This is a genomic window from Streptomyces sp. NPDC047072, from assembly GCF_040643855.1.
GTDB lineage: Bacteria > Actinomycetota > Actinomycetes > Streptomycetales > Streptomycetaceae > Streptomyces.
This window is the reverse complement of record NZ_JBEYVC010000041.1, coordinates 1-55081: the sequence shown is the minus strand read 5'-3', so window position 1 is coordinate 55081 and position 55081 is coordinate 1. Positions and strand designations below refer to the sequence as shown.

Below are 55081 nucleotides of genomic sequence, written 5' to 3'. Positions count from 1 at the left end.
CGGGGGCCCGAGGCCGACCGGGGATCCAGGGCCGACCGGGGGCCCGAGGCCGACCGGGGATCCAGGGCCGACCGGGGGCCCGAGGCCGACCGGGGGCCCGAGGCCGACCGGGGGCCCGAGGCCGACCGGGGATCCAGGGCCGACCGAGGATCCAGGGCCGACCGGGGATCCGGAGGTGACTCGAGGTCCAGGGCTGTCGTGTCGAGCGCCAGGCTTCGCTTCGGGGTGCTCGGGCCGGTGCGGGCCTGGCGCGGCGAGGAGCTGCTGAACACCGGCTCGCCCCAGCAACGCGCCCTGCTCGCCGCCCTCCTGCTGCGCGAGGGCCGTACCGCGACCGCCGCCGAGCTGATCGACGCCCTGTGGGGCGAGGAGCCCCCGTCCCAGGCGCTGGCCGCCCTGCGCACGTACGCCTCCCGGCTCCGCAAGATCCTCGACCCCGGCGTCCTGGTCAGTGAGTCCGGCGGCTACGCGGTGCGCGGGCTGCACGAGGACGCACTCGACCTCGCGGCCGCCCAGGAGCTGGCGGCGGAGGCGGAGAAGGCGCGCAACGCCGGGGACCTGTGCCACGCCCGGGACCTGCTCGGCCGCGCCCTCGCCCTGTGGGACGGCGAGGTGCTGGCGGGCGTACCGGGCCCGTACGCCGAGGCCCAGCGGGTCCGGTTGGAGGAGTGGCGGCTGCAACTCCTCGAATCCCGCCTCGACATGGACCTGGAACAGGGCTGCCATGCCGAAGCCGTCTCGGAGTTGACCGCCCTCACGGCGGCCCACCCCCTCCGCGAGCGCCTGCGCGAACTGCTGATGCTCGCCCTGTACCGCAGCGGCCGCCAGGCCGAGGCCCTCGCGGTCTACGCCGACACCCGCCGCCTGCTCGCCGACGAACTCGGCGTGGACCCGGGGACGGGCCTGCGCGAACTCCAGCAGCGCATCCTCCAGGCCGACCCGGCCCTCGCCGAGCCCTCCTCCCCCGTCGCCGAGCCCGCCGCCCTCCCCGTCCGCCCCGCCCAACTCCCCGCGTCCGTCTCCGACTTCACCGGACGGGCCGCCTTCGTCTCCGAGCTCGGCGAGGTCCTCGCCTCGGCCGAGGGCCGGGTGATGGCGGTCTCCGCGGTGGCCGGCATCGGCGGCGTCGGCAAGACCACCCTCGCCGTGCACGTCGCGCACCAGGCCCGATCCGCCTTCCCCGACGGCCAGTTGTACGTCGACCTCCAGGGCGCCGGCGCCCGCGCCGCCGAACCCGAGACCGTCCTCGGCGCCTTCCTGCGCGCCCTGGGCACCGCCGACTCCTCGATCCCGGACACCCTGGAGGAACGCGCGGCCCTGTACCGCTCGGTCCTCGACGGCCGCCGGGTCCTGGTCCTGCTCGACAACGCCCGCGACGCCGCCCAGATACGGCCCCTGCTGCCCGGCACGGAGGGCTGCGCGGCCCTGGTGACCTCCCGGGTCCGCATGGTCGACCTCGCCGGGGCCCACCTGGTCGACCTGGACGTGATGTCCCCCGAGGAGGCGCTCCAGCTCTTCACGAAGATCGTCGGCGTGGAGCGGGTCGCCTCCGAGCGCGAGGCCGCGCTGGACGTCGTAGGGGCCTGCGGTTTCCTCCCGCTCGCGATCCGCATCGCCGCCTCGCGCCTAGCGGCCCGGCGCACCTGGACCGTCTCCGTGCTCGCGGCCAAGCTCGCCGACGAACGCCGCCGCCTCGACGAACTCCAGGCCGGCGACCTCGCCGTCAAGGCCACCTTCGAGCTCGGCTACGGCGCCCTGGAACCCGCCCAGGCACGGGCGTTCAGGCTCCTGGGCCTCGCCGACGGCCCGGACATCTCGCTGGCCGCCGCAGCCGCCGTACTCGATCTGCCGGCGGAGGAGACCGAGGACCTCCTGGAGTCCCTGGTCGACACCTCGCTCCTGGAATCCGCCGCCCCCGGCCGCTACCGCTTCCACGACCTCGTACGCCTCTACGCGCGTGCCTGCGCCGAACGCGACGAGTGGCCGCCCGGCGAGCGCGCGGCGGCCCTGTCCCGGCTGCTGGACTTCTACCTGGCGACCGCGGCGGCGGTGTACGCGATCGAGCGGCCCGGCGACCGGCTGGTGGAGCACCTGGCCACGCCGGAGTACCCGGGGCTCGCCTTCCCCGACCGCGGCTCCGCCCGGGACTGGCTCTACTCCGAGGCCAACTGCCTGCTCTCCTGCGCCCGTCAGTCCGCCGCCCGGCCCGACACCCTCGCGCGGGCCATCGACTTCCTGTGGGCGGCCGTCGACCTGTCCGAGTCCGGCGCCAACTCCAAGGAGTACGAGGCCGCGGCGATCACCCTGAGGGAGGCCGCCCGAGGTGTCGACGACCCGCGCGTGCAGGCCCGGGCGCTGCTGACCCTGGCCCACGCGCACCTCGACGGCGGCCGCTTCGAGATGGCCGACGAGGAGGCCGAGCAGGTCATCCGCCTCGGGCACCAGGCCGGTGACCTGCTGCCGGTGTGCTGGGCGCACAACGCCCGCGGTGCCATCGCCCTCTACCAGGGGCGCACCGAGGACGGCGAGGAACAACTCAGCCTGGCCATCGAGCACTTCCGCATCCTGGGCGACCGCGCGGGCGAGGCCAGCGCCCTGTGCAACCTCTCCCGCAAGCACCTGGCCACCGGCCGGGTCCGCAGCGCGGTCAGCCTGGCCCAGGAGGGCATGGAGATCTACGACGCCATGGGCAACTCCATGCGCGGTGCCAACGGGCGGTACGCCCTCGGGATGGCCCTCACCCAGAGCGGACGGCTCGACTCCGCGGCGGACCGGCTCCTGGAGGCGCTGGAGGTCTTCCGCGACAGCCGGCAGCGGCTGTGGGAGGGCATGACCCTCTTCCGGCTGGCCGAGGTCGACATCGCCGGGCGACGCTACGCCCAGGCCGCCGCGAACGCCGAGATGGCCCTGACCGTACTGCGCGGGATCGGCGGCGAGTGGCGGCGCGGCAACGTCCTGACGGTCCTCGGCCACGCCCTCACCGGCGTCGGCCACACCGGCCGCGCGCGGGTCTGCTGGGAGGAGGCCATGCACATCTACGAGGACCTGGGCTCCCCGGAGGCGACGACGGTACGCGCCCTCCTGACCCCGGTCCAGGCCGCCTGACCAGCCCGGAAGGGGTCGGCCCCCGCGTTCATCATTCGTTTATCCCGGCCGTACATTCTGTAACTGGTCAATCCGTCGCGTCGGGGGGCAGACGGGTCGACACGGAGGGCCGCGCATCGGAACACGAGGATGAGCGGCCTACGGCCCGTCCGGTTGTCCTCGGGGGAGTGACCGGGCGGGCCCCGCCGTCCATGCACCGCACTGCCACACCACACAGGGGAGAAGCACCATGAGCAACGAGTCGACCGCCAAGCCCACCGACATCCACGTCACCGACGAGCCGACGGCCGTGGCGGCGAAGGTCAAGGCCACCGACGGCGAGGCCACCACCAACGGCGACATCCACGTCACCGACGAGCCGGTCACCGCCCAGGACATCCACGTCACGGACGAGACGGCCTGACGGCACCGCCACGCACGGGGGACGGCCGCGGCAGAGCGGAGGGGGACCTGCCGCGGCCGACGTGTGTCCGGGGAGCGCCGGGTTTTCCACAGGTACGAGGGTCCCGTCCCGCTCCTCCGGGACACTGACCGGCATGGAACACAGGGGGGACCTGGGACCGCTCGTCGACCAGGGCGTGCTGCTCACCTCACGGGCACTGGCATCCGGCTGGTCCCGCAGCGCCCTGTCCCGACGCCTGACCGCCGAGTCCTGGACCCGGATCAGACACGGGGCCTGGGCCGAGCCCGGCCGGCCGGTGGACGCCGCCGTACGACTGCGCGCGGCCCAACTCCTGCACCCCCGGCTCGTCGTGAGCCACGGTTCGGCCGCCCGGCTCTGGCAGATCGAGACACTCGACGCCGATCCCGCCGCGCCGGTCGAGCTCACCGACCCCGACCTCCGCTCCCACCCGCGCGCCCCCGGCGTACGGGTGCACCGCATCCCCCTCGACGCGGCCGACGTCGCCGTACGGCAGGGCCTGCGCGTCACGGACGTCGCCCGCACCCTCGCCGACCTCCTGCGCGCCGGACCTCGCGACGACGCCCTGGTCAGCGTGGAGTCCGCGCTCGGCCACCGCAGGGTCGACGGCACACGCCGCCCACCACTGACCACCCCGGCCGCCCTCGCCGTAGCCCTGGAACCCCCACTCCTCGGCGCCGACCGGGCACGCCGCCACCTCCGCCTCGCAGACCGCGGCTCCGGCTCCCCCGCGGAGACGATGGCCCGCCTCCACATGCACGACGCCGGCCTCCACCCGGAAACCCAGGCCGAGGTACACACCCGCACCGGCCACCGCCGCTACCTGGACTTCCTGTTCCGCAAGGAGGGCCTGGCCGTGGAGATCGAGGGCTACGCGTACCACGGCACCCGAGACTCCCACCGCCGCGACCTGACCCGCTTCAACGAAATCCTCCAGTGCCCACAGATCCGCACCTTGCTCCGCTTCAGCGCCGAGGACGTCTTCCACGCCCCGGCCCGCATACTGCGTGAGATCCACACGACCTTGGCCACCTTGAGCGCGGCCGGGAGGTGGTGATTGGTGCGGTTGTCCCGCGCGAGGGTCCGATTTGGGTGATTTGCGAGGCGTCAAGCGGGACAACCGCACCAATCACCCACGCCCCCGCAGCGACGCCAGGAACCCCACCAGGGCCTCGTTGACCTCCTTCGGGCGCTCCTGTTGGGTCCAGTGGCCGCAGCCCTTCAAGAGCACCGGCGGCTCCACCAGGTTCGGCATCAGGTGTGGGAGTTTCTCGATCAGGTCCGGGGTGCCCGGGAACGCCGGGACCAAGTCTCGGTCGCCGTAGATGTAGAGGGCGGGCGTCGTCACGCGGGCGTCGTGCCACGGCGCCGTCAGTTCCCAGTTGTGGTCCAGGTTGCGGTACCAGTTCAGGGCGCCGGTGAAGCCCCCCGTGAAGCTCGCGGTGAGTTCGTCGAGGTCCTCTTCCGTGAGCCAGGGCGGGAGTGTGGCCGGGGTCGGCATGTCCGCGAGCCAGCCGCGGTTCAGGTCGGTGACCAGGGCCTGTTCGTACCGGCCCGCGCCCGGGGCGTCGCCCGAGGCGCCGTACAGGAGCCTGCGCAGGGCCGCGCGCGGGTCCTTGCCGAATTCCGCGTCGGCGGCGCCCGGTCGGTTGAAGTAGTTCCAGTAGAAGTGGCCGTCGAACCGTTCCTGCATCACCTTCAGCGGCGGGCGCTCGCCGCGGAACGGCGGTGGCACGCTCAGGCCCGCCACCCCGAGCACCACGTCGGGGCGGAGCAGCGCGGTGTGCCAGGCCACCGGCGCGCCCCAGTCGTGGCCGACGACGTACGCCTGCCGCTCGCCGAGCGCGTGGATCAGGCCGATCACATCGCCCACGAGGTGGAGGATCGAGTACGACGACACGTCCTCGGGGTGGTCGCTCGCGCCGTATCCGCGCTGGTCGGGGGCGACCACCCGGAAGCCGGCCGCGGCGAGCGGGGCGAACTGGTGGCGCCAGGAGTGCCAGGACTCCGGAAAGCCGTGCAGCAGGACGACGAGCGGCCCCTCGCCCTCCTCCGCGATGTGCAGCCGTATGCCGTTCACGTCGAGCGTGCGGTGTTGAACCATGGGGCGAGCTTACGTCTGCATGGGGCATCTACGTTGCTAACGCAATCTGAAGCCGGGCCGGCGGGCGTGGAACAGGTCCGCCTGGCGGTCCAGGGGGAGGTTTCCGAGGGAGACCAGGTGGGGGGCCTGCGCGAAACCCTGCCTCAGGGCTGCCTCCTTGGCGGCCCAGAGCGCGCGGACCGTGCCCTGCACACCCTCCGGCGGATGCCCCGCGATCACCGAGGCCACGGCGATTGCGGCCGCCAACGCACCACCCGGCTCGGTGAGTTCGGTGACCAGGCCGATGGAGTGGGCGCGTTCGGCGGAGAGGCGTTCGGCGGATCCCGTCAGGGCCATGCGGGCCGCCTCGCCGTGCGGCATCGACAGCGCCATGAGGACCGACTCGTACGCGCTGACCATCCCGTACGTGGTGTGCGGGTCGAAGAAGGAGGCGGTGGTGTCGGCTACCAGGAAGTCGCTCTCGCCCAGCAGATAGAAGGCTCCGCCGCAGGCCATCCCGCGCACGGCCGAAATCACCGGTTTCCACAGGTCGTTGGATTTCGGGCCCACGTGCAGGAGCGGGTCGTCCGCCATGTACGGCGACTCGGGCTGCGGGACCTCCGCGTCACGGTCCAGGCCCGTGCAGAAGGCCCGGTCCCCCGCTCCGGTCAGCACGATCGCCCGTACGGTGGTGTCGAACCGCAACTCCCGCCAGGTCTCGATGAGTTCGTCCCGCATCGTGAGGTCGATGGCGTTGAGGCGGTGCGGGCGGTCGAGGGTGACGACGGCTACTCCGGTGTCCTTGTCGGCCGCCACGCCCAGCGTCTTCACGACAGCACCCACTGCGGGAGACCCTCGGCGAACACCGCGTGGACCTTCGCGCCGATGCGGATCCGGTGCGGATCAAGGGAGTTGAGGGGGGCGCCCGGGGCGGTGACCAGGTTGCCGACCAGGCGGATGCGGGGGGCCTCCTCCAGCTCGACGAGTACGACGTTGTACGGGGCCTGGGCCGCGTAGTCCGGCAGGAGCGGGGGGTGGGGGACGACGTAGGACCAGATCCTGCCGTGGCCCGACATGAGCCGCCACTCGCTCGTGAAGGACTGGCAGTGCGGGCAGCAGGGGCGGGGCGGGAAGCGGAGTTCGCCGCAGTCTGCGCAGGACTGGACGCGGAGTTCGCCCTGGGCCGCGTAGCCCCAGAAGGGGGCACCGGTGTCGTCGACGACGGGGTCGAGCATGTCAGCTCCTGTTCGTCAGCAGCAGCGCGGAGGTGGGGACGCCCTCGCCGGCGGTGACGAGGCAGGTGGCGGCGCCCGGGACCTGGGCGGTGCTGGTCCCGCGCAGCTGCTGCACCCCTTCGTGGATCAGGTTGAAGCCGTGCACGTACGCCTCGGACAGGCCGCCGCCCGAGGTGTTGAGCGGCAGCCGGCCGCCGATCTCCAGGGATCCCTGTTCGGTGAACGCGCCGCCCTCACCGCGTCCGCAGAAGCCGTAGCCCTCCAGGGAGAGCGGGACGAGGGAGGTGAACGCGTCGTAGATCTGGGCCACATCGACGTCCTGCGGGGTGAAGTCGGCGTGTTTCCACAGGTGTCGGGCTGCGGTCCAGGCCGGTCCGGTGAGCGGGTCGTCGTTCCAGTAGTTGACCATGCCGTGATGCTGGGCGGGCAGGCCCTGGGCGGCGGAGTGGACGTAGACGGGCCGTTTGGCGCAGTCGCGGGCGCGCTCGGCGGAGACGACCACGCACGCCAACGCCCCGTCCGTCTCCAGGCAGTTGTCGAAGAGGCAGAGCGGTTCGCTGATCCAGCGGGCGTTCATGTACATCTCGCGGGTCAGGGGGCGCTCGTACATCACCGCGGCCGGGTTCTGGTTGGCGCGGTTGCGGCAGGCGAGGGCGACGTTGAAGAGGTGGTCGCGGGTCACGCCGTACTCGTGCATGTAGCGGCGGGTGAGCAGGGCGATCTCGTCGGCGGGGCGGAGCAGTCCGAAGGGTCTCGTCCACTGGGCGGGGGTGGGGAGTTGGACGGTGGTGTTGGTCCAGGGGCGCGGTCCGGAGCCGCGTTTGCGGGAGCGCCAGGCGACACCGACGGTGGCCTGGCCACTCGCTATCGCGGCGACGAGATGGGCGACCGTGGCGCACGAACCGCCGCCGCCGAAGCCGACCTTGCTGAAGAAGGTCAGGTCGCCGAGGCCGACCGCCTTCGCCAGCTCCACCTCGTCGGTCTCCTCCATCGTGTAGGAGGCGAGCGCGTCGACCTCGCCGGGGGCGATCCCGGCGTCGTCGAGGGCGGCCAGGACCGCCCGGCAGGCGAGGGTGCGTTCGTCCTCGGGGAGGTGCTTGGCGAAGGGGGTCCGGCCGATCCCGACGACGGCGGTGGCGTTCTTGATCCCGGCCATGTGCACGCCTCCACGCTGCTGAAGGGCTGCTGACAGGGCGTCAGGGTACAGCTAATCTGACGGGTAGTCAGCTACGGGATCGCTCCGGGGATCTGGAGGCATGCGATGCGCGGTGACGTGGAGTGGGGGAGCATTCCGGGACTGGTCCGGTCCGCGGCCGAGCGGTACGCGGACGTCGAGGCCGTGGTGGAGGGCCGTACCCGGATCTCGTACGCCGAACTGGGCGCCCGCGTCGAACGCGCGGCGGCCGCCTGTCTCGCGAACGGCGTGCGGCCGGGCGACCGGGTGGGCATCTGGGCGCCCAACTCCCTGGACTGGATGGTCTGCGCGCTCGGCGCGGTGTCGGCCGGGGCGGTGCTCGTCCCGATCAACACCCGCTTCAAGGGCGCCGAGACGGTGTACGTGCTGCGCCGCAGCGGGGCCCGACTGCTGTTCGTGACCGGCACGTTCCTCGGTACGTCGTACGTGGCCTCGCTGCGGCGGGCGGTCGCGGACGGGCCCGGGCTGCCGGAGCTGGAGCAGGTGGTCGTCCTCTCCGATGACGCGCCCGCCGACTACCGCACCTGGAAGGACTTCCTGGCGAGCGGGGACGGGGTCGATGCCTCTGAAGTGCGGGCCAGGACCTCGGCAGTTGACGGCTCCTGGCCCTCGGACATCGTCTTCACCTCCGGTACGACGGGGCGGCCCAAGGGGGCCGTGATCACGCATGCGCAGACCTTGCGGGCGTACGAAGTGTGGTGCGAACTCGCGGGGTTGAGGCAGGGCGACCGCTATCTGATCGTCAACCCCTTCTTCCACACCTTCGGTTACAAGGCGGGCGTGATCGCCTGTCTGATGCGCGGGGCGACGATGATCCCGCAGCCGGTCTTCGACGTGGAGACGGCGCTGGCGAACATCGCGGCGGAGCGGGTGTCGGTGCTGCCGGGGCCGCCGACGCTGCACCAGTCGCTGCTCGACCACCCGGCCCGGGACACCCACGACCTCTCCGCGCTGCGGCTGGTGGTGACGGGGGCGGCGGTGGTGCCGTTGCGGCTGGTGGAGCGGCTGCGGGGCGAGTTGGGCGTGGAGACGGTCCTGACGGCGTACGGGCTGTCCGAGGCGAGCGGCATCGTGACGATGTGCCGGCGCGGCGACGAGCCGGCGGTGATCGCCTCGACATCGGGGCGGGCGATACCGGGGACGGAGGTGCGGGTCGAAGCGCCCACCGGGGTCGAAGCACCCACCGGGCAGCCCGGCGAGGTCCTGGTCCGGGGCTTCAACGTGATGGGCGGCTACTACGAGGACGAGGCCGCGACCGCCGAGGTCCTGGACGCGGAGGGCTGGCTGCACACGGGGGACGTGGGCGTGCTGGACGCGGCGGGCAACCTCCGGATCACCGACCGCATCAAGGACATGTTCGTCGTCGGCGGCTTCAACGCGTACCCGGCGGAGATCGAGCAACTCCTGGGCCTGCACCCGGCGGTGGCCGACGTGGCCGTCATCGGCGTCCCGGACCCCCGCCTCGGCGAGGTGGGCAAGGCGTACGTGGTCCGCCACCCGGACTCCGTCACCACCGCCGACGACCTCATCGCCTGGTCCCGCCGCGAGATGGCCAACTACAAGGTGCCGAGGGCGGTGGAGTTCGTACGGGAGCTGCCACGGAACGCCAGCGGGAAGGTGGTGAAGGGGGAGTTGCGGGGGCGGTAGGGCGCGTCTCCCCCATGACGCACATCATGTCGTCACGCGCTCATGCCGTAGCCGAGTTCCTCGGCCGCGGTGTGCCAGAAGGAGTTCTCGTCGGTGACGGCCGCGGCGTCGAGGTTCCCGAAGCGTTCCAGGAGCGCTTCGGTGAGTTCGTCGGCGGCCTCTTCGGCGAGGTCCGCGGCCTCGTCCTCGTCCAGGCCGTCACCGGGGCCCTCGTAGGCCTCGGCCTCGGCGGCGGCCTGCTCGTAGGCGCGGGCGAAGGCGGCGAACGCCTCGACGCCGGAGTTCACCAGGTGCGGGGCGTCGTCCTCCGGCAGGTACCACAGGGAGCCGTCGTCCCGCCGCAGGGCGAGCGCGCTCAGCCCCGGGTCGACCGCGACCAGGGCGTGGCGCACACCGTCGACCGTGCGTTCGACGAAGGGGGCGTCCTGCCACTTCCCGGGATACGGGGAGTTCGCGCATCCGGCCAGGAGCGAGGCGACTTCGGTGTCGTTCATGCCGGGAACATAGCCCACGGCGGGAATCGCCTTCCGTCGGCCCCTCAGGTCGTCCGCGCCGTCCCCGTCCCCTTCTCCGCGTCCAGGGCGTACACGCAGCGGTCCTTGCTGCACGCGTACACCACGCCGTCCTTCACCACCGGCGAGCCGGTGATCTCGCCGCCCGTCGCGAGCTTCCAGCGCAGGCGGCCGTCGTCGGCCTTCAGGGTGTAGAGGAGGTGGTCCGTGGAGCCGAAGTGGATCCGGCCGTCGGCCACCGCGGGGGCGCCCACGATGTCGCCGCCCGCCTGGAAGCGCCACTTCGGCGTCCCGGTGACCGCGTCGAGGGTGTAGAGGCCCTTGCCGCTGCCCACGTGCACATGCCCCCCGGCGACCAGCACCGGCTCGACCGACGCACGGGCTTCTGTGGCGATGCGCCAGCGGTCGCGGCCGTCCGTCGCGTCCAGGGCGTAGACCGTGCCGAGGTAGTCCGCGAGGTACACGCCGCCGCCGGCCACCGCGGGGCCCGGCACGAAGGTCGGCGGCGAGAGGAACACCGCCGGGGCCTCGAAGTGCCAGCGCACATGCCCGCTCACCACGTCGATGGCGAGCACGCGCGTGCCCGCGGAGACGTACACGAACCCGTCGTGCGCGTGCGCGATCCGCACCGGCACCCCGCCGCAGGAGGCGGCGTCGCCGATGGGGTACGACCAGCGCTCGTCGCCGGTACGGGCGTCCAGGGCGCGCAGCCGCGCGTCCTGCCAGACGTAGACCGTGCCGTCGTGGAGGTCGGGGCCCGCCTCGGGGGCCTCGAAGTCGGTCTGGCAGCCGGCCAGCTCCCAGAGTTTCTGGCCGTTGGAGGCCTCCCAGCCCTGGACGCCGCCACCCCGGGTGCCGGTGACGACGGTGCCGCGGCCGGCCTTGAGGGAGTACACCCAGGCGTCGGTGTTCAGCCGCCACTGGTCGGCGCCCTCGCGGGCGTCGAGGGCGAAGAGGGTGGGGCCGTCTGAGGCGTGGATACGGCCGTCCGCGACCGCCATCGACCAGGCCACGTCCCGCGTCTTGAAGCGGCGGCGACCGGTGGCCACGTCCAGGGCGTGCACCTCGAAGGAGGTGACGTAGACGAGGTCCCCGGCGACGGACGGAGTGCCCCACACGTCGTTCGACATGCGGAAACGCCAGGGTCGCCAGCCGGCCGCGGTCTCCGGCGGCGCGGGCGGGGCGGCCGGAACAGCCGGTCCTACGGCGGGCTCGGTGCCGTTGACGCCGGGGCGCGGCCGGGACCAGGAGGCGACCAGGCCGGCCTCCGGCGGCGGCGCCTTCACGGCGGCGGCGCGGACGTCGGCGACGCGCGGCCCGGGCCCGATCGGGACCTGGCCGCCGTCGATGCGGACCGGGCCGGTGTCGGGGGCGCCGACCGGCACGGGGACGACCGGGTCGTGGGAGGGCGGGGGCGGCAGCTGCGGGGTGCGGCCGCCGCCGCTGCGGGCGGCCTGGGTGGCCACGGGTGCCGGGCGGCCCCCGCGCCGGGACTCGATGAGCGCCACGGCCTTCTCGGGCAGCCAGGCCGACGCCGTACCGCTGTCGTCGGAGCCGGAGCCGAAGAGGTGCGGGGCGAGCTGGGACTGGAGGTCGGCCGGGTTGGGCCGGGCGGTGGCCTCCATCTGCATGCAGGACTCGATGAGCGGGCGCAGCTCGTCCGGCAGGCCCTCCAGGTCCGGGCCCTCGCGGAGCAGCATGAAGACGGTTTCGACGGGGTTGGCGCCGTGGAAGGGCGGGTGGCCGGTGGCGGCGAAGACCAGCATGGAGCCGAGCGAGAAGACGTCGCTGGCGCCGGTGACGCTGCGGGAGTCCTTGGCCTGCTCGGGGGACATGTAGGCGGGTGTGCCGACCGCCACGTTCGTCATCGTCAAACGGGTGTTCGAGACGCCGGACGCGATGCCGAAGTCGATCACCCGGGGGCCGTCCTCCACGACGAGGACGTTGGAGGGCTTGAGGTCGCGGTGGACCAGTCCGGCGCCGTGGATGGACTGGAGGGCCTCGGCGACGCCCGCCGCGAGCCAGCGCACCGCCTGGGCCGGGAGCGGCCCGCAGTCGTTCACTATCTCTTCGAGGGAGGGCGCGGGGACGTACGCCGTGGCCAGCCACGGCACGGCCGCGCGCGGGTCGGCGTCGACGACGGCCGCCGTGTAGAAGCCGGAGACCGCCCGGGCCGCCTCCACCTCACGGGTGAAGCGGACCCGGAAGAGCTGGTCCTCGGCGAGCTCGGTGCGCACCGTCTTGATCGCCACGCGCCGGCCGGACGCCGAGCGCGCGAGATAGACCAGCCCCATGCCGCCGGCACCCAGCCGTCCCAGCACCTCGAACGGCCCGATCCTGCGCGGATCGTGCTGCGTCAGCTGATCCACCACGTGTCCTGCCACCTCCCCGTACGGGCCCCGACCCTTACCTGTGTACGCGACCCCGTGCAGCGTCTCACCACCGCACCGCCATGGCGGCACGCACCCTGATTCTTCCTGGCCGAAGCGCTGGTGGCGAACCCAGCCCCAAACCGGGATTTTCTGTTCATTCCAGGACAGAGAACGACCGGTCAGCGCTGGAGTACCGCGAAAGACGCCCCTTGATTGTCGGTGACGACAGCCACTTTTCCGTACGACGTCTCGAATGGCGGAGCCTGGATCCGGCCGCCCAGCCGGCTCACCGCCCCCAGCGCGGCCTCGCAGTCCTCGACGCCGAAATGGACCAGGAAGTGGGGCGGCATCTCGGCGGGGAAGACGTCGGAGACGGGGGCACGGCCGAAGTCGGGGCGGGCGTCGGGCCCGAAGAGGGCCTCGTGGAAGAGCCCGCCGTAGAAGGTGTTCGCGGCCTCGGTGTCCCGGGTGTACAGCTCGGCCCAGGCGAACGTGCCGGGCTCGTGGCGCCTGCCGAAACCGGGGTGGCGGCCGGGCTCCCAGAGCGCGAAGACGGCCCCTTCCGGGTCGGTGACCAGCGCGGACGTGCCGAGATCGGCGACCGGCATGGGCGCGGTGACGACCTGGCCGCCGGCCGCCCAGACCCGGTCGGCGAGGCCCTCGATGTCCGGGGTGGCGAAGTACACCGTCCATACGGTGGGCAGCCGGCCGTCCGCCTTGCGGGCGAGCCCGGCGACCGGCTCGCCGCCGAGCCGGGCCCACGAGGACCCGTCCTGGGCGTCCTCGAAGGTCCACCCGAAGAGCTCACCGTAGAACCGCCTGCCCGCGGCCACGTCCGGGAGCTGCGCGTCCACCCAGCAGGGAACGCCCTCTCCGTACACCGATGCCCTGTTTTCGGCCATGTCGCCAAAGTAACGGCGCCGCGCGCAACGCGCAGACCAGGCGCACCCGCCCCCAGGGCCTGTCGTCAGATTCCCGTCGTCCGCCCGGAGGGCGGGCCCCGCGGCGTCTGGTGCGTGCGATCGCAAGGCGCCGGAGCGCCCGCGATGGGGGTCCCCCCGCGCGAGGTCGTTCGAGCGTGGGGGAGGAGTCACGTGGGCGGTTCGGCAACGCGGCTGGGGGTCCCCCCTCTGGGGGAGTGCGTGCCAGGCGTCGCGGGGCAGGCGGGAATCTGACGACAGGCCCTCGCCCCGTGCACCCCATTTGCAGTCGGCCGAATCGCGCTCCGATCACCCCTCGGTAAGCTGACGGCATGACAGGACAAGTGCGTACCGTCGACGGCCGTGTGGCCGGTCGGCGTGGGCAGGCGACCCGGCAGAAGCTGCTCGACTGCCTCAGCGAGATGCTCAGCTCCTCCCCCTACCGGGACGTCAAAGTCATCGATGTCGCCCGGAAGGCGGGCACTTCACCCGCGACCTTCTACCAGTACTTCCCGGACGTCGAGGGCGCCGTCCTGGAGATCGCCGAGCAAATGGCCACCGAGGGCGGCCAGTTGACGGCACTGCTGGAAGGCCGCTCCTGGGTCGGCAAGGCCGGATGGCAGACCGCGCAGGAACTCGTGGACGGTTTCCTCGAGTTCTGGCGCAAGAACGACGCGATCCTCAGGGTCGTCGACCTCGGTGCCGCCGAGGGAGACAAACGGTTCTACAAGATCCGTATGAAGATCCTGAACTCCGTGAACAACTCCCTGGCGGACGCGGTGACCGAGCTCCAGAACAAGGGCAAGGTCGACAAGGACGTGAACCCGGCCGCGGTGGCGGGTTCGATCGTCGCGATGCTCGCGGCGGTGGCCTCGCACCAGAAGGGCTTCCAGACGTGGGGCGTCAAGCAGGCTGAACTCAAGCCGAATCTGGCGCTGTTGGTGCACCTGGGCGTGACGGGCAAGAAGCCGACGAAGTAACGGCCCTTTCAAGTCCTGTCTGGCGGGCGGTCGTTCACATCGGTGGACGGCCGCCCGTCGTGCGTTCCTTCTTTACGTATCTCTTTTCGTACGATCCTGAAGAGCCGTATCTCACGCTCCACCCGCGCCTGATAGGTGGCGTACGGCGGCCAGAACGTGAGCGCGGTCTTCCATACCGCCGCCCGCTCCTCCCCCGTCAGCAGGGTCGCGGTGACGTCGATGTCCCGTCCCTTCCAGCTGACCGAGGCCTCGGGGTGGGCGAGGAGGTTGGCGGTCCAGGCCGGATGGCCGTCGCGGCCGAAGTTGGAGCCGATGAGGATCCAGGTGCGGCCGGGTTCCTCGGGCATGCACGCGAGCGGGGTTCGGCGGGGCAGTCCGCTCTTCGCGCCGGTGGCCGTGAGGATCAGGCCCGGCAGCATCTGGGCACTGAGCAGGAACCTGCCCCGGCTGACCCGGTGCAGGGCCCGGTCCACGGCCGGGATGACATGGGGCGCGACCCTGGCGAAGCCGCGCGTGGAGGACACCTTCTGGACAATCCGTTCGCCGATCACACCGTGACCTCCGCGTTCTCGAAGAGCCGTGCCGTCTCGGCGGCGTGTGCCCGCAGCCGGTGCACCGGGCCGAAGAGCAGGTCGTCCCCGGCGGCGCGCTTGAAGTACAGATGGGCTTCGTGCTCCCAGGTGAAGCCGATGCCGCCGTGCAGTTGGATGCCTTCCGCGGCTGCGGTGCGGAGGGCTTCGAGGGCTTGGGCGAGGGCGAGGCCGCCGACCCGTTCGTCGTGTGCGGTGGCCCAGGCGGCGTAGTAGGCGGCTGAGCGGGCCGCTTGGAGTTGGACGTAGACGTCGGCCAGGCGGTGTTTGACCGCTTGGAAGGAGCCGATCGCGCGGCCGAACTGTTCCCGTTGCTTGACGTATTCGACGGTTCGCTCCAGGGCGTTGTCGGCTGCGCCTACTGCTTCGCAGGAGAGGACGGTGGCGAGGCCGTCGCCGGTGCGGGTGAGGGCGGTGAGGATGTCTTTGTCATCCGAGCCGAGCAACTCGGCGGGTACGTCCCGTAGTTGGAGCCTGGCCTGGGGGCGGGTGGCGTCCAGGGAGGTGAGGCGGGTGCGGGTGAGGCCGGACGCTTCTCCGTCGACCAGGAAGAGAAGGGTTCGTGAGCGGGCGAAGCCGCCCGTGTGTGCGGCGACGATCAGGACGTTGGCGCTGTGGCCGTCCAGGACCTGATCGATCTGGCCGTACAGGGACCATTTGGCTGCGGGTTCGTGGGGGCTGGTCGCGCAGTTCCCCGCGCCCCTAAGGGGTTTTGCCTGGACTCCGCCAGAACGGCCACCACCCGACCAGTCGCCCGCATTGGTGCAGGTCAGACCCAGAGCCACACCCGGCGGGACCGCGAGGGTGGCGGTCAGTTCGCCGGAGGCCATGCGGGGCAGCAGCCGCGCCCGCTGCTCCTCCGTTCCCAGCGCCAGCACCAGTGGAGCGGCCAGCGCCGCCGTGGCCACCAGGGGAGTCGGGGCCAGGGTGCGGCCCGTCTCCTCGCAGGCGAGGGCCAGTTCGGTCGTCGAGCAGCCGACGCCGCCGTACGTGGTAGGGATCGCCAGGCCCGGCAGGCCCAGGTCCCCCGCGAGGACGGTCCACAGGCCGGAGTCGTAGCCGTCCGCCGTGTCCACCGCCGCCCGTACCTCGGACGCCCCGCACCGCTCCCCCAGTACCTCCCGGAGGGTCCGGCGGATCTCGTCCTGCTCGGGTGTGAAGGTGACGTCCATGACCCTTCCCTCCTGATCTGACGGTCCGTCATATTAGGAGTCCGCGCACGAGTTGCCCAGAGGAAGGCCGCACCGGATGACTCCACGTCGCAAGGTCGCCGTCGTGGGCGTGGCCCTGTCCGAGTGTGGCCGGGTGGACGACGCGACGCCCTACGCGCTGCACGCCCAGGCGGCCCGCGGGGCGCTCGCCGACTCCGGCCTGGACCGCGCGCTCGTCGACGGCCTGGCCTCGGCCGGCACCGGCACGCTCGCCCCCGCCGAGGTCGCCGAGTACCTGGGCCTGCGCCCGAGTTGGGTCGACTCGACCTCCGTCGGCGGTTCCACCTGGGAGGTCATGGCGGCGCACGCGGCCGACGCGATCGCCGCGGGCCACGCCAACGCGGTGCTCCTCGTCTACGGCTCCACGGCCCGCGCCGACATCAGGGCGGGCCGGCGCACCGGCAACCTCTCCTTCGGCGCCCGCGGCCCGCTCCAGTTCGAGGTGCCGTACGGCCATACGCTGATCGCGAAGTACGCGATGGCAGCGCGGCGGCACATGCTCGAACACGGCACGACGATCGAGCAGTTGGCCTCCGTCGCCGTGCAGGCGCGGGCGAACGCGGCGCTGAACCCGGAGGCGATGTTCCGCGACCCGATCACCGTGGACGACGTCCTGTCCGGCCCGATGATCGCGGACCCCTTCACCAAGCTGCACTGCTGCATCCGCTCCGACGGCGGCGCGGCGGTGCTGCTGGCGGCCGAGGAGTACGTACAAGACAGCCGCTCGACCCCCGTCTGGATTCTCGGCACCGGCGAGCACGTCTCCCACGTCACGATGTCGGAGTGGCCGGACTTCACGGTCTCCCCGGCGGCGGTGAGCGGCCGCCTCGCCTTCGAGCGGGCCGGAGTTAGGCCCTCCGACATCGAACTCGCCCAGATCTACGACGCGTTCACCTATATGACCCTGGTGACCCTGGAGGATCTCGGCTTCTGCGCCAAGGGCGAGGGTGGTTCCTTCGTGGAGAAGGGGCGGTTGCTGGTGGAGGGCGGGGATCTGCCGGTCAACACCGACGGGGGCGGACTGTCGGCCCAACACCCGGGCATGCGCGGCCTGTTCCTGCTCGTGGAGGCCGTACGCCAGCTGCGGGGGGAGACGGGGGCACGGCAGGTGCGCCGCCGGGACGGCTCCCTACCGGAGCTGGCGGTGGCGTCGGGGACGGGAGGCTGGTTCTGCTCGTCGGGGACGGTGGTGCTGGGCCGTTAGGCCTACGGCACGACCCTGATCGTCGCCTCGTCGTTCTTCGGGTTGGGGTCGCGGCGGCCCTCGGTCCAGGGGGCGCGGTGCGGGGAGTCCAGGAGGGACAGGGTGCCCCGGCCCGGGTCGCCGAGTTCGGCCGTGAACTCGAAGGTGCGGGTCTGGCCGGGTTCCAGGCCGAGGACCTGGCAGGTGTAGGTGTAGCCGTTGTTCTCGCAGTAGGGCCGGTACAGGTCGTCGTCGTACTCCTCCATCGGCTGTTTCAGCACCTTCAGGCCGAGGGGCGGGTCGAAGATCAGCTCGGTCGTGGTGGGTGTGGCGGCGGGGCCGTCGTTGTGGACCTCGATGCGGAAGGTGCGGTGGGTGCCGGGGGCGCCGCGCAGCTCGACGGCGGAGACCCGGTAGTCCGCGTGGGTGTCGACGACGAGGTTCGTCACTCCGCCGCCCGGGACGAACTGCCCTTCGGCGTCCGCGGGTTGAGCGGTCAGGTCGGGGCCGTCGCCGAGGTCGCCGCCCTCGCTGTAGCTGTCGTGTTCGCCCGGTCCCATGTCGAGGGCCCAGACATCGCGGCCGTAGGAGGGGTAGATCACCGTCTTGGGGACGCGCAGTCGCAGGTCGGGGCGGACTGCGACGGTCTCCCCCGGTTCGATCGTCACGTCCGGCAGCTCGCACACGGCCAGATGGCCCTTCTGGAGCTCCGGATAACGGCAGTTGCCGTAGCGCTCCTCGAAGTCCGTCCCGTCGGCGATCATCGCGAACCCGAGGCCCTTGACGGGGACTTCGCCGGTGTTGCGCACGAGGAAGGGGGCGGTCAGCTCGGAGCCGGGCCGCAGCAGGCCCTTGCGGTACGCGGGCGTCACCGCCTCGACGACCGGCTCGCCCACCACGAACCGGGTCCGTGCGGTGAGTTTCCTGCCGTCGTGGGTGGTGTACGTGTAGCGGATGACGGCCGTGTCACCGGCCCTGGCGCCCTTGACCACGGAGGGCTCGGCGCGGGCGGTGTCCGCCCAGTTGCTGTAGTCGCGGCCGACCTCGCAGACCAGGTGCGCCGAATCGCCTTCGCAGGCACCGGACTTCTTCAGCCGGACCGTGTCCCGCCCGTCGGGCGCCACGTCCGCGGTCAGCCGACGGATGCCGGGTTTGCCCTTGTCCCCGGCCCGCACGGCGTACGGCGTCTTGTCCGGCGTGCCGGTCCGGTCGCCGTAGGGGCGCAGGTAGTAGAGCTCGGGGACGGTGAGGAAGGGTTTCGACGGCTCGTCCGAGGCGGGGTCCTGGATGTCGCAGGCGGTAAGGCCGGCCAGGAGCAGCGCACCCGCCAGCCCAACTGCCGTACCGCACAGGCGCTTCACTGCCATGCCTCCCCGAACCGGACCGAAGTACCCTGCACTGTATGGCCCTGACGCGCGAAGAACGGGAACAGTTCCTGGCCGAGCCGCACATCGCCGCGCTGGCGGTCGACGCGGGTGAGAGCCTGTGTCATGTCCCCGGCCGGATCAGCGTGCGGCGTCTGGTGCGTGCGATCGCAAGGCGCCGGAGCGCCCGCGATGGGGGTCCCCCCGCGCGAGGTCGTTCGAGCGTGGGGGAGGAGTCACGTGGGCGTTTCGGCAACGCGGCGAGCGTGCGTGCCAGGCGCCGCACGCCCGGCCGGGGATATGACACAGGCTCTGAGGGGCGGGCGCCGCTCACCGTGCCGATCTGGTACCAGTACGCGCCGGGCGGCGACCTGTGGATCCATACCGGCGCCGGCTCCCGCAAGCACGAACTGATCCGGGCCGCGGGCCGCTTCTCCCTGATGGTCGAGCGCGTCGAGCCCAGCATCCGGTACGTCTCCGTCGAGGGACCGGTGATCGACACCAGGCCGGCCACCGTCGCGGACCTGCGGGAGATCGCCGCCCGCTATCTGCCGCCCGAGAAGGTCGAGGGTTACGTCGAGTTCGCGCTCAAGAACCACGGCGAGGCGGTGATCATCGTGCTGCGGCCCGAGAGGTGGCTGACGTCCGACCTCGGTACCGTCTGAGGCATGCCGACGGATCTTCACGAACTGCTCAGGTCACTGCGGGTGTGGGCCCCCGAGGTCACCTCGCTGCCCGCCTTCGACCCCGCCGCCGCGCCCGCGTCCCCACTGGAGCTGTTCACCACCTGGTTCGCCGAGGCGGTGGCCGCCGGGCAGACCGAGCCGCACACCATGTCCCTCGCGACGGCGGACGCGCAGGGCCGGCCCGACGTACGGACCGTGATGCTGCACGGCGCCGACGCGGACGGCTGGTCCTTCGCAAGCCACGCCCACAGCCGCAAGGGCGGCCACCTCGCGGGCCGGCCGTACGCCGCGCTCGGCTTCTACTGGCCGGCGCTGGGCCGCCAGGTGCGGCTACGCGGCCCGGTGACCGCGGCACCCTCCGGCGAGGGACAGGCGGACCTCCACGCCCGCTCGACCGGCGCACTCGCCGCCGCACTCACCGGCCGCCAGAGCGAAGTACTGGGCTCCCTGGAGGAGTTGGCACGGGCGTCGGAGGCTGCCTGGGAACGGGCCCAGCGGGAGCCGGCCGCACCGGTACCGTCCTGGACGCTGTACCGACTGCGGCCGGACGAGGCGGAGTTCTTCCAGGGAGACGAGCGACGACGCCACGTACGACTGAACTACCGCCGCACGGAGGCGGGTTGGGATCAGGAGCTGCTCTGGCCCTGAGACCTCCCGCGGATTACTCCGGATCCGTGGCAAGGCGGGCGTGCAGGTGGGCGGCGCGGAAGGTGTCGTGGCGGGCCGCCTCGAACATCGCGCCGCGCAGGGTGCCCTCGTAGCGGAAGCCGCACTTCTCGGCGATGGCGCAGGAGGCCTCGTGGCCGAGGGCGTGGCCCAGTTCGAGGCGGTGCAGGGCGAGTTCGGTGTGGGCCCAGTGGGACGCGAGGCGCAGGGCGCGGGTGGCGACGCCCCGGCCGCGGGCCTCGGGGAGGACCCAGTAGCCGACGCGGGCGCGACGGAAGACGTGGTCGATGCCGTCGACGCCGATGTGCCCCAGCGTCGTACCGTCCGACTCGTCGGTGATCCGGTACGACGCACCCGTGCCCTTCGCCGCCTCCTCGGCCTTGCGCAGCAAGGAGGCACGGGCGCCGTCGAGGTCCTCGATCGGGGTGAGCGGGGTGTTCCAGCGGACGAACTCGGGGTCCAAGAGCCCGCGCAGATAGTCCGCCGCCTCGGTGTCGGAGTCCGCGTCCCAGGCGCACAGGCGCAGGCCTTCGCCGTGCAGCGGGGTGAGGGAGCGTGCCACGTGCCGATCGTCGGTCATCCGCCCATTCAATCCGCCGAGGGCGCCCCGCGCGGCCTGAATTTCGGCACCCCCTCCGGGAACACCGCCTCCAGCGCCATCCCGGCCCGCAGCTCGCCCTGCGCGCACTCCACGATCTCCGTCATCATCCGCGGCCCCTCGGCGAGGTCGACCACGGCGGCGACGTACGGGGTGCGGGTGTCGAAGGGCGGCAGGTCGTTGCGGTGGACGACGGACCAGGTGTAGAGCGTGGCTCGGCCGGACGCGGGCTCCCAGGTGACGTCCTCGCTCCAGCAGCGCGGGCAGAACTCGCGCGGGTAGTGGTGGTGGCGCCCGCAGGACCCGCACCGGCGCAGCAGCAGCCGGCCCTCGGCGGCCGCGTCCCAGAACGTGCGGGTGAAGGCGTCCGCCTCCGGGAGGTCGGCCCTCATGAGAACCAGCCCAGCGCGTCGTCCAGCGACCAGGTCTGCCAGGACATCCCGAACAGCGCGACCAGCGAGATCAGCGCCATCATGGAGTTCTGCCCCTGCTCGGCCCAGTCGTGGATCATGAGCGTGAAGTAGAGGACGTTCAGCAGCAGCCCGCCGGCCAGCGCGACCGGGGTCAGCAGGCCCAGGATCAGGCCGAGGCCGAGTGCCAGCTCCGCGTACGCGACGACGTACGCCATGGTCCTCGGGCGCGGCGCGACGACCACGCCGAAGCCGCTGCGGACCGGGGTCCAGCGGTGCTTGGCGGCGATGTCCGCGGCCCAGGTGATGCCGCCGCCCTCGAACCAGGTGCTCTTGTCCTTGTGCCGCCAGCTCTCCAGCCACCACAGACCGAGACCTATGCGCAGGACGGCTAGCCACTCGGCGGCGGTGAGCCAGATCGTGTCCATGAAATCTGACGGTACGTCAGATAGGGCGCCCCGGAAAGACCCCGCTCACGGTAAGAGCGGATGAGAGTCCCCTGTGCCGCCCCTGTGAAGCTGTGGGTCCCCCGTGAATGCCCCAGGATTGTTGGCAATCCTGTCCACACCCCGGCTACCTTCACAGACGCAAGCAGAAACCCCCGAGGGAGCGAACCGTGAAGCACAGGGCAGTCAAGCGCAGGACCGTCGTCATGGGGATCGGCGCGACGGCGGGGGTCGCGGCGATCGGAGGCATCGCCCTGAACGCCAACGCGTCGACGGACACCTCCACGAAGAGCACCGGCCTCGTCTTCGACCCGGACGCCTACACCAAGCTGACCACGACGGTCACGGACACCGCCGGTGACGAGCACAGCGTCACGTACCACTTCTGGAAGGCGATCACCTACTGCGCCAAGCCGGTGGACGCGACCTACCAGTCGCTGATCGTCAGCGCCCCGGTCGAGATCGACGGCAAGGCGGTCGACGCGAGCAACGCCCCGATCCTGCTCGCCAACTCCATCGGCGGCTACATGCCGTCCTCCGTGGCGGACGCGACCGGCGTGGGTGCGGGCGGTATGAGTGGGGGCGGGGGTGCGCCGAGCGGCAGCGCGTCGGCCTCCGCCTCGGCGAGCGCCTCCGCCTCGGCGCCCGGTGCGAACGGGAACACCAACGCGACCGGTGGGGCCACCGCGAGCAACCAGCTGCTCGCCCTCGCCGCCGGTTACGTCGTGATCGAGCCCGGTGCCCGCGGTCGTACCCTCAAGAACTCCTCGGGCGAGTACTACGGCACCGCCCCGGCCGCCATCGTCGACCTCAAGGCGGCGGTGCGGTACATCCGGTCCAACAAGGGCCGTATCCCCGGCAACGTCGAGCGGATCGTCTCCGCCGGCACCAGCGCGGGTGGCGCGCTGTCCTCGCTGCTCGGCGCCTCCGGCGACAGCCCGATCTACGACAAGTACCTCAAGGAGATCGGGGCGGCCGACGCCTCCGACGCGATCTTCGCGACCGGCGCCTGGTGCCCGATCACCGACCTGGAGCACGCCGACGGCGCGTACGAGTGGAACTGGGGCTCCAACGTCACCCAGTCCACCGGCAAGGTCGTCGACCAGACGGTCTCCAAGGAGCTGCGGGCGCAGTTCGCCGAGTACCAGGCGGGGCTGCGGCTGCGCGGGCTGAAGGGCTCCGGTTTCGGTGCGCTGACCGCCCGCAACTACGACGAGTACCTGGTCAAGCAGTACCTGGAGCCCTCGGCGACCCGGTATCTGGCGGACCTGTCGGACTCCGCGCGCGAGACCTATCTGGCCGCGAACACCTTCATCAGCTGGTCGGGCGGCAGGGCGAGTTTCTCCTGGGCCGACTACCTCACGCATGTCGGCGCCCGGAAGAAGACGACGCCCGCTTTCGACGCGTTCGACCTGTCGGCGGGCGAGAACAACGAGTTCGGAGCCGGTACGACGGAGACCCGTCACTTCACGGCCTACGGGGCCAAGAATGACTCCACCGGCCTCAGCAGCAAGCGGGTCGCCGCCGACATCCCCGAGAAGCTGCGCCTGATGAACCCGATGTACCACCTGGAGCGGAAGAACCCCGGGCGTTCCAAGCACTGGTGGATCCGGCTCGGCACCAACGACACCGACACGTCGCACGTCGTCTCCGCGAACCTGGCGGCGGCCGCGGCGGGCCTGGGCGACGAGGTGAACCACCTCTACTACTGGGACCAGGGGCACGGCGCCAACACCGACCCCGGGGACTTCATCACCTGGATCGCCAAGGTGACGGGGCACAAGGGCGCCGCGAAGTGACACGCTGAGCCCCCCATGAGCGCGGTGCCCCGGTTTCCCGTCAGTCTCCGGCCACCGCACACCACAGCGCCGGGTTCCGTCCACGTAGGGGCTCGGCGCTGTGGCTTTCCCGTACCGACACAACCAGGTGACCTACGTCACGAACCCCACCCACTCCTCCTACAGGCGTGATCGATCCGCAACCAATTCCGGGCTTGACCGAGACCCATCAACGCCGTGTCTGATTACGCTCGCGCACATGGCCGACTCCGCACCCCCAGACCGCGCCGAGCACCAGCCGGACCGCCCCGAACAAACGGTCCGGCCCGAACGGACGGCTGGTGATGCACAGCCTGAGCAGACCGATGGGCCGGAGCGGGCCGAGCAGACCGACGGCTCCGGACGAACCGCGCAGCCGGACCAGCCCCAACAGGCCGATGAGTCCGGGCGAACCTCGCAGTCCAGCCAGCCCATGCAAGCCGATGAGCCCGAGCAACCCGACCGAACCGCACAGCCCGGGCCCACTCAGGCCGAGCAGGGCGAGCAGGACGACGAGCCCAAGCAGACCGCGCAGCCCGCCGGCCCCGAGCCGGCAGCGCACCCCGGGCAGCCGGACCGGCCCGAACCACCCACACAGCCCGACCGCCCCACCCAGGCCAAGCAGCTCGACGGACCCGAAGAACTCGACGAACCCAGGCAGACCGACGGGCCCACGCAGCCCGACCGGTCCGCGCAGGACGAGCAGGACGAGCACGCCGAGCAGGACGAGCACGCCGAGCACGCCGACGGTCCAAAGCAGACCAAGCAGCCCGCCGGACCCGAGCCGGCAGCGCAGCCTGATCAGCCTGCACAGCCCAAGCCGACCACCCAGCCCGCCGGCCCCAAGCGGCCCAAGGAACCGGGCGGCTCCGGTGGGTCCGAACCGGCAGCGCAGCCCCAGCAGCCAGACCAGCCCGAACCACCCACACAGCCCGGCCAGCCTGCACAGCCCAAGCCGACCACCCAGCCCGCCCGCCCCAAGCGGCCCAAGGAACCGGGCGGCTCCGGTGGGTCCGAACCGGCAGCGCAGCCCGAGCAGCCGGAGCCGACCGAGCAACCCGCCCAGTCCAAGCGCCCCACCCCCTCCGCCCAGCCCACACCCCCCGACCGCCCCGTCTACGTCATCGGCGCCGGACCGGCCGGGCTCTCCGTCGCGTACGCGCTACGCGCCCGCGGTATCCGTGCGGTCGTGCTGGAGAAGGCCGATCGGGTCGGGGCGTCCTGGCGGCGGCACTACGACCGGCTTCACCTGCACACCACCCGCCGTCTCTCCGCGCTGCCCGGCCTGCCGATGCCGCGCCGGTTCGGCCGCTGGGTGGCGCGCGACGACGTGGTCCGGTATCTGGAGAAGTACGCGGAGTTCCACGAGCTGGAGACCGTCACCGGCGTCGAGGTCTCCCGCGTCGAGCGCACCCCCGAGGGCACCGGCTGGCTGCTGCACGCCACCGGCGGCCGCGAGCTGACCGGCGCCGCGGTGGTCGTCGCCACCGGCTACAACCACACCCCGCTGCTGCCGGACTGGCCGGGCCGCGAGGCGTTCAAGGGCGAGCTCAGGCACGCCGGCGAGTACCGCAACCCCGAGCCCTACGCCGGCCGTGACGTCCTCGTCGTCGGCGTCGGCAACACCGGCGCCGAGATCGCCGTAGACCTGGTGGAGGGCGGTGCCGCGCGGGTACGGCTGTCCGTGCGCACCGCCCCGCACATCGTCCGCCGCTCCACGGCGGGGTGGGCGGCGCAGTACACAGGCGTTCTCGTACGACGGCTGCCGGTCGGCCTCGTGGACCGGCTGGCCCGGCCGATGGCGAAGCTCAGCGTGCCCGACCTCTCCGCGCATGGCCTGCCCCGCCCCGACACCGGCCTCTACAGCCGGGTCAAGCAGGGCGCGATCCCGGTCCAGGACGTCGGCCTCATCGACGCGATCCGCAAGGGCAAGGTGGAAGTGGTCGCCGCGGTCGAGGGGTTCGAGGAGAACGAGGTCCGCCTCGCCGACGGCACCCGCATCACCCCGGACGCGGTGATCGCGGCGACGGGCTACGTCCGGTCACTGGGTGACCTCGTCGGCCACCTCGACGTCCTCGACACCCACGGCGGCCCCCTCACCAACGGCGCCCGCGCCCGGAAGAACGCGAACGGCCTCTACTTCACTGGCTTCGTCACCCCCATCAGCGGCACCTTCCGCGAGGTCGCGATCGACGCGGAGAAGATCGCGAAGGCCATCGAGAAGAACGGCGCGGACGGGCTGTCCCGGCTGCCGCTGACGTAGAAACCCCGGCCCCCGGCCGTAGCGGCCCCCAACTCCCTTCTTACGAACTCCCGTTACGTCTGTTTCAGATGTGGCGGGAGCATTGAAGCGTGCCCTCGTACGGGGCCAGAATGTGAACACTTCTCATGTTCTAGCTCCACACTCTCTCCACTACGGAGGACGCACGTGGCACGCGAAAGACACCTCCCCCCGCTCTCCCGACGCTCCCTGCTCGGCGGTGCCGCCGCCGCGGCCGGTGCCGTCACCCTCACCGGCACCGCGGCCGGCCCGGCCTCGGCGGCCACCCGTGACGTGGACGTGGCGATCGTCGGCGCCGGCCTCGCCGGTCTGACCGCGGCCCGTGACCTGGTCGCGGGCGGCAGGACGGTCGCCGTCCTGGAGGCGCGCGGCCGGGTCGGCGGCCGGGTCCTGAACCTGTCCCTGGCCAACGGCGGGGTCACCGAGGGCGGCGGCGAGTTCATCGGCCCCACCCAGGACCGCATCAAGGCGCTCGCCGACTCGCTGGGCGTCGGCACCTTCGCCACCTACAACACCGGCAACAACCTGCTCTACAAGGACGGCAAGAAGACCGCCTACGCCACCGACGGCATCCTCGGCTCGGTCCCGCCGATCGACGCGGCCGGTCTCGCCAACGCGGCGATCGTGCAGGCCTCGTTGGACGACATGGCCAAGACGATCCCGCTCGACGCGCCCTGGACCGCCGCCAAGGCGGAGGAGTGGGACCGGCAGACCTTCGAGACCTGGCTGCGCGCCAACGCGGTGATCCCGTCGGCCAAGTTCCTTCTGGACGTGGCCTGTACGTCGATCTTCTCGGCCGAGCCCCGCGAACTCTCCCTGCTTTTCGTGCTGTTCTACATCGCGGCCGCCGGCAACGAGTCCAACGTCGGCACCCTGGAGCGGCTGACCGAGACCGCGAACGGCGCCCAGGAGCTGCGCTTCGTCGGCGGCTCCCAGCTGGTGCCGATCAAGCTCGCCGCGACCCTCGGCGACAAGGTGATCCTCAACGCCCCGGTGCGCTCGATCACCCAGTCCGGCAGCAAGTACGTGGTGACGGCGGACGGTTCGACGATCACGGCGAAGAAGGTCGTGGTCGCCGTACCCCCGCCACTGGCCGCCCGCATCACCTACGACCCGCTGCTGCCCGCCGCCCGCGACCAGCTCACCCAGCGCCTCCCGATGGCCTCCGTCGGCAAGGCGATCGCCATCTACGACACCCCGTTCTGGCGGGCCGACGGCCTCAACGGCCAGGTGGTCAGCGACACCGGCGTGGTCAGCTCGACCTTCGACAACTCCCCGCCGGACGCCTCCTACGGCGCCCTGATGGGCTTCATCGAGGCCGACGAGGCCCGCAAGTACGACGGTGCGAGTGAGGCGGAGGTCAAGGCCGCGGTCCTCAAGGACTACGTGACCTACTTCGGCTCGAAAGCGGCCTCCCCCACCTCCTTCGTCCTGCAACGCTGGAACAACGAGGCCTACACCCGCGGCGGCCCGGTCTCCATCGCCGCGCCCGGTGTCCTGACCCAGTACGGAGCGGCCCTGCGCACCCCGGTCGGCGGTATCCACTGGGCGGGCACGGAGACCTCCCTCCACTGGAACGGCTTCATGGACGGAGCCGTCCGTTCCGGCGAGCGGGTGGCGAAGGAGGTCCTCGCACTGCTGTGAGGGGCGTGTGGGTCAACGGCTGAGTCACGCCAACTTTGCGTGCACGCCCGTTCCTGACAACCCGTCAGTTCTGTAATCTGACACTGCGTCAGTTACTTGGCTGTCACACAGGAGCGGGCGGACCGATGCTTGGATCAACCCACGGCACCCTCACCACCGACTCCCGCCGGACCCGGGTCATCGCCTGTGGCGAGCAACCCGGGCCCGCCGTCCACGGCAGGCCCGCCGAGGCCTGTGACCTCGACGTCGGCGGCCGGCCGTTGTATGCGGACGTCCCCGATCTGGACCGGTTCTTCCGGCCGGAATCCGTCACCGTGATCGGCGCCTCGGACGCCGAGGGACGCCCCAACACCGGTGTCACCCGGCAGTTGGTCGACTGGGCAGGGCGGGTCGGCGCCCGGCTGCACCCGGTGCATCCGACCCGTCCGTCGGTCTTCGGCATCCCCTGCACGCCCTCGGTCGCCGACCTGCCCGAACAGGTCGACCTCGCCGTCCTGCTGGTCGCGGACCCGCTCCCGGTGATCGAGCAACTCGCCGAGGCCAAGGTGAAGTTCGCGGTCGTCTTCGCCTCCGGCTTCGCGGAGACCGGCGCGGAGGGGGCGGCGGCGCAGGCACGGCTCGCGGCCGCCGTCGCGGAGTCCGGGATACGGCTGCTCGGCCCCAACACCAACCTCAACGCCTTCTCCTCCTTCCGCGAGGACCTCGAAGGCCCCGGCATCGCCCTGATCACCCAGTCCGGTCACCAGGGCCGCCCGGTCTACGCCCTCCAGGAACTCGGCGTCCGCCTCACCCACTGGGCCCCCACCGGCAACGAGGCCGACCTGGAGACCGCCGACTTCCTCTCCTACTTCGCCGAGCGCCCCGAGGTCGGCGCGATCGCCTGCTACGTCGAGGGGCTGAAGGACGGCCGTTCCTTCCTGCTCGCCGCCGACCGGGCCGCCCGGCGCGGGGTGCCGGTGGTCGCGGTCAAGGTGGGCCGCACCGAGACCGGCGCCCGTACGGCCGCCTCCCACACCGGCAAGCTGACCGGCGCGGACACGGTGGTGGACGCGGCGATGCGGCAGTACGGCGTGATCCGCGTCGACGGCCTCGACGAACTCCAGGACACCGCAACGCTGTTGGCCCGCGCGAAGCCACCGCGCGCCGAGGGCGTGGTCGTCTACTCGATCTCCGGCGGCACCGGCGCGCACTTCGCGGACCTCGCGACGGAGGCGGGCCTGAAGCTGCCCGCCCTGTCGGAAGCCAAGCAGGCCGAACTGCACCAGTGGATACCGGAGTTCCTCAGCGTCGCCAACCCCGTCGACAACGGCGGGCACCCGGTGGGCGACTGGCGCGGCCGGAAGATCATCGACGCAATCCTCGCCGATCCGTCGGTGGGCGTGCTGATCTGCCCGGTGACCGGGCCGTTCCCGCCGCTGAGCGACCGTCTGGTCCAGGATCTGGTGGACGCGGCCGAGGAGACCGACAAGCTGGTGTGCGTGGTGTGGGGTTCACCGGTCGGCACCGAACCGGCGTACCGCGAGGTCCTGTTGGGCTCCTCCAGGGTCGCCACCTTCCGGACGGTCGCCAACTGCATCACCGCGGTGCGCGCCTATCTCGACCACCACCGCTTCGTCACCGGCTACCGCTCCCCCTTCGACGAGGCCCCGCGCACCCCCTCCCCCTCGTACCGCAAGGCGAAGGCGCTGATGCGGCCGGGCCAGCAGCTGAGCGAGCACGCGGCGAAGCAACTGCTGCGGGCGTACGGGATCCGGGTGCCGCGCGAGCAGCTGGTGACCAGCGCGGCGGCGGCCGTACGGGCGGCCGGGCTGGTGGGCTACCCGGTGGTGATGAAGGCGTCCGGGGCGAGGATCGCCCACAAGACGGAACTGGGCCTGGTGAAGGTCGGGTTGACCTCGGCGAGCCAGGTCCGCGACGCCTACCGTGAGTTGACCGACATCGCGCGTTACGAGGACGTGCCGCTGGACGGGGTCCTGGTCTGCCAGATGGTCGAGCGGGGTGTCGAGATGGTCGTGGGCGCCGCGCACGACGAGCTGTTCGGGCCCACGGTGACGGTCGGGCTCGGCGGGGTGCTGGTCGAGGTGCTGCGCGACACGGCCGTACGCGTGCCGCCGTTCGGTGAGGAACAGGCCCGGGACATGCTCGGGGACCTGCGCGGACGGGCCCTGCTCGACGGGGTCCGGGGGCGGCCGCCCGCCGACCTGGACGCGCTCGTCGAGGTCGTCCTGCGCGTGCAGCGCATGGCCATGGAACTCGGGGGCGACCTCGCGGAGCTGGACATCAACCCGCTGATGGTGCTGCCCCGGGGACAGGGCGCGGTGGCGTTGGACGCGCTGGCGGTGTGCCGGTGAGCGAGCTGCTGCACGTCGTGGAGGGCCGGGTCGCGTACCTGACCCTGAACCGCCCCGAAGCCCTCAACGCCCTCACCCCCGCCCAACGGGACCGGATCATCGAGCTGTTGGGCCAGGCGTCGGCGGATCCGGACGTACGGGCCGTGGTGCTGACGGGAACGGGGCGGGGGTTCTGTGCGGGGGCGGATCTGCGCGGGGGCTCGGCGGGCGGGGATTCGGCGGGCGGAGGCTCGGCGGGCGGGGGGAAGCAGGCGGCGGAAGCGAGCAGCGAGCGCGGGGCAGGAGCGAGCGGCGGCGAGCGCGGGGCCGAAGCGGGCAGCAGCGAGCACGGGGGCGAAGCGGACAGCCGCGAGCACGGGACCGAAGCGGACAGCCGCGAGCACGGGACCGAAGCGGGCAGCCGCGAACGCGGGACCGAAGCGGGCAGCCGCGAACGCGGGACCGAAGCGGGCAGCCGCGAACGCCGGACCGATACGGCGGGCGGTGCGCAGGCGGCCGAGGCACCCGGCGGCGGTGAGCGCATACCCGGTGACGTCGCCCGCATGATCCGTGACGGGGCCCAGCGTCTGATCGCCGCCGTCCTGGACTGCGAGAAGCCCGTGATCGCGGCGGTCAACGGGACCGCGGCCGGTCTCGGCGCGCACCTCGCGCTCGCCTGCGATCTGGTCCTCGCCGCCGAATCGGCCCGTTTCATCGAGGTGTTCGTGCGCCGGGCGCTGGTCCCGGACGGCGGTGGCGCCTACCTCCTCCCCCGGCTGATCGGCCCGCAGCGCGCGAAGGAGCTGATGTTCTTCGGCGACGCGCTCTCCGCCGCCGACGCCGAACGCCTCGGCCTGGTCAACCGGGTCGTCCCGGACGGGGAGTTGGAGAAGACGGCCCGCGAGTGGGCGACCCGCCTCGCGGCCGGCCCGACCCGCACCCTCGCCCTCACCAAGCACCTCGTCAACGCCTCCCTCGACTCCGACCGCGCCACCGCCTTCGCCGCGGAGGCCACCGCCCAGGAGATCAACATGACGACGGCGGACGCCCAGGAGGGCCTCGCGAGCTTCGTGGAGCGCAGAACCCCGGAATACAGGGGCCGTTGAGGCTTCAGCCCCGGGTCAGGATCCGCAGGTCCGGCGCGTCCGGATCCCCGAACGCCACGAACAGCTCGGGCTCGTCCGCCGTCCCGCCGATCCTCCAGTACGTCTCCTGCCCACATCCGCCGTCCACCCGTACGACGACTCCGGGCCGCCCCTCGGGCCCGTCGCCGTAGGGGTCGTACCCGCCCTTGTCGTCGAACAGCCAGGAGCCGGTGCCGTCACACACAGCGAAGACGCCCGTGTGCAGCCCCAGCACCGCACCGTCCGCCCCACGCCAGGCTCCGGCGAGCTGCGCGGCCGACAACTCCGGTGGCTCGTACCCCTTGACCACCCCGGTGACCACGCCCAGCACCGCACCGACTCCGACCAGCACGCACAATCGCGCGGACCAGTGCACGCCTCGGGGAGAGCCCGGGGGACGACGGCGCAGCCACCCGAAGCCGAGCACGGGCAGCACGCCGAGAGCCGCGAGAAGCGCCGCCGTGGTGGTGGTGAACGGCCGGTCCCACAGCAGCAGAACGGGCACCGCCCAGGCCACCCCGAGCAGCACGGCGAACACCAGGTGCCAGGCCCACAAGGGCTCACGCGCCCGCCGGAGCGCACGCCTCGCCAGGAACTCCGCGGGCAGGATCTGGAGCAGCGCCTGCGCGCACCCGAGAGCCGGCACGACCAGCACCGCCAGGGCGAGGAGGACGGGCACGGCGAAGACGACGAGGGGATTGAGCGCACCACCGGCCCCGTAGTCGTCGCCCAGCAGGGTCCCGACCCACCAGATCAGCCCGACCGCGGGAAACTGTGCCGCGCACACCGCCGCGTCCCCGCCCACCCGTCTGTTCTCCCGCCCTATGACGACAGCGTAGGCACGCGCGCGTGCCGCTCTCCTTCCCACCCCTTCCTATCTGACGATCCGTCAGCTTCAATAGACGGTGTGATGGGACACGCAGGAGCGGCGGCAGCGGCCGTCCGCTATCTCAGGTCCGCCAGGGCACCCGCCGTGGAGCCGCTGCCCCGGCCCGAGCTGCGGTGCGTCCGCGAGGGCGAGCGCGCACCGGTCGAACAGGCGGAGTTCCGGCGGGTGTTGGGGAGCTTCGCGAGCGGCGTGACCATCGTGACGGCACCGGGCGTCGACGGCGGAGCACCCGCCGGCTTCGCCTGCCAGTCCTTCTCCTCCCTCTCCCTCGACCCGCCCCTGGTCGCCTTCATGGTCGGCCGTACGTCCACGACCTGGCCGCGCATCGCCCGGGCCGGCGCCTTCTGCGTCAACGTCCTGAGCGCCGAACAGGGCGGCCTGTGCAGGGCGTTCGCGGTGAGCGGCGCGGACAAGTTCGCGGGCGTCGCCCACGACCCGGCCCCCGCCTCCGGCTCCCCCCGCCTCGCGGACACCCTCGCCTGGATCGACTGCACGATCCACGCGGTGCACACCGGCGGCGACCACCTGATCGTGGTGGGCCGCGTGGCCGCGCTGGGCACCGGGGACGCCGAAGGGGCACCCCTGCTGTTCCACAAGGGCCGCTTCCTCTGAGGCAGTTCACCTGCACGCCGCCGGATGTCAGTGGTCTCCGTGATAATCGCTCCGCCACGACCACCGGAGCCACGGAGAGCCCGCCTTGCCCCCGATCCATGAATTCCCCACCTGGGAGCCCCTGTTGCGGCTCCTGTGCAACGACAACGCGGAGCGCCTCGCCGTGCCGGGCGGCTATGTGGCCGGGCAGATCGGTCGCGGGGGCTGGAGCGTGCCGGTGCGGCGGCGGTCGCCTCCGCGCGGGCGGGCGTCGCTGGTCTCGGACATGCAGGAGGAGTACGACGCGGTCGAGCGGGTGCGTACGGCGCTCACCGACTCCGGCGTCGACGGTGTCTCCTTCGTGGCGGAGATCTCCCCGGCCGGCCGTGCCGTACTGCATCTGATCGAGACCGGCCCCGCCGTGGAGCCCGGCATCGGCGGACCGCACCCGGGGTCGATCCTGCTGGTCGAGGGCGCCGTAGCGGAGCCGTGGCGCCGCCTGCCCGACCCTGCGGCCGGAGCCGTCCCCGACCCCGCGGCCGACCCGGCTCTGCTGGAGCGGACCTTGCACGAGCGGCTCCCCGACGCGACCGGCGCCACCGAGGAGGAGATCGCGGCCGCGGAGAAGCGTCTCGGGCTCGCGCTGCCCGAGGAGTTGAAGGCGCTGTACCGGGTGACGCGGGCGCGGTGGGAGGACTGGGGTGACTATGAGACGGCGGCACCGGTCTACGAAGCCGTCGGTTGCGAGCTGTTCCCCCTGGACCGCCTCTACATCGCCGACGCGCCGTCCCGTCCGTCCCTCTGGCAGTTCGCGGCGATGGAGGCCGTCGTCACCCCGCCCGACGCCGCGGTACAGGGAGTCGTCGGCTCCCCCGGCTGGATCGTCTTCGGCGACAACGGCGGCGGGGACCGGATCGCGGTCGACCTCACCCCGGGCCCGCGGGGGCACCGGGGACAGATCATCCTGCTCAGCCACGAGGAGAACATCGGCGCCGAACTGCTCGCCCCCTCCCTCACCGGCCTGGTGCTGGACGGGGAGCAGGAGGAGCGGAGCCGTCCTCGCCACGAACCGCCCGCCGTGGCCTACGTCAACGTCGCGAGCCTCGGCAGCGTCGAGGAGGCCGCCCACCCCGACCTGGAGGTCCTCTCCATCGGCGTCTGGGAGGCCGCCCCGGTCCGTCTCGCCCCGGTCCTCGGCCTGCCCCGGCTGCGCACCCTCAGCGCCTACCCCGGCACCCTCGCCGACCCGCTGGAGATCGCCGGGCTGACCGGCCTCGAATACCTGGAGCTCTGCCCGGAGGACTGGCGGGTCCTGCTGGACGCCGACGCCGTCCCCCGAAGCCTGCTCGCCGCCGGCATCGAGGTCCACGGCGAACGGCACCCGCTCCCGGTCGTCGACCTCGCGAACGAACTCCTCGCCCGGTGGGACCGCCCGCCGATGACCCGGACGGTCCTGGAGGGCGACCTCTAGACCGGCGCGTAGTGGTGGGCGAGTTCGGTGGCGAGGGCGCGGAGGCGATCCCTGGCTTCGGCGGGACCGTGCACGGTGACGGCGCTCCCGAACGGCAGGAGGGCTCGCACGTCCTCCAGGTGCAGGAAGCGGATCGTCACCTTGTGGCCGGTGCCGGACTCGTCAGGGTCGTCCAGGACGAGTCGTAGGCCGAAGATCCGCTGCGCTCGCTCGATCTGGGTCCGGTCGATGGTGGCGCTGACCTCTGTCACATGGTCGTGCTCCCACCGATCGACGAGCGCCGCGGCGACGGTCGCCAGGGTCTCGTTCTCGCGGATCCGTCGTGGCCGGTCGACCTCCTGCCACGTCGTGATGCGGTCGAGGCGGTACATCCGCGGCACTCGGGCACGGTCGGCGACGAGGTACCAGACGCCGGCCTTGGCGAACAGCCCGTAGGGATCGACGACCTGGTCGCGGGGGCCTGGCTCGCGGGGGCTGTCGTAGGCGATCCGCAGTTGCCGCCCTCGTCGCACCGCGCCGATCAGCGCAGCCGGAGTCGTACCGGAAGCTCGTGCCTGACGCCAGGGTCGGCTGTCCACGTGCACCACGTCGGTGAGCGGCAGGAGCTCATGAACGCGACGCGGCCGTGCGGCGGCGACCTTGGCGAGCGCACGCCGGCTCTCGACCGACGCGTCCAGCTCCGCACGTTGCCTCTCGTCCAGCCCGGTGAGCGACAGATGATCACGCTCGCCCGGGGTGAGCCGCGCGAGGTCGAGTCCGGATCCGGGCGGCATGGTCACGCCTCCGAGACGGCCCCGCTGCGCGGTCACCGGCAGACCGGCGTCGCGGAGCCAGTTCAGATCCCGGGTGACGGTGCGAAGGGACACCCCGAGCGCCGCGGCGAGTTCCTGCGTGGTCACGGCGTCCCTCGATTCGAGGAGCACCATCAGGGCGAAGAAGCGGTCCGGGGTCACCCACCGATTTTCCCAGCTAATTGCGACAGGATATGGCGCATATCCCGGTCAGGCTGGTGGACACGTACCTGCCACCTGCGAGAAGGACCAGTCATGACCACATCCGTCGTGTCCATCGTCTACGTGAACGACGCTCCCGCAGCGGCCCGTTTCTACGGCGACCTCCTCGGCCTGAGTCCCTCGTTCGAGACCGCGGGATACATCACCTTCGACCTCGGACCGGGCGCCGACCTCGGGCTGTGGTCCGGCCAGTTCGAGGACCTGTCGCCGGACGTCCCGCGCACCGGCGAGGTGTGCCTGGCCGTCGGCGGCGGTCCCGACGAGATCGGCGCGATCTTCGAGCAGTGGAGGTCCAAGGGAGTCACGATCCTGCGCGAGCCCCACGACGCGGGGTTCGGGCTGACCTTCCTCGCGGCCGATCCCGACGGGAACCGAATCCGCGTCGCACCGCGGGACTGAGAGGCCGCGAGACGGCCCCGGCTTCAGGCGGTCGCGAGCGCGGTGGCGGGCGCGGCCGGCCGGCGCCGGATCACCAGGGCCATCAGCGCCGCCACCGCGCACAGCGCTCCCGAGGCGTACCAGACCATGTCGTACGACCCGAAGACGTCCCGTGCGACACCGCCGAGGAAGGCGATGAGCGCGGCGCCGACCTGGTGGGAGGCGAGGACCCAGCCGAAGACGATCGCGCTGTCCTCGCCGTACTGCTCCCGGCACAGGGCGACGGTGGGCGGGACGGTGGCGACCCAGTCGAGGCCGTAGAAGACGATGAAGAACAGCATCGGCGGGTGGACGCTCGGCGCCAGCAGCATCGGCAGGAACAGCAGCGAGATGCCGCGCAGGGCGTAGTAGACCGCGAGCAGTCGGCGCGCTTCGAAGCGGTCGGTGAACCAGCCGGAGGCGATGGTGCCGACGACGTCGAAGACGCCGATGACGGCGAGCAGCGAGGCGGCCGCGGTGACCGGCATGCCGTGGTCGTGCGCGGCGGGCACGAAGTGGGTCTGGACCAGGCCGTTGGTGGAGGCCCCGCAGATCGCGAAGGTGCCGGCGAGCAGCCAGAAGGGGCCGGTGCGGGCGGCCTTGAAGAGGACCGTCACCGCTCGGCGCGCGGCGCCCGGCACGGGCTCCGGCTTCGGTACGAACTCCTTCGCGCCGTACGGCCGTAGCCCCACGTCGGCCGGGTGGTCACGGAGCAGCAGCCAGACGAAGGGGACGACCGCGAGGGCGGCCAGCGCGACCGTGATGGCCGCCGGGCGCCAGTCGTGCTTCTCCACCATCCAGGACAGCAGCGGCAGGAAGATCAGCTGGCCGGAGGCGGAGGCGGCGGTCAGGATGCCGGTGACCAGGCCGCGCCGCTCGGTGAACCAGCGGTTGGTGACGGTCGCGGCGAAGGCCAGCGCCATCGAGCCGCTGCCGAGGCCGACGAGCAGGCCCCAGTAGAGCATCAGCTGCCAGGCCGCCGTCATCCACACGGTGAGGCCGGACCCGACGGCGATCACGGTCAGCGCGACGGCGACCACCCGCCGGATGCCGAAGCGGTCCATCAGCGCGGCCGCGAAGGGCGCGGTCAGGCCGTAGAGCGCGAGGTTGACGGAGACGGCGGCGCTGATGGTGCCGCGTGACCAGCCGAAGTCCTGGTGCAGGGGGTCGATGAGGAGGCCGGGCAGGGAGCGGAAGGCGGCGGCGCCGATGATCGTCACGAAGGTGACGGCGGCGACGAACCAGGCGCGGTGGAGGCGAGCGGGCTGCTTTTCCCTCTGGGACACGGTGGCTTCGGTTGTCTGGGTCACGACACCAAGCTTCCGGCCTGCGGCTTCCCCGATCCACTGGCCCGAAGGACAGTATTCGTTAGGATCGGGCCATGAAGCCGCATCGTGTCGTCGTGCTCGCCATGGACGGAGTCCTGCCGTTCGAGCTGGGCATCCCGCACCGGATCTTCGGCCGCCCCAGGGACGCCGAGGGGCGCCGGGTGTACGACGTCGTCACCTGCTCGATCCGCCCGCCGGGCCCGGTGCGCACCGACGCCGACTTCGCGATCCAGGTGGAGCACGGCCCGGAGATCCTGGCCACCGCCGACACCGTGATCGTCCCGGCGTCGTACGAGTTCGGCCCGGTCTTCGAACAGGGCGTGCTCACCGACGAGTTGGCCGCCGCGCTCGCCCACCTCCGCCCCGGCACCCGGCTCGCCTCGATCTGCACGGGCGTCTACGTCCTGGCCGCCGCCGGCTTCCTCGACGGCCGCCCCGCGACCACGCACTGGGCCGACGCCGAGCACCTCCAGCGGCTCTTCCCGCGGATCGACGTCGACCCGGACGTCCTGTTCATCGACGACGGCGACGTCCTGACCTCCGCGGGCGTCGCGGCCGGGATCGACCTGTGCCTGCACATCGTGCGCCGCGACCACGGCACGGCGGTCGCCAACGAGGTGGCCCGCCGCACGGTGGTGCCGCCGCACCGGGACGGCGGCCAGGCGCAGTACATCCACCGCCCCGTCCCCGACCCCCAGCAGGCGACGACGACCACGGCCCGCGCCTGGGCCCTCGGCCGCCTCCACGAGCCGATCCAGCTCCGCGACATGGCCGACCAGGAGGCCATGTCCGTGCGCACCTTCACCCGCCGCTTCCGCGAGGAGGTCGGCATCAGCCCCGGCCAGTGGCTCACCCAGCAACGCGTCGAACGCGCCCGCCACCTCCTGGAGTCCACCGACCTCTCCGTCGACCAGGTGGCCCACGCAGCAGGCTTCGGCACGTCCCAGTCGATGCGCCAACATCTGCAGACCGCCCTAGGAGTCACACCTACCGCGTATCGGCGCACGTTTCGGGCGGGGGTCGGGGTGGGGGGCCGCACCTGAGGGATCAGGCGGCCACGGCACGGACCAGCATCGTGCCCACGGCCGCGCCCTCCGGCGGGTCGATGAGAGACACGCGCACGTCGGAGAAGCCGTGTCCCGTCAGGATCCGCTCCCACTCGTCCGGGGTGCGGTCGTGCCGCAGTCCGGCTCTTGCGGTCTTGGGGCCCTGGCTTCCCGGAGGCAGATGCGAGAAGGCCAGGATGCCGCCCGGGGCCACATGCGAGCGGATCAGGGGGAGCAGGGTGTCCGGATCGACGAACCACACGGCACCGAAGATCGACAGCACGACGTCGTACGTCCCATCCGTCTCACTCAGGAAGGCCGTCGCCTCCGCCGTACGGAATTCCAGGCCCGGCAGATCGCCCCAACGCTCCCGTGCGACCACCTCGCGGACGGGGGCTACGTCCACCCCCTGGCCCACCGCACCAAGTGTCACGAGGTGCGCGAGATTGCTGCCGCTCCCCGAGCCGAGTTCCAGCACCCGGCGTCCGGCAAGAGGGCCCAACACGCTCTCGTCCGGCCCGTGATCGGCGTACTGAGTCCAGTTCAGCCAGGTTGTTTCGCCCTTGCCGTTCACAGCTCTGCGCGGCTTACTCCCGACCGCATACCTGTCCCAGGACTCGACCAACGACACGCGGTGCTCCTCTCTGCTACGGGGCCCGCCCCCAACCTATGAGGGCAGGCCCCAACTCACGTGCCGCTGACCACTACTTGGGCGAGTCGTGGCATCCGGCGTGGCACTGGTTGCAGTCGGCCGCGTCTCCCATGCCCCACAGAGGGGGGTCGATCTCGAAACCGGCCGCCTTGATGGCCTTGATGGTCCGCGCCAGAACGAGCGGGCCGTCAGTCCTCACTCCCGGAAGCTCCGGAACGTGGTGGATGTACCGGCCGAAGTGCCGGTGGGTGAAGTGGTGGTACGGGATCGAGTCGAGCATGAACGAGTGCCAAGCCTCGTCCACCTGCCGGGACGGGACCATCAGAAGGTCCGGGTGCTCGCCACACGCGATCAGATAGGCGATGACCTACCCGAACTTGGCCTCGGCCAGTTCGCGGGTGTTCCCGGGGTTGCGGAGGAGGAGCACTACCTCCCGCTCCCATACGTCCGGGGTGACGTACGCCTTCGGGTCGCGAATCGCTAATGCCGTGCTCATGCTGGCTTGCCTCCAGATAACTGGGAGTCCGTGGTGCTTCGGTCAAGTCGCCCACCCCTGCACCTGGGGCACAGACACGGCGGCATCAGGCCGGTGACGAGAGGTTCCTCGCCCTCGCCCTCGTACAGGGTTCGCGGCTCCGTCCGACTGCCGTCGGCTCTCACCGTGTAAGCGCTGATGTGGATGGACATGGTGGCAATGTTCCGGATCGGCAACTGCCACTGCGACGACGTTCAAGGCGTCTCTCGGACGTCATGTCGACGTCAGCCAGAAGGCGTCAAACCGGTGTCATTGGAGGCCGGACGCGGCTATCCTCGGATCATGACGCCGACCGTCGAGCGTGAGCGAATCCCCAACGATGTGCTGACTTCCGTACGCAAGTCGATGAATCTGAGCCAGGACGAGTTCGCCAAGAGGCTGCGTGATGCGGGCGAGGAGCTGGGGGAGCCGAACGACGCCTCCAAGCGACTCGTGCAACGCTGGGAATCCGGGGAGACCAGGACGTGCCGTCCGCTGTACGCACGTGCGCTGAAGCGGTTCACCGGCCGTACCCCTGAGTCGCTGGGGTTCGCGATCCCGATGGCACGCGTCCGCTCGGACGGGGCAGGAGGCCATGACATGGAAGCTGGGAAAGTCGGCACGGCTGACGCTGCCACAAACCTGGAGCCACAGCCGCAGACTCAGTACGCGGGCATCTGGCTGTCCCGGTACGAGTTCTACTCGTCCAGTCGTGACGAGACCTTCGACTGCAAGCATCACGTCGTGATCGTCCAGCACGGCAACCGGCTGACCGCTCAGAGCCTGCCCGGAGCGTCGACGAACCCGGACAGCCCGTTGTCTCTGGATCTGACCATCGATCGGAACATCGTCACCGGTACCTGGACCGAGCAGACGGCGGTCGACGGGTACTACCAAGGCGCCCGGTACCACGGCGCGGTGCAACTGCTCATCGAGCCGACAGGCCGACGCATGGCGGGCAAGTGGGTCGGGTTCGGCAAGGACTTCGACGTGAACACGGGCCCATGGGAACTGCGCCTGCTCGATCGTTCGACGGGCCGCGCAAGCGTCGAGCGGTATTCGACTGCACCGCAGTAGGAGAGGGGAAGGGCACTCCGCAAGCATGTGCAGACCGCCCTAGGAGTCACACCTACCGCGTATCGGCGCACGTTCCGGGCGGGGGTCGGGGTGGGGGACAGGGGGTGACGTGGGGGGCTCGGCGGGTTGGGGTGCGCGTATGTCGCCCCACCAGCCGATGGCTGTCAGTACGAGCGTCAGGGCCACGCCGGCGAGGATCGCCGTGGACGGTGCGGCGACGTTCAGCAGGGTGCCTGCGAGGGAGCCTGTTGCCGCGTAGCCCGCGCCCGCGGCCGCGTACATGACGGAGTAGCCCGCGGCCAGGGCGCGCGGCGGGAGGACCTCGCGCAGGGCGAGGTTGCGGGTGAGGAGTGCGCCCGACTGGAGCATGCCGCCGACGGCCAGCGCGGCCGCGATTCCCGCGGTGTGCGGGAGCAGCGCGATGAGGGTCACGCAGACCGACGTACCGGCCATCAGCACGACACTGCGGGTCCGCAGCACCCCCGGCCAGCTTCTGAGGCCGTACAGGAACGCCCCGAGTCCCCCACCCACCGCGAGCCCCGCCAACAACGGCCCGGACCAGCCGACTTGGATCCCCCGCTGCTCCAACAGGGCGGGCAGGACAAGCTCGGCGAGCCCCAGCAGGCTGAGACTGGCCGCCCCGGTGACGTAGACGGGCCAGGCACCGAGCAGCGTCCGGGACAGGGATTCGGGCGGGCCGGCGGGCCGTCCGTCGCGCCGGGCGTCTGCCGGGAACGGGGGCTGCTCGGCCACGCTCTCGAGCCGGGCATCGACGGCCGTGCCCGTCGCGAGGGCATCAGCCACCCCGGCCACACCTCCGGCACCCGCCCCACCCGCCACATCTCCGGCACCCGCCCCACCCGCCGCACCTCTGGCACCCGCCCCACCCGCCACACCTCCGACACCCGCCCCACCCGCCGCACCTCCGACACCCGCCCCACCCGCCACACCTCCGACACCCGCCCCGCTCTCGGCACCCGCCCCACCCCCACCAGCAACCGCCCCCTCAACCCCCGCCGCCCCTCCCGTACTCCACCCCACCGGCAGCAACCACAACCCCGCCACCGACGCCCCCATCAGCACCGCGGCCAGCACCAGCGGAGCGCGCGGTGCGACGCCCAGGGCCAGGCCTGTGACCGCCGCCGGGGAGACGGCCCAGATGGCGGAGTTGAGCATCGACTCCAGGGAGAGGGCCTGGGCGACGGCCCGTTCCGGGACCAGTTCGCCGAGCAGTGCGCGCAGCCCGCCCGTCACGGCGGCCGGTGCCGCCCCCGCCAGGAACGCGAACGCGCCCAGGACCACCGGATGCGCCCCCGGCCACACCCCGAGCCCCGCGAACCCGCCGGTCCCGGCCGTGAGCCCCGCGGCCATGTGGATCCGGGCCCGGTCCGGCCGCAGCCGCATCCCCAGCACCGGAGCCCCGAGGATCTCGCCGATCACGTACACCGCCGCGAGCGCCGCCCCCAGCACATAGCCCCCGGGCCGCTCGCGCACCAGGAACACCAGGGCCAGCGGGGCCATCGCCACCGGCATCCGGGCGCAGACGGATGTGCAGGCCCAGGCCAGGACCCGGCGGGAGACGACGTCGCGATAACTCATGCGTCGAAGCTAGGGGTCGGCACCGACAACGCCCCACGGGTTTTCCGCGCCCTGTGGACAACCCACCGCTCAAGCACTACTCCGCATCGAGCTGATGTTCGGCCCAGACATAGCTCTCCGGCAGCAACTCCGCGATCCGAACGACCCGCGGCCGCTCCCCCGTCCCCTCCCCCACGATGACCCTCACGCCGGGAAAGTAGTCGAGCAGCACCTGCCGGCACCGCCCGCACGGCGGCACGACCCCCCGGTCCCGATCGCCCACCGCGACGATCGTGTCCAGCTCGTACACCCCCTGCCCGGCCGCCGCCCCGATCAGCACCAGCTCGGCACACGGCCCGCCCGTGAAGTGGTACGCGTTCACCGCGGTGACGATCCGGCCGTCCGCGGCACGCCCCGCCGCCGCCATGGTGTGGTTGTCGCCCCGGCAGCGCGTGCGGGCGATCTCGGCCGCGGCCCGGACGAGTTCGTGATCGACAGGAGGGTTCTCAGAGGTCATCCACCCACGTTAGACACGGCGGGACGCCAGGGCCCGGCCCGCCCTAGAACGTCAACACCCCCCGGGCCACCCGCCCCGCCTCCGCGTCCGCCACCGCCTTCTCGAAGTCCTCCACCGGATACGTCTCCGTGACGAGTTCGTCGAGGAGCAGCCGACCCTGCCGGTACAGCTCGGCATACAGCGGGATGTCCCGTTGCGGCCGCGAGGACCCGTAACGGCAGCCCAGGATCGACTTGTCCAGGTAGAGGGAGGAGACGAGGAAGGACGCCTCCGCGCCGGCCGGCGGCACCCCGAGCAGCACCGCCTGCCCGTGCCGGTCGAGCAGGTCGATCGCCTGCCGGATCAACTCCACCCGCCCCACGCACTCGAAGGCGTGGTCGGCCCCGGTGGGCAGCAACTCCCGTACGCCCTCCACCGATTGCAAGAAGTCCGTCGCCCCGAACTGCCGGGCCACCGCCTCCTTCGCCGGATTGGCGTCTACGGCAACAATCCGCAACGCCCCCGCGATCCGGGCCCCTTGGATGACGTTGAGCCCGATCCCGCCCGTCCCGATGACGAGGACGCTGTCCCCCCGGTCCACCCTGGCCCGGTTGAGCACCGCCCCGACCCCCGTCAGCACCCCGCACCCGATGAGCGCGGCGGACGGCAGCGGGATGTCCTTCGGGATCCGCACCACCTGGACGGCCTTGACCACCGTCCGTTCCGCGAAGGCGGAGTTGGACGCGAACTGGAACACCGGCTCCCCGCCCCGCGAGAACGGCCGCTGCGGCCGCCCGATCGCCTTGCGGCACATGGTCGGCCGCCCCCGGTCGCACTCCGCGCAGGCACCGCAGTTGGCGAGCGTGGACAGCGCCACATGGTCGCCGGGCGCCACATGGCCCACCCCCGCGCCGACCGCCTCCACCACTCCGGCCCCCTCGTGCCCGAGCACCACCGGCACCGGGAAGGGGATCGTCCCGTCCACCACGGACAGGTCGCTGTGGCACAGCCCGGCCGCCGAGATCGCGACCAGCACCTCCCCGGGCCCGGGTCCGCGCACCTCCAGATCGTCGACGACCTGGACTTTCCTCCCGTCGTACAGCACGCCGCGCATCAGACGACCCCCTTGGGCTCCCTGGGCAGACCGAGCACCCGCTCGGCGATGATGGTGCGCTGGATCTGGTCGGAGCCGCCGTAGATGGTGTCGGCCCGCGAGAACAGGAACAGGTGCTGGAGGCCGTCGAGTTCGTACGGCGCCGTAGGCGACCAGTCCACCGGCCCGACCGCCGCGCCCGCGCCCCGTACGAGCATCGCCAGCTCCCCGAGCCGCTGATGCCACCCCGCCCACAGCAGCTTGGCCACACTGGAGGCACCGGCGTCCGCGGAACCCCCCAGCGTCCGCAGGGCGTTCCACCGCATGGCCCGCAACTCGGCCCACTGCCGTACGAGTCGGTCCCGTACGACCGGATCGGCGACCGCCCCGCTCTCCACGGCAGCCCGTACGACTCCCGACAACTCCCTTGCGAACCCGATCTGTTGGGCGAGCGTCGACACCCCCCGCTCGAACCCGAGCAGGCTCATGGCGACCCGCCAGCCACCGCCCTCGCCCCCGACGACATGCTCCGCGCGCGCCCCGTCGAAGAAGACCTCGTTGAACTCACTGGTCCCGGTCAGCTGCCGGATGGGCCGCACCTCGATCCGCCCCGGCTGATCCATGGGCACGAGAAAGAAGGTCAGCCCACGATGCCGCGTGGACTCCGGCTCACTACGGGCCAGCACAAAACACCAGTCGGCCTCATGCGCGAGAGAGGTCCAGATCTTCTGCCCACTGATCCGGTAACTCCCGTCCACGAGAACGGCCTTGGTCCGCACCCCGGCCAGATCCGACCCGGCCCCGGGCTCGCTGTACCCCTGACACCACAACTCGTCCCCGACAGCGATGGGCGGCAGGAAGCGGGCCTTCTGTTCGGGGGTCCCGTGCATCAGAAGAGTGGGCGCAAGCAGATTCTCACCGATATGCCCTGACCGCCCGGGCGCCCCGGACCGCGCGTACTCCTCGGCCCAGACGACCTGTTGGGTGAGCGTCGCGGTCCGATTCCCGTACCCACCCTCACACCACCCGAGCCCGATCCACCCGGCCTTCCCGAGGGCCCGCTCCCAACTACGCCGATCCTGAGTCCCATCGACATGAGCAGCAAGCCATTCCCGCACCTCGATCCGAAAGGCCTCGTCCTCACCGCTGAACCCAAAATCCACGCCGCCTCCACCCACCTAGGGGCGCGGGGAACTGCGCGACAAGCCACAACGCACCCGCACCCGCCAACGCACAAACACCCCCGAGCTATTGGGCACCCGGCCCCAAAAGCAACGGCATCGGATCCACCCCCACCACCCCCGGCAAAAACTCCGCGATCGACTCAGGCGTCCACCCGCCGGAGGCATACGCGGCCCTCAACTCCCGAGGCTGAGCCCACACCGCGATCTTCGCCCCCGCCACCGTGTACACCTGCCCGGTGACCTCCCGAGCCTTCTCGGACAGCAGATAGACCACCATCGCCGCCACATCCTCCGGCTCCCCGATCTCCGCCAGATCGAAGGGAACGTTCGCCGACATCCGCGTACGGGCAACAGGCGCCACCGCGTTCGCGGTCACCCCGTACTTGTGCATCGCAAGAGCCGCACTGCGGACCAGCGAGATGATCCCCCCTTTCGCCGCACTGTAGTTGGCCTGCGAGAACGACCCCTGATGGTTCCCGCTGGTGAACCCGATCAACGTCCCGGCCCGCTGCTGCCGCATCACCGCGGAAGCCGCCCGGAAGACAGTGAACGTCCCTTTCAGATGGGTCGCGACGACCGGATCCCACTCCTCCTCGGACATGTTGAACAGCATCCGCTCCCGCAGGATCCCGGCGACGCACACCACCCCGTCCAGCCGCCCGTACGACGACAGCGCCACGTCGACGATCCGCTGCCCGCCCGCCATCGTCGAGACGTCGTCGGCCACGGCAACGGCCTCGCCGCCCGCCGCCTCGATCTCCTTGACCACCGCGGCGGCGACCTCGCTCGTGGGGGACGCGCCGTCGACGGAGACGCCGTAGTCGTTGACGACGACCCGCGCCCCCTCGGCGGCCGCCGCCAGCGCCACCGCCCGTCCGATCCCCCGCCCGGCGCCGGTCACGGCGACGACCTTGCCTGCCAAGAAGTTCCCCACGCCGGCCCCTTCCCGCGGTTTCTGACGGACCGTTAGATTTTATGACCCGTCAGACCGACGGACACAAGCCCCGGGGAGGACCGATGTCGGCGCCGACGGATCATCCGGAGTTCCGGGACATCGCCAAACGCGTGAACAACTGGGGGCGTTGGGGGTCCCACGACGAGATCGGCACCCTGAACCTGATCACCGACGAGGTGGTCCGCGAGGCCGCCGCGACGGTCCGCAGCGGCCGCCGGATCCCGCTCGCCCTGCCCCTGAGGCAGGACGGCGTGCAGACCGGGATGATCCCGGGCCGGGTGAACCCGCTGCACGTCATGGTGCAGGTCAACCAGGAGCTGTTCGGCCCGGGAACGATCGCGTGCAGCGACGACGCGGTGACCATGGGCCTCCAGGCGGCCACCCACTGGGACGCGCTCACCCATGTCTCTCACTCGGGCCTGCTCTACAACGGCCGCCCGGCGGCCACGATCACCGCGCACGGCGGCGCGGAGTTCAGCGGCATCGACAAGGCGCGGCACATCGTCTCGCGCGGAATCCTGTTGGACGTGGCCCGCGCGCGGGGCGTGGACCGGCTCGACGGTGGCCACGCGGTGACGCCGGAGGACCTGGAGGCCGCGGAGGAACTGGCGGGCACGCGCGTGCGCGCCGGCGACATCGTGCTCGTACGGACCGGGCAGGTGCGGGTGTATCTCGCCGGGGACCGGGAGGCGTACGGCTATCCCTCGCCGGGTCTGTCGGTCCGTACGCCGGAGTGGTTCCACGCGCGCGATGTGGCCGCGGTCGCCAACGACACCCTGACCTTCGAGATCTTCCCGCCGGAGATCGAGGACCTCTGGCTGCCGGTGCACGCGCTGGACCTGGTGGAGATGGGGATGCTGCAGGGCCAGAACTGGAATCTCGAAGAGTTGTCCACAGCCTGTGGAGAAGCGGGCCGGTACGCGTTCTGGCTGTCGGCGATGCCCGAGCCGTTCGTCGGCGGGACGGGGACGCCCGTGGCCCCGGTCGCCGTGCTCTGAGGACGCCGGCCGGCGGCGCGCGGCTCCGCCCCGAGCCCGGTATCGCGCGCCGCCTTCATCGACTCCCTTCCGCCCTGGGGGAGTCGACACCGCGTCACGATCCGCACTCGTCGAGGACCTCCGTCGCCGAAGCCCTCGTCGTCCCCTCGCAGCGAATCGCTGAATTCAGCGTGATCAATCGAACACTCTGCGTCAACAGCGCTACGGGGATTTGCCGCTTACGACCCCTTTGTCGCGACCGCGCACCGATGCACCTCCCGGCGCACCGGCACACCACAACGCGGGGGAGGTGGCGCATTCTGCGACCGTGCGCCGGTCACACCGCTTCGAAGGCGAACCCCTCGTAGGCGGCGGCGTCGAAGGCCGCCACGTCTTCCCGGGACTCCCCGGACCGGGAGGGCCGACAGCGGTCCAGTTCGCACCAGATGCGCTTGCCGACGCCCTCGGAGCTCCAGCCCCAGCGGTCCGCGAGTCCGTCGACGAGGGCGAGGCCCCGGCCGCCGGTCGCGTCGCCGTCCACGCACCGCGGCACCGGCGCCCGGTCGCTGCGGTCGGCCACCTCCAGGCGGACGGTGGCGGACTCGGCCGCGGTGACCGGCAGGGAGAGCCGCAGGACCGCCGGACGGCCGGTGTGCACCACGGCGTTGGTGACCAGTTCGGAGACGAGCAGGACCAGCGTCTCGGCGAGCGGTTCGTCGGCTCCTATCCCGGACCCGACGAGCCGCGAGCGGGCCCACCTCCGGGCTCGCCCCACCTCCGCGGGGTCGGGCCGGATCTCCAGCTGCACTTGAAGCACCTGCACCGCTCACACCATCCGAACCGGCGGGCACATGGCCTCGCGCCTCACGAGGGCCACGATCGTAGCCATTTTTTGCATGACCTGGACAAGGACCAAACCCTGGGTCACAGAACGTGAGTCCCTTACGAGACAGCATGGTTGACGTACAGTCACCCCAACAAGCGCTTCGGGCATATTCCAGCGCGAAGGAGTACCCGTGCGGCATACTGTGCGACGCTCACTGCGACGAGTCGAACAGGCCAGTTCCGGCATCACCCCAAGGGCAACACCGGCATGGCTCGTGCTCGGAACCACTCGCATCCCACACAAGGTACCGGAGCGACCCCCCGACTCCAGGACGTGACGAGTCACGCGTAGGACACAACCCGGTATCAACGCTCCGTGATTCCGGTATGCCACAATCCGCGACATCCGCGGGGAGCGCCCCGGAGACGGGGCAGGCAGCCGGGCGGCTCAGGCCAACAGATCGACGGCGAGCGACTCCTCACGCTCCGTCCGCCCGCCCCCGCGCCGGGCCCGCACCCAGGCCCGCTTGAGCAGCAGATGCACCTCGCTCTCCCAGGTGAACCCCATCCCGCCGTGCACCTGGAGACAGTCCCGGGCACCCTGCTCGGCCGCCTCGTCGGCCAGCAGCCGGGCAGCCGCGATGTCCACGGGATCACCGGTGACGGCCGCCGCGTACACCGCGACCCGCGCCGTCTCGACCCGCACCAGCATCCCGGCACACAGATGCTTCACCGCCTGGAACGCCCCGATCGCCTGCCCGAACTGCTCCCGCGTCCGCGCGTGTTGCACGGCCAGCTCACCCGCCCGCACGGCGGTCCCGAGCTGCTCGGCGGCGGTGAGGAGATCGGCGACGGGGTCGACGGCACCCCCGGCCGCCCCGGGCACCCGATGCAACGGCGTCAGCGGATCCACCGACTTCAGCGCTACGGCCCCTGCGGCATCCCCCCGCACGACATCAGCCACGTCCAGCCACTCCACCAGCCCGTCCCGGTCGACGTCGGTGACGACAACCTCCCCTTCGGAGGCCCCGTCCACGACCCCGGCGGCGAGATGGGTGGCCACAAGGGGCCCGGGCAACAGAACCCGCCCAGCCTCCTCGAACACCAACACAGCTTCCGGCAGCCCGAGTCCGACCCCACCGTCCGCCTCAGGCACCCGCAGCGAAAAGAACCCGGCGGCCCCCAACTCCCGCCAGAGCCCCCGATCAAGCCCCGGAGCGTCCACGGCGGCCCGCAACGCACCGGCATCGAACCGCCGAGCAAGTAGCTCCCGCACCCCGGATCGCAACGCCACCTGATCTTCGGTCAGTTGAAACCGCATATCGAGGGCCCCTTCTCAACACCGGCCCGCACCAACCCACCCAGGGGCGCGGGGAACTGCGCGACCAGCCACGACGAAACCCGCACCTGCTCACGGCCCCTTGGGCAACCCAAGAATCCTCTCGGCCACGATGTTCCGCTGAATCTGCGAAGTCCCCGCAGCGATGGTGTACGACAACGACGACAACCGGTCCAGCACCCAAGGCCGTTCGAGGTCAAAGGCCCCCGCCCCCAACACCTCGGCCGCCACGTCGTACAACTCCTGACGCGCATGCGAATACCGCAACTTGAATACCGAACCCCCCACCCCCGGCACCCCACCCCCGCTCACATTCCACTGCGTCAACCGCCACAACGCCCGAAACTCCGCGTTCATCCGCCCAAGCCGCCGCCGCAGAACCGGATCGTCCCACCGCCCGTTCTCCCGCGCGGTACGGGCGAGTTCACCCAGCATCCGCCGACACGCGACGACCTCCCCCACGAACGCCGTCCCCCGCTCGAAGGACAGCGTCACCATGGTCACCCGCCACCCGTCGTTCTCCTCCCCCACCCGATACGACACCGGCACCCGCACGTCGTCGAGGAACACCTCGGCGAACTCGGCGGACCCGGCAAGCGTCCGCAACGGCCGCACGGTGACCCCGGGCGCCGACATCGGCATCGCCAGCCACGTGATCCCGCGATGCTTGGGCGCAGCCGCATCCGTACGCACCAACAGCTCGCACCAGTCGGCGACTTCCGCATGCGAGGTCCAGATCTTCGACCCGGTGACCACGTACTCGTCCCCGTCCCGCCACGCCCGCGTCCGCAGCGCCGCGAGATCGCTCCCGGCGTCCGGTTCGCTGAACCCCTGGCACCAGACCTCCTCGCCGCGCAGGATCGGTGGCAGCCACCGTTCCCGCTGCTCGGGCGTCCCTTCGGCGGCGATCGTCGGCCCCGCGTGCAGCAGCCCGACGAAGCCGGCGCCCACATAAGGCGCACCGGCCAGCTCCGTCTCCTCCAGGAAGATCAGCCGCATGGTCGGCGAGGCGTCCCAGTGCACATGCCCGTACCCGGCGTCGTACAGCATCCGCTGCCAGCCGAGGTCGTACGCCCGCCGCCCGGGCCAGTCCTGCGGGGACGGTTTCCGCGGCAGCGTGGGGAGCGCCTTGGCCAGCCACTCCCGCAGCCGGGCCCGGAACTCCTCCTCTTCCGGCGAGTACGCGAGATCCACGACAGCCGCCCCCATCCGATGAACCCATCTGATGAACCGTCAGATTCCGAAAAGGCTAAGTCCCGCACCCCTGGACCGACAAGGCGCCCGGCCCTACGCTCTGCCCACGATCTGACGACTCATCAGACGGGGGCCACCGTGAACGACACCGCCCATGCACTCAGTTCCTCCCGCACCCTCTGGGACCTGGTCGCCGCCCGCGCCGAACTCACCCCCGACCGGCCGGTGTTCCTCCAGGACGACCGCGTCCTGACCTTCGGCGAGCTGCGCACGCGTGCCGAGCGGGTCGCGGCCGGCCTGTACGGCATGGGCGTCCGCCCCGGCACGGTCGTCGCCTGGCAGCTGCCCACCCGTATCGAGACGGCGCTGCTCTCCTTCGCCCTGGCCCGCCTCGGCGCCGTCCAGTCGCCGGTCATCCCCTTCTACCGCGACCGCGAAGTCGGCTTCGCGCTACGGGAGTCGAAGGCGGAGTTCTTCGCGGTGCCCGGCACCTGGCGCGGCTTCGACCACACGGAGATGGCCCGGCGGCTCGGCGCCAAGGGGGTCTTCGAGGCGTACGACGACCTCCCGGACGGCGATCCGGCGGTCCTCCCCGCCCCGCCCTCCGACGGCACCTCCGTGCGCTGGATCTACTGGACCTCGGGCACCACCTCCGACCCCAAGGGCGTGCTCCACACGGACCGTTCGCTGATCGCGGGCGGCTCCTGCCTCGCGCACGCGCTGCGCCTCGCGGCGGACGACGTGGGGTCGATGGCCTTCCCGTACGCGCACATCGCGGGCCCCGACTACACCGTGATGCTGCTGCTGTATGGCTTCCCGGCGGTGATGTTCGAGCAGTTCGCGCTGCCGGACGCACTGGAGGGATACCGCAGGCACGGGGTGACGGTGGCGGGCGGGTCCACCGCCTTCTACTCGATGTTCCTTGCCGAGCAGCGCAAGCAGCCCGGCATTCCCGTGATTCCCACGCTGCGACTCCTCGCGGGCGGTGGGGCGCCCAAGCCGCCCGAGGTCTACCACGCGGTCGTGCGGGAGATGGGGGTCCAACTCACCCACGGGTACGGCATGACCGAGGTGCCGATGATCACGATGGGGGCGCCGGACGACACGGTGGAGAACCTCGCGACGACCGAGGGACGGCCGCCGGAGGGCATGGAGATCAGGATCGTGGACGGGGAGGTGCGGCTGAAGGGAGAGGCCGTCTGCCAGGGCTATCTGGACCCGGGGCAGAGCGCGGAGGCCTTCGACGAGGAAGGGTTTCTGCGCACCGGGGACCTCGGATTCCTCACCGACAGCGGGCACTTGGTGCTCACCGGGCGGCTCAAGGACGTGATCATCCGCAAGGGCGAGAACATCTCGGCGAAGGAGATCGAGGACCTGCTCGCCGCGCATCCGGCGGTCGGGGACGTGGCCGTGATCGGGCTGCCGGACGCCGAGCGCGGGGAGCGGGTGTGCGCGGTGGTGGAACAGCCGCCGGGGGCAGCGGAGTTGACCCTGGACGCCGTAACGGACTATCTGCGCGCGGAAGGGCTGTCGGTGCACAAGCTGCCGGAGCGGCTGGAGGTGGTGGAGGCCCTGCCGCGCAACGACACCCTGCGCAAGGTCCTCAAGTACCAGCTGAGGGAGCGTTATTCGGGGACGGTGAAGTAGCGGGCGAAGGCGGGCACGATGTCGGCCTCGCCGACCTTGCCGTCGCCGTCGGCGTCCAGCGCGGCGGCGGCCGCCCGCGCCAACTCCTCGGCCACGCCCAGGATCGTGAGCACGCGCGCGGTGTCCTCGACGGTGGCGCGGCCGTCCCCGTCCCGGTCGGCGACGTCGATCGCCGCGTGCAGGAAGGGGCGGGCGATCTCGGCGAACCGGTCGGGGTTGTCGCGCAGCCGTTTGACCGCGCCGTTCACGAACTCGTCCCGGGTGATCCGCTGGTCACCGTCCCGGTCCGCGATCCCCGCCATGCCCTGCCAGAACGCCTCGGCGCCGGCGTACAGCGCCTGTCCCTTGTCGGACCGCGCGGTGGTGGCGAACTCCGTGAGCAGCGCCTTGGCCGCCACGTTGAAGTCCTCGCGGTCGATATAGCCGTTGCCGTCCTGGTCGAAGGTGGCGAACCGGGCGGCGATCCTGCGCTCGTACTCGCTGCTGACCATGTCTTCTCGGGCCGCCTCACGTCACGTCGGGTGCATCTGGCTCGGAGCGTACGACGCGTCGGGTGCCCCGGGCACCGAAAAGCGACGTCTGTGCCAGGACCGGGGAAATTTTGGGACAACGGTGTGGCAGTCGGCGTGCGACGGATCACATCCGGGCACCGCCGGGGCGGGTCCCTAGGGTCTGTCCGGCGGATCAGGCCGGCTTCAAGAGACGGTGCTGACTAGTGCAGGTGAGCGGGGCTGGGTGCGTCTGGCTGCAAGGCGGAGGAGGGCGGCGACGCGATGGGGGTGCCCCCGCGCGAGGTTGTTCGAGCGTGGGGGAGTCGGCAACCGACGACAACGCGGCAGACGGGCGTGCCCAGCCCCGCGACGCCGGCATGATCCGCCGGACAGGCCCTAGGCGGACAGTGGTCCTGCCTCCTCGTCGGTCGCCGAGTCCAGGTCCGCGTGGACCTCGAACAGCCGGCGCACGCCCAGCGCGCCCAGGACGCGGTTGACGTGGGAGCCCTCCGCGGCGCCCTGGGCCGGGAGGATCAGCCGCAGCCGGCCCCGGCAGGAGCGGACGAGGCGACGGACCGCGATGAGCACGCCGACACCGCTGGAATCGCAGAAGTAGACCTCGGAGAGGTCGAGGACGATGCGGTGCCGGCCCTCGGCCACCACGTCGTGCACCCGCTGGCGCAGCACCGGCGAGGTCACCAGGTCCAGCTCGCCCGACACCTGGAGCACAGACCACTCTCCCTGCTCACTGCCGGTCACATTGAACGCCACCACCATGCCCTTCGCTCGCCGGAAAGCAAACAGAAGCCGTTCCTACGCTTCCTTGCAGCGCGGCTGCCCAGCGGCCGTTCCCTGAAACACAGGGCCAGAAACGGAAACCGTTCGAAAGAGGCTTGTTTTAGTCGGCTTCGATCCTGTTCGATCAGGTCTGAGCAGAGAGTGAACGGGTACAGGAAGGTCCACTACCACCTGAGCCCCCTCAGGGGGCGTGCAATGGAACAAAGGGGCGTGCGCTGTCGGAGGTGCCGACTACATTCGAGAAGACGGTGGGCGCAGGCTTGACTCGGACACATCCAGGGGTGAGGGGGCCGCATGGCGAAGAAGGACGCACCGCCCCGCTGGGACCGCAAGATGCAGCAGCGGCTCGCACGCGGTGAGGCGGCCGCCCTCGGCGAGCTCTACGACCGTTTCGCTTCACTCGTGTTCACCCTTGCCCACCGTGTGCTCGGAGACGAGCGTGCCGCCGACGGCATCACCCGGGACGTCTTCGCCCACGTCTGGGAACACCCCGAGAGCTACGACCCCCAGCAGGGCCCGCTGCGCTCCTGGGTGGCCGGGCTGACCCACCGCCTCGCCGTGCAGCGGCTGCGCGCCACCGAGACCGCCGCGCTCACCCGGGGCGGCGCGGACGCGGCCGCCGACACGGAGGAGCTGGAGCGCAAGGTCCGCCGTGCCTCCGTGGCCGCCCGCGCCGACTACATCGTCCAGTCCATGCCCGCGCCGCTGCGCGCCGCCCTGGAGCTGGCGTACTTCCAGCGCCGCGACTACCGCCAGACCGCGGCCGACCTCGGCGTCACCGAGGACGAGGCCCGCCGCCGCCTCCGCCTGGGCCTGCAACTCCTGTCCACCGCCCACGACGCGGGAGCGCCGGGGGCTCCGCCGGGATACGGGGGCGCGGCGTGACGGGCCATTTCGAGGCGTACGACGACCAGGGGCCCCTGGAGAGCGGGCCCGGGCGCGAGGGGCTCCCGGGAGGTGCCGGGGGTACCGCGGGCATGGGCAGCGCGGGCCGCTCGGGCGGCTTCGGGGGCCGTAGTGGCTCCGGTGGACGGGCCGGGGACGGGCCGAGCCACTCCGGCGCGCACGGCGAGAACGGACGGAACGGCACTGGTGCCGAAGGCAGGGGCGGCCCCGGCCACACAGGTGCCGGCGACGCGGACCGCGCGGGCGCGGCAGGCGCGGCAGGCGCGGCAGGCGCGGCAGGCGCGGCAGGCGCGGCAGGCGCGGCAGGCGCGGCAGGCGCGAACGGAATCGGTGGCGGTCCCGGGAGCGGCAGCGGCAGCGGCAGCGGCAGCGGCAGCGGCAGCGGCAGCGGCGACAATGCCGGCGTACCCGATCCCGATCAGCCCGCCCGTATACCTCTCCCCCGGGCCTCCGTCGAGGACACAGGACACCCCCTGCCCGCGCTCGACGAGTTGCCCCGGCCCGCTCCGCTCGTGCTGGAGCACCGGGTGCTGAAGGCTCTGCTCGGGGCGTGGGCGCTCGCCGCCTGCTCCGCCGAGGAGACGGCCGCCGTCGAGGATCACCTCGGCGAGTGCGGCTCCTGCGCCGACGAGGCGCTACGGCTGCGCGGCGCCGTCGGCCTGCTCCAGCGGCCCGAGAGCCTCGACCTGGACCCCGGCCTGCGCACCCGCGTCCTGGAGAGCTGCCTGGACCGCCGCCCGCCGCGCATCCCGATGCCGGAGTGGGCCACCGCGTACGACGCCGAGACCGCCCGCCTGGACGCCCTGCTCCAGGACTTCGGCGACGCGGAGTGGCACGCGCCCGTGCGGCTGCGGTGGTTCGAGGCCGACGAGGCGACGAGCCGCCGTACGACGGTCGCCGGGGTCATAGCCCACCTGCTCTCGGTGGACGGCCTCGTCGCGGTCGCCCTCGGCCTCGACGACCCGCTCGGCAAGCTCCCCGCGGACCCGGCGACCCCGGCAGGGCGCACCGAGGCGTACTGGCGTGCCGCGCACTTCCCGCCGACCCGCTCCGTCCGCGCGCCCTGGCGCGAGCAGAGCCACGACCTGGTGCGCACGGTGTCCTTCACCGGCGGCAACCACGGCAGGCTCCCGATCTCCTACGGCGACTTCGAACTCCCCCTGCACGACGCGATGCTGGACCGGGCCTTCGAGTGCTGGGTGCACGCGGAGGACATCGCGGAGGCGGTGGACTACCCGTACGCACCACCCTCCGGGCGCCACCTGAACCGCATGATCGACCTCGCGGCACGCATGCTGCCGACGGTCCTCGCGACCCGCCGACGGGCGGGCCTCGCGACACCGGTCAAGGGCCGACACCTCGTCCCTGCCGGGGAGGCCGGGAGGAGTCTGCGGCTGGAGATCGAGGGCCATGGGGGAGGCGAGTGGCTGATCTCGCTGGACTCGCCGGGGGTGGTGGGGTCGGCGGAACGGGAAGTCGCACATGTCGCGCTGGACGGCGTGGAGTTCTGTCAGCTGGCGGCGGGGCATGTGTCGCCGGAGGAGGCGGCGTCGGGGCAACTGGGAGACCGCGAGGCCATCAGGGACGTACTCTTCGCGACGGCGAGCTTGAGCCGTATGTAGGGGCGGGTTGCGGATGCGTCGGCGGCTGCGGGCCCGGTGGGGGCTGGTCGCGCAGTTCCCCGCGCCCCTAAAAGACGTCCACTGCACCGCGTCGAAGAAGCGCACCAGGACTACGCCATGCCGCCCTGGGCGCTGATCACCGTCGACGAAGCCCACCG

The 55081-nt window shown here is 71.7% G+C and carries 50 protein-coding genes and 2 pseudogenes; 23 read left to right on the top strand and 29 right to left on the bottom strand.

Annotated elements, in window-relative coordinates; all coding sequences use genetic code 11:
• Positions 1-198 precede the first annotated feature (198 nt).
• From ABZ896_RS19810 to ABZ896_RS19800, 3 genes are all read left to right on the top strand, one after another.
• Positions 199-3105, top strand: a complete 2907-nt coding sequence (locus ABZ896_RS19810; RefSeq protein ID WP_360930256.1) for a BTAD domain-containing putative transcriptional regulator — start codon at positions 199-201, stop codon at positions 3103-3105.
• 229 nt (positions 3106-3334) lie between these two features.
• Positions 3335-3508, top strand: coding sequence for a hypothetical protein (locus ABZ896_RS19805; RefSeq protein ID WP_360930254.1), 174 nt, complete (start codon positions 3335-3337; stop codon positions 3506-3508).
• A 133-nt stretch (positions 3509-3641) separates the two neighbouring features.
• Positions 3642-4583 (top strand): hypothetical protein, encoded by a 942-nt coding sequence (locus ABZ896_RS19800; RefSeq protein WP_360930251.1) that lies wholly within the window; start codon positions 3642-3644, stop codon positions 4581-4583.
• Between the two features lie 72 nt (positions 4584-4655).
• Here ABZ896_RS19800 and ABZ896_RS19795 read toward each other — a convergent pair whose 3' ends face one another.
• Genes ABZ896_RS19795 through ABZ896_RS19780 form a run of 4 tightly spaced genes read right to left on the bottom strand, consistent with a single transcriptional unit; the run spans position 4656 to position 8000 of the window.
• Complete coding sequence (locus ABZ896_RS19795; RefSeq protein WP_360930248.1) at positions 4656-5630, bottom strand: alpha/beta hydrolase; 975 nt, start codon at positions 5628-5630, stop codon at positions 4656-4658.
• A 36-nt stretch (positions 5631-5666) separates the two neighbouring features.
• A complete protein-coding gene (locus tag ABZ896_RS19790; RefSeq protein WP_360930245.1) occupies positions 5667-6452 on the bottom strand; it encodes an enoyl-CoA hydratase/isomerase family protein in 786 nt (261 codons plus the stop codon).
• The gene (locus tag ABZ896_RS19785) at positions 6437-6844 is read right to left on the bottom strand and encodes an OB-fold domain-containing protein (protein WP_360930243.1); all 408 of its coding nucleotides are present in this window, start codon (positions 6842-6844) and stop codon (positions 6437-6439) included. Before ABZ896_RS19785 ends, ABZ896_RS19790 begins: the two co-directional genes overlap by 16 nt.
• A 1-nt stretch (position 6845) precedes the next feature.
• Entirely contained in the window at positions 6846-8000 is a 1155-nt protein-coding gene (locus tag ABZ896_RS19780) for a lipid-transfer protein (RefSeq protein ID WP_360930241.1), read from the bottom strand.
• A 105-nt stretch (positions 8001-8105) separates the two neighbouring features.
• On the opposite strand from ABZ896_RS19780, the gene ABZ896_RS19775 reads away from it, so the two are divergent.
• Positions 8106-9686 (top strand): FadD3 family acyl-CoA ligase, encoded by a 1581-nt coding sequence (locus ABZ896_RS19775; protein ID WP_360930238.1) that lies wholly within the window; start codon positions 8106-8108, stop codon positions 9684-9686.
• Between the two features lie 32 nt (positions 9687-9718).
• Here the strand turns inward: ABZ896_RS19775 and ABZ896_RS19770 are convergent, their stop codons facing one another.
• The 3 genes from ABZ896_RS19770 to ABZ896_RS19760 form a co-directional block, all read right to left on the bottom strand.
• On the bottom strand, positions 9719-10180 hold the full coding sequence (locus ABZ896_RS19770; RefSeq protein ID WP_360930235.1) for an SUKH-4 family immunity protein: 462 nt from the start codon (positions 10178-10180) through the stop codon (positions 9719-9721).
• Positions 10181-10224: 44 nt separating this feature from the next.
• Positions 10225-12570 (bottom strand): PQQ-binding-like beta-propeller repeat protein, encoded by a 2346-nt coding sequence (locus ABZ896_RS19765; RefSeq protein WP_360930232.1) that lies wholly within the window; start codon positions 12568-12570, stop codon positions 10225-10227.
• A 179-nt stretch (positions 12571-12749) separates the two neighbouring features.
• A complete protein-coding gene (locus ABZ896_RS19760; protein ID WP_360930229.1) occupies positions 12750-13472 on the bottom strand; it encodes a VOC family protein in 723 nt (240 codons plus the stop codon).
• Between the two features lie 362 nt (positions 13473-13834).
• On the opposite strand from ABZ896_RS19760, the gene ABZ896_RS19755 reads away from it, so the two are divergent.
• Positions 13835-14470: a TetR family transcriptional regulator gene (locus ABZ896_RS19755; RefSeq protein ID WP_360930299.1), complete on the top strand. Its 636-nt coding sequence runs from the start codon at positions 13835-13837 to the stop codon at positions 14468-14470.
• Between the two features lie 8 nt (positions 14471-14478).
• Here ABZ896_RS19755 and ABZ896_RS19750 read toward each other — a convergent pair whose 3' ends face one another.
• Both ABZ896_RS19750 and ABZ896_RS19745 read right to left on the bottom strand, forming a co-directional pair.
• Complete coding sequence (locus tag ABZ896_RS19750) at positions 14479-15021, bottom strand: nitroreductase family deazaflavin-dependent oxidoreductase (protein WP_360930227.1); 543 nt, start codon at positions 15019-15021, stop codon at positions 14479-14481.
• Positions 15018-16232, bottom strand: coding sequence for an acyl-CoA dehydrogenase family protein (locus ABZ896_RS19745; RefSeq protein WP_360930224.1), 1215 nt, complete (start codon positions 16230-16232; stop codon positions 15018-15020). Before ABZ896_RS19745 ends, ABZ896_RS19750 begins: the two co-directional genes overlap by 4 nt.
• A 76-nt stretch (positions 16233-16308) precedes the next feature.
• Here ABZ896_RS19745 and ABZ896_RS19740 point away from each other — a divergent pair, with 76 nt between their 5' ends.
• Entirely contained in the window at positions 16309-17475 is a 1167-nt protein-coding gene (locus tag ABZ896_RS19740; protein ID WP_360930221.1) for an acetyl-CoA acetyltransferase, read from the top strand.
• A gap of 2 nt (positions 17476-17477) precedes the next feature.
• Here ABZ896_RS19740 and ABZ896_RS19735 read toward each other — a convergent pair whose 3' ends face one another.
• Complete coding sequence (locus tag ABZ896_RS19735) at positions 17478-18821, bottom strand: hypothetical protein (protein WP_360930218.1); 1344 nt, start codon at positions 18819-18821, stop codon at positions 17478-17480.
• 35 nt (positions 18822-18856) lie between these two features.
• On the opposite strand from ABZ896_RS19735, the pseudogene ABZ896_RS19730 reads away from it, so the two are divergent.
• The 3 genes and pseudogenes from ABZ896_RS19730 to ABZ896_RS19720 form a co-directional block, all read left to right on the top strand.
• A pseudogene (locus ABZ896_RS19730) lies at positions 18857-18931 on the top strand (pyridoxamine 5'-phosphate oxidase family protein); the annotation flags it as partial.
• A gap of 201 nt (positions 18932-19132) precedes the next feature.
• Positions 19133-19483: pseudogene (locus ABZ896_RS19725) on the top strand (pyridoxamine 5'-phosphate oxidase family protein); the annotation flags it as partial.
• A 3-nt stretch (positions 19484-19486) separates the two neighbouring features.
• A complete protein-coding gene (locus ABZ896_RS19720; RefSeq protein ID WP_360930215.1) occupies positions 19487-20152 on the top strand; it encodes a pyridoxal 5'-phosphate synthase in 666 nt (221 codons plus the stop codon).
• Between the two features lie 13 nt (positions 20153-20165).
• Here the strand turns inward: ABZ896_RS19720 and ABZ896_RS19715 are convergent, their stop codons facing one another.
• From ABZ896_RS19715 to ABZ896_RS19705, 3 genes are read right to left on the bottom strand one after another with little or no spacing between them, the layout of a single operon-like run.
• Positions 20166-20750 (bottom strand): GNAT family N-acetyltransferase, encoded by a 585-nt coding sequence (locus ABZ896_RS19715; protein WP_360930212.1) that lies wholly within the window; start codon positions 20748-20750, stop codon positions 20166-20168.
• Positions 20751-20758: 8 nt separating this feature from the next.
• Complete coding sequence (locus ABZ896_RS19710) at positions 20759-21160, bottom strand: Zn-ribbon domain-containing OB-fold protein (RefSeq protein ID WP_360930209.1); 402 nt, start codon at positions 21158-21160, stop codon at positions 20759-20761.
• Positions 21157-21606, bottom strand: coding sequence for a DoxX family protein (locus tag ABZ896_RS19705; RefSeq protein WP_360930206.1), 450 nt, complete (start codon positions 21604-21606; stop codon positions 21157-21159). Before ABZ896_RS19705 ends, ABZ896_RS19710 begins: the two co-directional genes overlap by 4 nt.
• A gap of 224 nt (positions 21607-21830) precedes the next feature.
• On the opposite strand from ABZ896_RS19705, the gene ABZ896_RS19700 reads away from it, so the two are divergent.
• The 5 genes from ABZ896_RS19700 to ABZ896_RS19680 all read left to right on the top strand — a co-directional run bounded on the left by ABZ896_RS19700 (position 21831) and on the right by ABZ896_RS19680 (position 30802).
• Entirely contained in the window at positions 21831-23423 is a 1593-nt protein-coding gene (locus ABZ896_RS19700; protein ID WP_360930296.1) for a subtype B tannase, read from the top strand.
• A 1141-nt stretch (positions 23424-24564) separates the two neighbouring features.
• Positions 24565-25704, top strand: a complete 1140-nt coding sequence (locus ABZ896_RS19695) for an NAD(P)/FAD-dependent oxidoreductase (protein WP_360930293.1) — start codon at positions 24565-24567, stop codon at positions 25702-25704.
• A gap of 165 nt (positions 25705-25869) precedes the next feature.
• The gene (locus ABZ896_RS19690; RefSeq protein WP_360930203.1) at positions 25870-27366 is read left to right on the top strand and encodes an FAD-dependent oxidoreductase; all 1497 of its coding nucleotides are present in this window, start codon (positions 25870-25872) and stop codon (positions 27364-27366) included.
• Between the two features lie 125 nt (positions 27367-27491).
• A complete protein-coding gene (locus ABZ896_RS19685; RefSeq protein ID WP_360930200.1) occupies positions 27492-29717 on the top strand; it encodes an acetate--CoA ligase family protein in 2226 nt (741 codons plus the stop codon).
• On the top strand, positions 29714-30802 hold the full coding sequence (locus tag ABZ896_RS19680; RefSeq protein ID WP_360930197.1) for an enoyl-CoA hydratase-related protein: 1089 nt from the start codon (positions 29714-29716) through the stop codon (positions 30800-30802). Before ABZ896_RS19685 ends, ABZ896_RS19680 begins: the two co-directional genes overlap by 4 nt.
• A 4-nt stretch (positions 30803-30806) precedes the next feature.
• Here ABZ896_RS19680 and ABZ896_RS19675 read toward each other — a convergent pair whose 3' ends face one another.
• Positions 30807-31625 carry a hypothetical protein gene (locus ABZ896_RS19675; RefSeq protein ID WP_360930194.1) on the bottom strand — a complete coding sequence of 273 codons (819 nt, stop codon included), beginning with the start codon at positions 31623-31625 and terminating at the stop codon, positions 30807-30809.
• Positions 31626-31730: 105 nt separating this feature from the next.
• Between ABZ896_RS19675 and ABZ896_RS19670 the strand changes: the two genes are divergently transcribed.
• Positions 31731-32321, top strand: a complete 591-nt coding sequence (locus ABZ896_RS19670; RefSeq protein WP_360930191.1) for a flavin reductase family protein — start codon at positions 31731-31733, stop codon at positions 32319-32321.
• Between the two features lie 85 nt (positions 32322-32406).
• Positions 32407-33771 (top strand): SMI1/KNR4 family protein, encoded by a 1365-nt coding sequence (locus ABZ896_RS19665; protein ID WP_360930188.1) that lies wholly within the window; start codon positions 32407-32409, stop codon positions 33769-33771.
• On the opposite strand, the gene ABZ896_RS19660 is transcribed toward ABZ896_RS19665, so the two are convergent.
• On the bottom strand, positions 33768-34724 hold the full coding sequence (locus tag ABZ896_RS19660; protein ID WP_360930185.1) for a WYL domain-containing protein: 957 nt from the start codon (positions 34722-34724) through the stop codon (positions 33768-33770). The two genes, ABZ896_RS19665 and ABZ896_RS19660, sit on opposite strands and share 4 nt — an antisense overlap.
• A gap of 93 nt (positions 34725-34817) precedes the next feature.
• On the opposite strand from ABZ896_RS19660, the gene ABZ896_RS19655 reads away from it, so the two are divergent.
• On the top strand, positions 34818-35183 hold the full coding sequence (locus ABZ896_RS19655; protein ID WP_360930183.1) for a VOC family protein: 366 nt from the start codon (positions 34818-34820) through the stop codon (positions 35181-35183).
• 23 nt (positions 35184-35206) lie between these two features.
• On the opposite strand, the gene ABZ896_RS19650 is transcribed toward ABZ896_RS19655, so the two are convergent.
• Complete coding sequence (locus ABZ896_RS19650) at positions 35207-36511, bottom strand: MFS transporter (protein ID WP_360930180.1); 1305 nt, start codon at positions 36509-36511, stop codon at positions 35207-35209.
• A gap of 71 nt (positions 36512-36582) precedes the next feature.
• Between ABZ896_RS19650 and ABZ896_RS19645 the strand changes: the two genes are divergently transcribed.
• The gene (locus ABZ896_RS19645) at positions 36583-37572 is read left to right on the top strand and encodes a helix-turn-helix domain-containing protein (RefSeq protein WP_360930177.1); all 990 of its coding nucleotides are present in this window, start codon (positions 36583-36585) and stop codon (positions 37570-37572) included.
• 4 nt (positions 37573-37576) lie between these two features.
• On the opposite strand, the gene ABZ896_RS19640 is transcribed toward ABZ896_RS19645, so the two are convergent.
• From ABZ896_RS19640 to ABZ896_RS19630, 3 genes are all read right to left on the bottom strand, one after another.
• On the bottom strand, positions 37577-38206 hold the full coding sequence (locus ABZ896_RS19640; protein WP_360930174.1) for a class I SAM-dependent methyltransferase: 630 nt from the start codon (positions 38204-38206) through the stop codon (positions 37577-37579).
• A 73-nt stretch (positions 38207-38279) separates the two neighbouring features.
• Positions 38280-38507 (bottom strand): hypothetical protein, encoded by a 228-nt coding sequence (locus ABZ896_RS19635; protein WP_360930171.1) that lies wholly within the window; start codon positions 38505-38507, stop codon positions 38280-38282.
• Between the two features lie 87 nt (positions 38508-38594).
• On the bottom strand, positions 38595-38723 hold the full coding sequence (locus ABZ896_RS19630; RefSeq protein ID WP_360930169.1) for a hypothetical protein: 129 nt from the start codon (positions 38721-38723) through the stop codon (positions 38595-38597).
• 321 nt (positions 38724-39044) lie between these two features.
• Here ABZ896_RS19630 and ABZ896_RS19625 point away from each other — a divergent pair, with 321 nt between their 5' ends.
• On the top strand, positions 39045-39818 hold the full coding sequence (locus tag ABZ896_RS19625) for an XRE family transcriptional regulator (protein WP_360930166.1): 774 nt from the start codon (positions 39045-39047) through the stop codon (positions 39816-39818).
• Positions 39819-39857: 39 nt separating this feature from the next.
• Here the strand turns inward: ABZ896_RS19625 and ABZ896_RS19620 are convergent, their stop codons facing one another.
• The 5 genes from ABZ896_RS19620 to ABZ896_RS19600 all read right to left on the bottom strand — a co-directional run bounded on the left by ABZ896_RS19620 (position 39858) and on the right by ABZ896_RS19600 (position 45103).
• Positions 39858-41417 carry an MFS transporter gene (locus tag ABZ896_RS19620; RefSeq protein WP_360930163.1) on the bottom strand — a complete coding sequence of 520 codons (1560 nt, stop codon included), beginning with the start codon at positions 41415-41417 and terminating at the stop codon, positions 39858-39860.
• Positions 41418-41493: 76 nt separating this feature from the next.
• Positions 41494-41913: a cytidine deaminase gene (locus ABZ896_RS19615; protein WP_360930160.1), complete on the bottom strand. Its 420-nt coding sequence runs from the start codon at positions 41911-41913 to the stop codon at positions 41494-41496.
• 43 nt (positions 41914-41956) lie between these two features.
• On the bottom strand, positions 41957-43006 hold the full coding sequence (locus ABZ896_RS19610) for a Zn-dependent alcohol dehydrogenase (RefSeq protein ID WP_360930157.1): 1050 nt from the start codon (positions 43004-43006) through the stop codon (positions 41957-41959).
• On the bottom strand, positions 43006-44148 hold the full coding sequence (locus ABZ896_RS19605) for an acyl-CoA dehydrogenase family protein (protein ID WP_360930154.1): 1143 nt from the start codon (positions 44146-44148) through the stop codon (positions 43006-43008). The genes ABZ896_RS19610 and ABZ896_RS19605 overlap by 1 nt, the downstream gene beginning before the upstream one ends.
• Positions 44149-44233: 85 nt before the next feature.
• Positions 44234-45103, bottom strand: coding sequence for an SDR family oxidoreductase (locus ABZ896_RS19600; RefSeq protein ID WP_360930151.1), 870 nt, complete (start codon positions 45101-45103; stop codon positions 44234-44236).
• 83 nt (positions 45104-45186) lie between these two features.
• Between ABZ896_RS19600 and ABZ896_RS19595 the strand changes: the two genes are divergently transcribed.
• Positions 45187-46122, top strand: coding sequence for a cyclase family protein (locus ABZ896_RS19595; protein WP_360930148.1), 936 nt, complete (start codon positions 45187-45189; stop codon positions 46120-46122).
• Positions 46123-46438: 316 nt separating this feature from the next.
• Here ABZ896_RS19595 and ABZ896_RS19590 read toward each other — a convergent pair whose 3' ends face one another.
• The 3 genes from ABZ896_RS19590 to ABZ896_RS19580 form a co-directional block, all read right to left on the bottom strand.
• Positions 46439-46909: an ATP-binding protein gene (locus ABZ896_RS19590; protein WP_360930291.1), complete on the bottom strand. Its 471-nt coding sequence runs from the start codon at positions 46907-46909 to the stop codon at positions 46439-46441.
• 465 nt (positions 46910-47374) lie between these two features.
• Entirely contained in the window at positions 47375-48247 is an 873-nt protein-coding gene (locus tag ABZ896_RS19585; protein WP_360930145.1) for an acyl-CoA dehydrogenase family protein, read from the bottom strand.
• Between the two features lie 90 nt (positions 48248-48337).
• Positions 48338-49459: an acyl-CoA dehydrogenase family protein gene (locus ABZ896_RS19580; protein WP_360930142.1), complete on the bottom strand. Its 1122-nt coding sequence runs from the start codon at positions 49457-49459 to the stop codon at positions 48338-48340.
• Between the two features lie 138 nt (positions 49460-49597).
• Between ABZ896_RS19580 and ABZ896_RS19575 the strand changes: the two genes are divergently transcribed.
• Positions 49598-51106 (top strand): AMP-binding protein, encoded by a 1509-nt coding sequence (locus ABZ896_RS19575; protein WP_360930139.1) that lies wholly within the window; start codon positions 49598-49600, stop codon positions 51104-51106.
• On the opposite strand, the gene ABZ896_RS19570 is transcribed toward ABZ896_RS19575, so the two are convergent.
• The gene (locus ABZ896_RS19570; protein WP_360930137.1) at positions 51085-51597 is read right to left on the bottom strand and encodes an EF-hand domain-containing protein; all 513 of its coding nucleotides are present in this window, start codon (positions 51595-51597) and stop codon (positions 51085-51087) included. The genes ABZ896_RS19575 and ABZ896_RS19570 overlap by 22 nt on opposite strands.
• Positions 51598-51993: 396 nt before the next feature.
• A complete protein-coding gene (locus ABZ896_RS19565; protein WP_360930134.1) occupies positions 51994-52374 on the bottom strand; it encodes an STAS domain-containing protein in 381 nt (126 codons plus the stop codon).
• A gap of 315 nt (positions 52375-52689) precedes the next feature.
• On the opposite strand from ABZ896_RS19565, the gene ABZ896_RS19560 reads away from it, so the two are divergent.
• Entirely contained in the window at positions 52690-53280 is a 591-nt protein-coding gene (locus tag ABZ896_RS19560) for a sigma-70 family RNA polymerase sigma factor (protein ID WP_360930131.1), read from the top strand.
• A 452-nt stretch (positions 53281-53732) separates the two neighbouring features.
• The gene (locus ABZ896_RS19555) at positions 53733-54923 is read left to right on the top strand and encodes a maleylpyruvate isomerase N-terminal domain-containing protein (protein WP_360930288.1); all 1191 of its coding nucleotides are present in this window, start codon (positions 53733-53735) and stop codon (positions 54921-54923) included.
• Positions 54924-55081 lie beyond the last annotated feature (158 nt).

What these genes read in the sequence shown, in the direction of transcription:
- ABZ896_RS19805 (WP_360930254.1), top strand. Translation starts at nt 3,335, where the DNA reads ATGAGCAACGAGTCGACCGCCAAGCCCACCGACATCCACGTCACCGAC.
- ABZ896_RS19800 (WP_360930251.1), top strand. Translation starts at nt 3,642, where the DNA reads ATGGAACACAGGGGGGACCTGGGACCGCTCGTCGACCAGGGCGTGCTG.
- ABZ896_RS19795 (WP_360930248.1), bottom strand. Translation starts at nt 5,630, where the DNA reads ATGGTTCAACACCGCACGCTCGACGTGAACGGCATACGGCTGCACATC.
- ABZ896_RS19785 (WP_360930243.1), bottom strand. Translation starts at nt 6,844, where the DNA reads ATGCTCGACCCCGTCGTCGACGACACCGGTGCCCCCTTCTGGGGCTAC.
- ABZ896_RS19780 (WP_360930241.1), bottom strand. Translation starts at nt 8,000, where the DNA reads ATGGCCGGGATCAAGAACGCCACCGCCGTCGTCGGGATCGGCCGGACC.
- ABZ896_RS19775 (WP_360930238.1), top strand. Translation starts at nt 8,106, where the DNA reads ATGCGCGGTGACGTGGAGTGGGGGAGCATTCCGGGACTGGTCCGGTCC.
- ABZ896_RS19770 (WP_360930235.1), bottom strand. Translation starts at nt 10,180, where the DNA reads ATGAACGACACCGAAGTCGCCTCGCTCCTGGCCGGATGCGCGAACTCC.
- ABZ896_RS19760 (WP_360930229.1), bottom strand. Translation starts at nt 13,472, where the DNA reads ATGGCCGAAAACAGGGCATCGGTGTACGGAGAGGGCGTTCCCTGCTGG.
- ABZ896_RS19745 (WP_360930224.1), bottom strand. Translation starts at nt 16,232, where the DNA reads ATGGACGTCACCTTCACACCCGAGCAGGACGAGATCCGCCGGACCCTC.
- ABZ896_RS19740 (WP_360930221.1), top strand. Translation starts at nt 16,309, where the DNA reads ATGACTCCACGTCGCAAGGTCGCCGTCGTGGGCGTGGCCCTGTCCGAG.
- ABZ896_RS19735 (WP_360930218.1), bottom strand. Translation starts at nt 18,821, where the DNA reads ATGGCAGTGAAGCGCCTGTGCGGTACGGCAGTTGGGCTGGCGGGTGCG.
- ABZ896_RS19720 (WP_360930215.1), top strand. Translation starts at nt 19,487, where the DNA reads ATGCCGACGGATCTTCACGAACTGCTCAGGTCACTGCGGGTGTGGGCC.
- ABZ896_RS19715 (WP_360930212.1), bottom strand. Translation starts at nt 20,750, where the DNA reads ATGACCGACGATCGGCACGTGGCACGCTCCCTCACCCCGCTGCACGGC.
- ABZ896_RS19710 (WP_360930209.1), bottom strand. Translation starts at nt 21,160, where the DNA reads ATGAGGGCCGACCTCCCGGAGGCGGACGCCTTCACCCGCACGTTCTGG.
- ABZ896_RS19705 (WP_360930206.1), bottom strand. Translation starts at nt 21,606, where the DNA reads ATGGACACGATCTGGCTCACCGCCGCCGAGTGGCTAGCCGTCCTGCGC.
- ABZ896_RS19700 (WP_360930296.1), top strand. Translation starts at nt 21,831, where the DNA reads ATGGGGATCGGCGCGACGGCGGGGGTCGCGGCGATCGGAGGCATCGCC.
- ABZ896_RS19685 (WP_360930200.1), top strand. Translation starts at nt 27,492, where the DNA reads ATGCTTGGATCAACCCACGGCACCCTCACCACCGACTCCCGCCGGACC.
- ABZ896_RS19670 (WP_360930191.1), top strand. Translation starts at nt 31,731, where the DNA reads ATGGGACACGCAGGAGCGGCGGCAGCGGCCGTCCGCTATCTCAGGTCC.
- ABZ896_RS19655 (WP_360930183.1), top strand. Translation starts at nt 34,818, where the DNA reads ATGACCACATCCGTCGTGTCCATCGTCTACGTGAACGACGCTCCCGCA.
- ABZ896_RS19645 (WP_360930177.1), top strand. Translation starts at nt 36,583, where the DNA reads ATGAAGCCGCATCGTGTCGTCGTGCTCGCCATGGACGGAGTCCTGCCG.
- ABZ896_RS19635 (WP_360930171.1), bottom strand. Translation starts at nt 38,507, where the DNA reads ATGCTCGACTCGATCCCGTACCACCACTTCACCCACCGGCACTTCGGC.
- ABZ896_RS19630 (WP_360930169.1), bottom strand. Translation starts at nt 38,723, where the DNA reads ATGAGCACGGCATTAGCGATTCGCGACCCGAAGGCGTACGTCACCCCG.
- ABZ896_RS19625 (WP_360930166.1), top strand. Translation starts at nt 39,045, where the DNA reads ATGACGCCGACCGTCGAGCGTGAGCGAATCCCCAACGATGTGCTGACT.
- ABZ896_RS19620 (WP_360930163.1), bottom strand. Translation starts at nt 41,417, where the DNA reads ATGAGTTATCGCGACGTCGTCTCCCGCCGGGTCCTGGCCTGGGCCTGC.
- ABZ896_RS19615 (WP_360930160.1), bottom strand. Translation starts at nt 41,913, where the DNA reads ATGACCTCTGAGAACCCTCCTGTCGATCACGAACTCGTCCGGGCCGCG.
- ABZ896_RS19610 (WP_360930157.1), bottom strand. Translation starts at nt 43,006, where the DNA reads ATGCGCGGCGTGCTGTACGACGGGAGGAAAGTCCAGGTCGTCGACGAT.
- ABZ896_RS19595 (WP_360930148.1), top strand. Translation starts at nt 45,187, where the DNA reads ATGTCGGCGCCGACGGATCATCCGGAGTTCCGGGACATCGCCAAACGC.
- ABZ896_RS19585 (WP_360930145.1), bottom strand. Translation starts at nt 48,247, where the DNA reads ATGCGGTTTCAACTGACCGAAGATCAGGTGGCGTTGCGATCCGGGGTG.
- ABZ896_RS19570 (WP_360930137.1), bottom strand. Translation starts at nt 51,597, where the DNA reads ATGGTCAGCAGCGAGTACGAGCGCAGGATCGCCGCCCGGTTCGCCACC.
- ABZ896_RS19565 (WP_360930134.1), bottom strand. Translation starts at nt 52,374, where the DNA reads ATGGTGGTGGCGTTCAATGTGACCGGCAGTGAGCAGGGAGAGTGGTCT.
- ABZ896_RS19560 (WP_360930131.1), top strand. Translation starts at nt 52,690, where the DNA reads ATGGCGAAGAAGGACGCACCGCCCCGCTGGGACCGCAAGATGCAGCAG.